Annotated in this window: 56 protein-coding genes and 1 riboswitch (2 of these 57 running past the window's edge); of the genes, 29 read left to right on the plus strand and 27 right to left on the minus strand. The window is 38.6% G+C overall.

Going from position 1 to position 57671, the window contains the following annotated elements:
* Nucleotides 1-1131 carry the 5' portion of a voltage-gated chloride channel family protein gene (locus JYB62_RS14735; RefSeq protein ID WP_205646178.1) on the minus strand. 126 nt of this gene lie to the left of the window's left edge, so 1131 of the gene's 1257 nt are visible here — the first part of the coding sequence; it begins with the start codon at nucleotides 1129-1131; the stop codon falls past the left edge of the window.
* A 128-nt stretch (nucleotides 1132-1259) separates the two neighbouring features.
* On the opposite strand from JYB62_RS14735, the gene JYB62_RS14740 reads away from it, so the two are divergent.
* Nucleotides 1260-2150: a TIGR01777 family oxidoreductase gene (locus JYB62_RS14740; protein ID WP_205646179.1), complete on the plus strand. Its 891-nt coding sequence runs from the start codon at nucleotides 1260-1262 to the stop codon at nucleotides 2148-2150.
* Nucleotides 2151-2156: 6 nt separating this feature from the next.
* Here the strand turns inward: JYB62_RS14740 and JYB62_RS14745 are convergent, their stop codons facing one another.
* From JYB62_RS14745 to JYB62_RS20135, 3 genes are read right to left on the minus strand one after another with little or no spacing between them, the layout of a single operon-like run.
* The gene (locus tag JYB62_RS14745; protein WP_074225930.1) at nucleotides 2157-2330 is read right to left on the minus strand and encodes a PLDc N-terminal domain-containing protein; all 174 of its coding nucleotides are present in this window, start codon (nucleotides 2328-2330) and stop codon (nucleotides 2157-2159) included.
* A gap of 4 nt (nucleotides 2331-2334) precedes the next feature.
* Nucleotides 2335-2559: a PLDc N-terminal domain-containing protein gene (locus tag JYB62_RS20130; RefSeq protein ID WP_205646180.1), complete on the minus strand. Its 225-nt coding sequence runs from the start codon at nucleotides 2557-2559 to the stop codon at nucleotides 2335-2337.
* Entirely contained in the window at nucleotides 2556-2825 is a 270-nt protein-coding gene (locus tag JYB62_RS20135; protein WP_205646181.1) for a PLD nuclease N-terminal domain-containing protein, read from the minus strand. The genes JYB62_RS20130 and JYB62_RS20135 overlap by 4 nt, the downstream gene beginning before the upstream one ends.
* A 184-nt stretch (nucleotides 2826-3009) precedes the next feature.
* Here JYB62_RS20135 and JYB62_RS14760 point away from each other — a divergent pair, with 184 nt between their 5' ends.
* Entirely contained in the window at nucleotides 3010-5565 is a 2556-nt protein-coding gene (locus tag JYB62_RS14760) for a M14 family zinc carboxypeptidase (RefSeq protein WP_205646182.1), read from the plus strand.
* 174 nt (nucleotides 5566-5739) lie between these two features.
* On the plus strand, nucleotides 5740-6870 hold the full coding sequence (locus JYB62_RS14765; RefSeq protein WP_205646183.1) for an amidohydrolase family protein: 1131 nt from the start codon (nucleotides 5740-5742) through the stop codon (nucleotides 6868-6870).
* 73 nt (nucleotides 6871-6943) lie between these two features.
* Here JYB62_RS14765 and JYB62_RS14770 read toward each other — a convergent pair whose 3' ends face one another.
* Nucleotides 6944-9334 carry a TonB-dependent receptor gene (locus tag JYB62_RS14770; RefSeq protein ID WP_205646184.1) on the minus strand — a complete coding sequence of 797 codons (2391 nt, stop codon included), beginning with the start codon at nucleotides 9332-9334 and terminating at the stop codon, nucleotides 6944-6946.
* A gap of 137 nt (nucleotides 9335-9471) precedes the next feature.
* A riboswitch (TPP riboswitch) is annotated at nucleotides 9472-9568 on the minus strand.
* Between the two features lie 118 nt (nucleotides 9569-9686).
* Here JYB62_RS14770 and JYB62_RS14775 point away from each other — a divergent pair.
* From JYB62_RS14775 to JYB62_RS14795, 5 genes are all read left to right on the plus strand, one after another.
* The gene (locus tag JYB62_RS14775) at nucleotides 9687-10532 is read left to right on the plus strand and encodes a fumarylacetoacetate hydrolase family protein (protein WP_205646185.1); all 846 of its coding nucleotides are present in this window, start codon (nucleotides 9687-9689) and stop codon (nucleotides 10530-10532) included.
* Between the two features lie 6 nt (nucleotides 10533-10538).
* A complete protein-coding gene (locus JYB62_RS14780) occupies nucleotides 10539-10895 on the plus strand; it encodes a TfoX/Sxy family protein (protein ID WP_205646186.1) in 357 nt (118 codons plus the stop codon).
* A 79-nt stretch (nucleotides 10896-10974) separates the two neighbouring features.
* Nucleotides 10975-11388, plus strand: coding sequence for a hypothetical protein (locus JYB62_RS14785; RefSeq protein ID WP_205646187.1), 414 nt, complete (start codon nucleotides 10975-10977; stop codon nucleotides 11386-11388).
* Nucleotides 11389-11445: 57 nt separating this feature from the next.
* Nucleotides 11446-11877 carry a secondary thiamine-phosphate synthase enzyme YjbQ gene (locus JYB62_RS14790; RefSeq protein ID WP_205646188.1) on the plus strand — a complete coding sequence of 144 codons (432 nt, stop codon included), beginning with the start codon at nucleotides 11446-11448 and terminating at the stop codon, nucleotides 11875-11877.
* Nucleotides 11878-11969: 92 nt separating this feature from the next.
* Complete coding sequence (locus JYB62_RS14795) at nucleotides 11970-14180, plus strand: DUF5916 domain-containing protein (RefSeq protein WP_205646189.1); 2211 nt, start codon at nucleotides 11970-11972, stop codon at nucleotides 14178-14180.
* Here JYB62_RS14795 and JYB62_RS14800 read toward each other — a convergent pair.
* Nucleotides 14152-14754: a glycosyl-4,4'-diaponeurosporenoate acyltransferase CrtO family protein gene (locus JYB62_RS14800; RefSeq protein ID WP_205646190.1), complete on the minus strand. Its 603-nt coding sequence runs from the start codon at nucleotides 14752-14754 to the stop codon at nucleotides 14152-14154. The two genes, JYB62_RS14795 and JYB62_RS14800, sit on opposite strands and share 29 nt — an antisense overlap.
* Before the next feature lie 3 nt (nucleotides 14755-14757).
* Nucleotides 14758-15705, minus strand: a complete 948-nt coding sequence (locus tag JYB62_RS14805) for a polysaccharide deacetylase family protein (RefSeq protein WP_205646191.1) — start codon at nucleotides 15703-15705, stop codon at nucleotides 14758-14760.
* A 125-nt stretch (nucleotides 15706-15830) separates the two neighbouring features.
* Between JYB62_RS14805 and JYB62_RS14810 the strand changes: the two genes are divergently transcribed.
* The gene (locus JYB62_RS14810) at nucleotides 15831-16382 is read left to right on the plus strand and encodes a DUF1684 domain-containing protein (RefSeq protein WP_205646192.1); all 552 of its coding nucleotides are present in this window, start codon (nucleotides 15831-15833) and stop codon (nucleotides 16380-16382) included.
* A 481-nt stretch (nucleotides 16383-16863) separates the two neighbouring features.
* On the opposite strand, the gene JYB62_RS14815 is transcribed toward JYB62_RS14810, so the two are convergent.
* Genes JYB62_RS14815 through JYB62_RS14825 form a run of 3 tightly spaced genes read right to left on the minus strand, consistent with a single transcriptional unit; the run spans nucleotide 16864 to nucleotide 19604 of the window.
* The gene (locus JYB62_RS14815) at nucleotides 16864-18096 is read right to left on the minus strand and encodes a serine hydrolase (protein ID WP_205646193.1); all 1233 of its coding nucleotides are present in this window, start codon (nucleotides 18094-18096) and stop codon (nucleotides 16864-16866) included.
* Nucleotides 18097-18105: 9 nt separating this feature from the next.
* Nucleotides 18106-19170, minus strand: a complete 1065-nt coding sequence (locus tag JYB62_RS14820; RefSeq protein ID WP_205646194.1) for an aminotransferase class I/II-fold pyridoxal phosphate-dependent enzyme — start codon at nucleotides 19168-19170, stop codon at nucleotides 18106-18108.
* An 11-nt stretch (nucleotides 19171-19181) separates the two neighbouring features.
* A complete protein-coding gene (locus JYB62_RS14825; protein ID WP_205646195.1) occupies nucleotides 19182-19604 on the minus strand; it encodes a VOC family protein in 423 nt (140 codons plus the stop codon).
* Nucleotides 19605-19663: 59 nt separating this feature from the next.
* Between JYB62_RS14825 and JYB62_RS14830 the strand changes: the two genes are divergently transcribed.
* The 3 genes from JYB62_RS14830 to JYB62_RS14840 are packed head-to-tail and all read left to right on the plus strand — an operon-like array spanning nucleotide 19664 to nucleotide 21789.
* Nucleotides 19664-20575, plus strand: coding sequence for a patatin-like phospholipase family protein (locus JYB62_RS14830; RefSeq protein ID WP_205646196.1), 912 nt, complete (start codon nucleotides 19664-19666; stop codon nucleotides 20573-20575).
* Nucleotides 20553-21182 carry a class I SAM-dependent methyltransferase gene (locus tag JYB62_RS14835; RefSeq protein WP_205646197.1) on the plus strand — a complete coding sequence of 210 codons (630 nt, stop codon included), beginning with the start codon at nucleotides 20553-20555 and terminating at the stop codon, nucleotides 21180-21182. The genes JYB62_RS14830 and JYB62_RS14835 overlap by 23 nt, the downstream gene beginning before the upstream one ends.
* Nucleotides 21183-21186: 4 nt before the next feature.
* Complete coding sequence (locus JYB62_RS14840; RefSeq protein WP_205646198.1) at nucleotides 21187-21789, plus strand: trimeric intracellular cation channel family protein; 603 nt, start codon at nucleotides 21187-21189, stop codon at nucleotides 21787-21789.
* Between the two features lie 376 nt (nucleotides 21790-22165).
* Here the strand turns inward: JYB62_RS14840 and JYB62_RS14845 are convergent, their stop codons facing one another.
* Both JYB62_RS14845 and JYB62_RS14850 read right to left on the minus strand, forming a co-directional pair.
* Complete coding sequence (locus JYB62_RS14845; protein ID WP_205646199.1) at nucleotides 22166-23311, minus strand: DUF4221 domain-containing protein; 1146 nt, start codon at nucleotides 23309-23311, stop codon at nucleotides 22166-22168.
* A gap of 391 nt (nucleotides 23312-23702) precedes the next feature.
* Nucleotides 23703-24008 (minus strand): DUF4286 family protein, encoded by a 306-nt coding sequence (locus JYB62_RS14850; protein ID WP_205646200.1) that lies wholly within the window; start codon nucleotides 24006-24008, stop codon nucleotides 23703-23705.
* 112 nt (nucleotides 24009-24120) lie between these two features.
* Between JYB62_RS14850 and JYB62_RS14855 the strand changes: the two genes are divergently transcribed.
* The 10 genes from JYB62_RS14855 (at nucleotide 24121) to JYB62_RS14900 (ending at nucleotide 34027) form a co-directional block, all read left to right on the plus strand.
* On the plus strand, nucleotides 24121-24789 hold the full coding sequence (locus JYB62_RS14855) for a carotenoid biosynthesis protein (protein WP_205646201.1): 669 nt from the start codon (nucleotides 24121-24123) through the stop codon (nucleotides 24787-24789).
* 79 nt (nucleotides 24790-24868) lie between these two features.
* Nucleotides 24869-25315 (plus strand): sterol desaturase family protein, encoded by a 447-nt coding sequence (locus JYB62_RS14860; RefSeq protein WP_205646202.1) that lies wholly within the window; start codon nucleotides 24869-24871, stop codon nucleotides 25313-25315.
* The gene (locus JYB62_RS14865; RefSeq protein WP_205646203.1) at nucleotides 25312-26208 is read left to right on the plus strand and encodes a MerR family transcriptional regulator; all 897 of its coding nucleotides are present in this window, start codon (nucleotides 25312-25314) and stop codon (nucleotides 26206-26208) included. The genes JYB62_RS14860 and JYB62_RS14865 overlap by 4 nt, the downstream gene beginning before the upstream one ends.
* A gap of 193 nt (nucleotides 26209-26401) precedes the next feature.
* Entirely contained in the window at nucleotides 26402-26914 is a 513-nt protein-coding gene (locus tag JYB62_RS14870) for an RNA polymerase sigma factor (protein ID WP_205646204.1), read from the plus strand.
* Nucleotides 26915-26918: 4 nt separating this feature from the next.
* On the plus strand, nucleotides 26919-28397 hold the full coding sequence (locus JYB62_RS14875) for a phytoene desaturase family protein (protein WP_205646205.1): 1479 nt from the start codon (nucleotides 26919-26921) through the stop codon (nucleotides 28395-28397).
* A gap of 25 nt (nucleotides 28398-28422) precedes the next feature.
* The gene (locus JYB62_RS14880) at nucleotides 28423-29265 is read left to right on the plus strand and encodes a phytoene/squalene synthase family protein (protein WP_205646651.1); all 843 of its coding nucleotides are present in this window, start codon (nucleotides 28423-28425) and stop codon (nucleotides 29263-29265) included.
* A gap of 1 nt (nucleotide 29266) precedes the next feature.
* Nucleotides 29267-29974 carry a lycopene cyclase domain-containing protein gene (locus tag JYB62_RS14885; protein ID WP_205646206.1) on the plus strand — a complete coding sequence of 236 codons (708 nt, stop codon included), beginning with the start codon at nucleotides 29267-29269 and terminating at the stop codon, nucleotides 29972-29974.
* A 6-nt stretch (nucleotides 29975-29980) separates the two neighbouring features.
* A complete protein-coding gene (locus JYB62_RS14890; protein ID WP_205646207.1) occupies nucleotides 29981-30826 on the plus strand; it encodes a 4-hydroxy-3-methylbut-2-enyl diphosphate reductase in 846 nt (281 codons plus the stop codon).
* Nucleotides 30827-30849: 23 nt separating this feature from the next.
* Nucleotides 30850-31563 (plus strand): fatty acid desaturase, encoded by a 714-nt coding sequence (locus JYB62_RS14895; RefSeq protein ID WP_205646208.1) that lies wholly within the window; start codon nucleotides 30850-30852, stop codon nucleotides 31561-31563.
* A 61-nt stretch (nucleotides 31564-31624) separates the two neighbouring features.
* Nucleotides 31625-34027, plus strand: a complete 2403-nt coding sequence (locus JYB62_RS14900; protein ID WP_205646209.1) for a TonB-dependent receptor — start codon at nucleotides 31625-31627, stop codon at nucleotides 34025-34027.
* Nucleotides 34028-34031: 4 nt separating this feature from the next.
* On the opposite strand, the gene JYB62_RS14905 is transcribed toward JYB62_RS14900, so the two are convergent.
* From JYB62_RS14905 to aqpZ, 3 genes are read right to left on the minus strand one after another with little or no spacing between them, the layout of a single operon-like run.
* A complete protein-coding gene (locus JYB62_RS14905; protein ID WP_205646210.1) occupies nucleotides 34032-34484 on the minus strand; it encodes a YdeI/OmpD-associated family protein in 453 nt (150 codons plus the stop codon).
* 42 nt (nucleotides 34485-34526) lie between these two features.
* Nucleotides 34527-34979 (minus strand): outer membrane insertion C- signal, encoded by a 453-nt coding sequence (locus tag JYB62_RS14910; RefSeq protein ID WP_205646211.1) that lies wholly within the window; start codon nucleotides 34977-34979, stop codon nucleotides 34527-34529.
* A 58-nt stretch (nucleotides 34980-35037) separates the two neighbouring features.
* Entirely contained in the window at nucleotides 35038-35721 is a 684-nt protein-coding gene (aqpZ, locus tag JYB62_RS14915; RefSeq protein ID WP_205646212.1) for an aquaporin Z, read from the minus strand.
* A gap of 217 nt (nucleotides 35722-35938) precedes the next feature.
* Here aqpZ and JYB62_RS14920 point away from each other — a divergent pair, with 217 nt between their 5' ends.
* Nucleotides 35939-36985 (plus strand): zinc-binding metallopeptidase family protein, encoded by a 1047-nt coding sequence (locus JYB62_RS14920; RefSeq protein WP_205646213.1) that lies wholly within the window; start codon nucleotides 35939-35941, stop codon nucleotides 36983-36985.
* Nucleotides 36986-37004: 19 nt separating this feature from the next.
* On the opposite strand, the gene JYB62_RS14925 is transcribed toward JYB62_RS14920, so the two are convergent.
* The 3 genes from JYB62_RS14925 to JYB62_RS14935 all read right to left on the minus strand — a co-directional run bounded on the left by JYB62_RS14925 (nucleotide 37005) and on the right by JYB62_RS14935 (nucleotide 40963).
* Nucleotides 37005-38336 (minus strand): rhamnogalacturonidase, encoded by a 1332-nt coding sequence (locus tag JYB62_RS14925; protein ID WP_205646214.1) that lies wholly within the window; start codon nucleotides 38334-38336, stop codon nucleotides 37005-37007.
* Between the two features lie 103 nt (nucleotides 38337-38439).
* Nucleotides 38440-39765 (minus strand): adenylate/guanylate cyclase domain-containing protein, encoded by a 1326-nt coding sequence (locus tag JYB62_RS14930; RefSeq protein WP_205646215.1) that lies wholly within the window; start codon nucleotides 39763-39765, stop codon nucleotides 38440-38442.
* 295 nt (nucleotides 39766-40060) lie between these two features.
* Nucleotides 40061-40963, minus strand: a complete 903-nt coding sequence (locus JYB62_RS14935) for an amidohydrolase family protein (protein ID WP_243431591.1) — start codon at nucleotides 40961-40963, stop codon at nucleotides 40061-40063.
* Nucleotides 40964-41214: 251 nt separating this feature from the next.
* Here JYB62_RS14935 and JYB62_RS14940 point away from each other — a divergent pair, with 251 nt between their 5' ends.
* Nucleotides 41215-41514, plus strand: coding sequence for a Dabb family protein (locus tag JYB62_RS14940; RefSeq protein WP_205646217.1), 300 nt, complete (start codon nucleotides 41215-41217; stop codon nucleotides 41512-41514).
* Nucleotides 41515-41680: 166 nt separating this feature from the next.
* On the opposite strand, the gene JYB62_RS14945 is transcribed toward JYB62_RS14940, so the two are convergent.
* From JYB62_RS14945 to polA, 4 genes are all read right to left on the minus strand, one after another.
* Complete coding sequence (locus JYB62_RS14945; protein ID WP_205646218.1) at nucleotides 41681-42826, minus strand: YncE family protein; 1146 nt, start codon at nucleotides 42824-42826, stop codon at nucleotides 41681-41683.
* A 14-nt stretch (nucleotides 42827-42840) separates the two neighbouring features.
* Complete coding sequence (locus JYB62_RS14950; protein ID WP_205646219.1) at nucleotides 42841-44820, minus strand: hypothetical protein; 1980 nt, start codon at nucleotides 44818-44820, stop codon at nucleotides 42841-42843.
* A 134-nt stretch (nucleotides 44821-44954) separates the two neighbouring features.
* Nucleotides 44955-46328, minus strand: coding sequence for a DNA repair protein RadA (gene radA, locus JYB62_RS14955; RefSeq protein ID WP_205646220.1), 1374 nt, complete (start codon nucleotides 46326-46328; stop codon nucleotides 44955-44957).
* Nucleotides 46329-46485: 157 nt separating this feature from the next.
* Entirely contained in the window at nucleotides 46486-49311 is a 2826-nt protein-coding gene (gene polA, locus JYB62_RS14960; protein ID WP_205646221.1) for a DNA polymerase I, read from the minus strand.
* A 158-nt stretch (nucleotides 49312-49469) separates the two neighbouring features.
* Here polA and JYB62_RS14965 point away from each other — a divergent pair, with 158 nt between their 5' ends.
* On the plus strand, nucleotides 49470-49784 hold the full coding sequence (locus JYB62_RS14965; RefSeq protein ID WP_205646222.1) for a hypothetical protein: 315 nt from the start codon (nucleotides 49470-49472) through the stop codon (nucleotides 49782-49784).
* A 177-nt stretch (nucleotides 49785-49961) separates the two neighbouring features.
* Here the strand turns inward: JYB62_RS14965 and JYB62_RS14970 are convergent, their stop codons facing one another.
* Nucleotides 49962-50402 (minus strand): hypothetical protein, encoded by a 441-nt coding sequence (locus JYB62_RS14970; protein WP_205646223.1) that lies wholly within the window; start codon nucleotides 50400-50402, stop codon nucleotides 49962-49964.
* A gap of 74 nt (nucleotides 50403-50476) precedes the next feature.
* Here JYB62_RS14970 and JYB62_RS14975 point away from each other — a divergent pair, with 74 nt between their 5' ends.
* A complete protein-coding gene (locus JYB62_RS14975; RefSeq protein WP_205646224.1) occupies nucleotides 50477-52156 on the plus strand; it encodes an amidase in 1680 nt (559 codons plus the stop codon).
* Nucleotides 52157-52211: 55 nt separating this feature from the next.
* On the opposite strand, the gene JYB62_RS14980 is transcribed toward JYB62_RS14975, so the two are convergent.
* Nucleotides 52212-52772, minus strand: a complete 561-nt coding sequence (locus JYB62_RS14980) for a hypothetical protein (RefSeq protein WP_205646225.1) — start codon at nucleotides 52770-52772, stop codon at nucleotides 52212-52214.
* Complete coding sequence (gpmI, locus tag JYB62_RS14985; protein WP_205646226.1) at nucleotides 52772-54295, minus strand: 2,3-bisphosphoglycerate-independent phosphoglycerate mutase; 1524 nt, start codon at nucleotides 54293-54295, stop codon at nucleotides 52772-52774. Before gpmI ends, JYB62_RS14980 begins: the two co-directional genes overlap by 1 nt.
* Before the next feature lie 135 nt (nucleotides 54296-54430).
* Between gpmI and JYB62_RS14990 the strand changes: the two genes are divergently transcribed.
* Genes JYB62_RS14990 through JYB62_RS15000 form a run of 3 tightly spaced genes read left to right on the plus strand, consistent with a single transcriptional unit; the run spans nucleotide 54431 to nucleotide 56204 of the window.
* Nucleotides 54431-54826 (plus strand): DUF4783 domain-containing protein, encoded by a 396-nt coding sequence (locus JYB62_RS14990; RefSeq protein ID WP_205646227.1) that lies wholly within the window; start codon nucleotides 54431-54433, stop codon nucleotides 54824-54826.
* Between the two features lie 55 nt (nucleotides 54827-54881).
* Nucleotides 54882-55739, plus strand: a complete 858-nt coding sequence (gene nadC, locus JYB62_RS14995) for a carboxylating nicotinate-nucleotide diphosphorylase (protein WP_205646228.1) — start codon at nucleotides 54882-54884, stop codon at nucleotides 55737-55739.
* Between the two features lie 60 nt (nucleotides 55740-55799).
* On the plus strand, nucleotides 55800-56204 hold the full coding sequence (locus JYB62_RS15000) for an META domain-containing protein (protein ID WP_205646229.1): 405 nt from the start codon (nucleotides 55800-55802) through the stop codon (nucleotides 56202-56204).
* Nucleotide 56205: 1 nt separating this feature from the next.
* Here JYB62_RS15000 and corA read toward each other — a convergent pair whose 3' ends face one another.
* Both corA and queG read right to left on the minus strand, forming a co-directional pair.
* A complete protein-coding gene (gene corA, locus JYB62_RS15005) occupies nucleotides 56206-57315 on the minus strand; it encodes a magnesium/cobalt transporter CorA (protein ID WP_205646230.1) in 1110 nt (369 codons plus the stop codon).
* A gap of 5 nt (nucleotides 57316-57320) precedes the next feature.
* Nucleotides 57321-57671: the 3' portion of a tRNA epoxyqueuosine(34) reductase QueG gene (queG, locus tag JYB62_RS15010; protein WP_205646231.1), read on the minus strand. The gene runs 588 nt beyond the window's last position; only the last 351 of its 939 coding nucleotides appear in the window; the start codon falls outside the window, past its right edge; it ends in the stop codon at nucleotides 57321-57323.

The following is a 57671-nucleotide window of genomic DNA, read 5'->3' on the forward strand; positions in this document are numbered from 1 at the left end:
CACCGCCAGATACAAGCCAGACTCCACTCCGAATAATTCCATTCCCATCACTGTGCAAGCCATCGGCGTGTTGGTAGCTCCGGAAAAAACACCCACAAAACCCATTCCTGCCAATAAAGCTAAAGGCAAAGGAATCCAGGATGATAAGGCATTTCCCAAAGTTGCTCCGGTGAAGAACAAAGGAGTAACTTCACCCCCTTTAAATCCTGCACCTAGAGTAAAACCAGTCATACCCGTTTTTACCAACCAATCATACCATGGCAAAGGTGTTTCAAAGGCCTCTACAATCCTAGGTACACCCAAGCCGATATAAGTAGTAGTGTCCGATATCCATACAATTAGGGCAATTAAAAGTCCGCCAATGAGCGGACGCATAGGAGGATAGGAAATCCATTTTGAAAATATATGAGAAAAAAAATGCGTGGTTTGGGCAAATAATCTTCCTGAAAACCCAAAGGCAATTCCTGCAGGAATGATCCAAAGAAAATTGATAATTGAAAGTGAAGGTACCTCTGGAATCATGTAATGAGTATGGCCTACTCCCCACAAATCTGCGCATACAAAATCCGCTACTAAGCCTGTCCACAAGGCAGGAAAAACAGACTTCCATCTAAACTTTCTATTGAGCATCCACTCCAAAGCGAAGATCGCTCCAGCCAATGGAGTTCCAAATACCGAGGCAAAACCTGCAGACACTCCAGCAATTAAAACGATCCTTCTATCCTCTTTTGCCAATCCAAACCATTTGGTCAATTGGTCCGCTAAAGAGCCCCCCATTTGCACTGCAGTGCCTTCTCGGCCTGCTGATCCCCCAAAAAGATGGGTGGCAATCGTACCAAAAAGTACCAACGGAGTCATTCGTAATGGAATGGGTTGATGGGTTTGGTAAAGTTCCTCCAGTAAAAGATTATTTCCTCTTACAGAAGATTCAGCATACTTATAATAAGTCCACCCGATGAGAAAACCTCCCAGAGGTAAGAGCGAAATAATCCAAAGGTTACTTTCGCGGGTTTGACTGGCCCAATCTAAGGCAACTAAAAAGAAAGCAGAAGCTGTTCCTGCGAGTAGCCCTATCAATAAACCAAATCCTGTCCAACGAAATAAGTAAGTAACCAGTGATGTGAAGTTCAATTCCTTTTTTTAAAGTTTGGCCCAAATTAGGCATAGAAAATGAAATGGAATAAACAGTCGGACAGTATTGTCAGATTTTGAAATTAACAATTTCCCAAATTTCGGGTTAACTTCGAATAAATCGCCCTATGCAAAATATCCTTATCACCGGAGGTTCAGGTCTAATTGGACAAAGAATCACTGCTTTGTTGGAAGCACAGGGCAAATCTGTGGCTTGGCTCAGCAGAAGTAAACAATCCCAAAAATCTTTTATTTGGGATATTGAAAATGAAACCATCGATCCCGAAGCAATGGAGTGGGCAGATGCTATTATCCATCTAGCGGGAGCTGGAGTCGCAGATAAAAGATGGACGGAGGAACGGAAAAAATTGATTTTAGAGTCTAGAACAAAATCTACCCAACTTATTTATAAGGCAGTAGCTGCTGTAACCAACCAACCGGATACAATGATATCTGCTTCAGCTGTTGGAATTTATGGATTCCACACTTTTACCGATTTGATGGATGAATCATCTCCCGAGGGAAATGATTTTTTAGCTAATGTGGTCAAAGCTTGGGAGGTAGAAGTAAAAAAAATAGAAAGCCTTCATTTGAGAACCGTGATCTTACGAATAGGGATTGTTTTGGATGAACACGGAGGGGCTTTAGGAGAAATGTTGAAACCACCAGTGGCAGCTCCTTTGGGAAAAGGAGACCAATGGATGAGTTGGATACATATTGAGGATTTGGCAAAAATGTTTGTTTTCGCACTTGAAAAAACCACGTTGCAAGGAGTGTTTAATGCAGTATCACCCAATCCAGCTACAAATTTTAGATTAACCCAAGAAGCAGCAAGAGCAAAAGGAAAACCGTTTGTTGGAATAGGAGTTCCTCCATTTTTACTCCGCCTAATCTTAGGGGAGATGGCCGCAATGGTTCTTGGAGGCAATAGGGTTTCCTCTTCAAAAATTCAAAAATCAGGCTTTGAATATGAGTTTCCCACACTCATTCCTGCATTGAAGGATATTTTTCACCGATAGGAATCTTTAAATTCTTTTTCCTCTTCCTATCAAAAACCAAAGGATAGTTCCCAGAAAAGGAACCAATACTACAATCAGTAGCCAAATCAGCCTGTCTGTTGAATTGTGAAAGTTGCTAATGACCACATCATAGATGGTGTATGCGTAGATGGCAAGGCCGATAATTCCTATTCCAAACATATTTTTAACTTGTTTTCGTGCTTTTTCCCAAGATAAGATAAACAATAGGCCCAATAACCTGGGCAAATAATATTATAATTAACCATATCAGTTTCATGTTCGCATCCTTGTACTCTGAGCGGATGATATCAACCAAACAATAAATCCATAATATGGTGTATAAGAGGCCAAAAATCATAAAAAAGAAGATCATTCCTCCTCCCATGTTTTGTATAAAGTGAAATGTCATGTATTAATTCGTGGGTTTTGAAAAATTAGGTTCAAAGTTTCTAAAATTCCTTTGGTCTTCCGGTTCATACTTATGTAAAGAAATTTACCAAGGATGGGGAGTATTAAAATCACCATTACCCAAATCAATTTCATTTGATGATCTCGAAAATCAGATCGAATCATATCCTTGAGGGCGTATATTGTAAATCCGAAATAACTGACTAGAAACAATAAACTACCGAGTAGCCAAAAGAGTAGACCGTTTGACGGTACTATCAAATCCATAGTGCTTCTTCAATTATTTTAACCATTAAACCAATTTAGTTTTTTTTAAAGAATGAAAGTAGGAATTTAGTCGAAAGTTTTAATCCATCTATCTATATGAAATCGAGCATAAACCTTGTTAGACAAAGGTTTAAATACCCAATCTGCGAGATTCCATGTGGCTCATTTAAATCAATTTAATCACATGAAAAAGGCTGTTTTGTCGTTTTTATTGACCGTTTTTGCCCTTTTTAGCTATGCTCAGGTGGACTTGAGCTATTACTTACCAAAAGGTTTTACCTATGATTCCAATATTCCTACACCGAAAGAGGTGCTGGGTTATGAGGTGGGTGAATGGCATGTGAGTCATGACCAGTTAGTAATGTATATGAAGGCAGTAGCTGAAGCTTCTGATCGAGTGACAATCGAAGAAACCGGAAGGACTTACGAAAAGCGACCCCAGGTTTTACTAACAATCACCTCTGCTGCCAATCATAGTAAAATTGATCAAATCAAGGCAGAAAGGGCTAAACTAAGAGATCCCGGGGCTTCAGTGGATATTAATTCCATGCCAATTGTCATGTTTATGGGCTATTCAGTCCACGGGAATGAACCAAGTGGAGCAAATTCATCCCTCTTGGCTATCTATCATTTTGCAGCAGCCAATGAAGTGGGACCTGAACTGGATAACATCATACTGTTGCTAGATCCTGCAATCAACCCTGATGGACTAAACAGATTCGCCTCTTGGGTCAATTCTCATAAATCTTACAATCTTAATGGAGATCCTAAAGGAAGAGAATACAATGAAGCTTGGCCAAGAGGCAGAACCAATCATTATTGGTTTGATTTAAATAGAGATTGGTTGCCTGTTCAGCATCCCGAGTCAAGAAATAGAGTACGGGTGTTTCAGGATTGGCTTCCTAATATCCATTTGGATTTCCATGAAATGGGAAGCAATAGTACCTTCTTTTTTCAGCCCGGAGTTCCTGCAAGAATGCACCCTCTTACTCCTCAAAAGAATTTTGAGTTGACCAAAAAGATTGGAGAGTACCATGCCAAAGCCTTGGATCAAATAGGCTCCTTGTACTACAACCAAGAGAACTATGATGATTTCTATTATGGAAAGGGTTCTACTTACCCAGATGTTCAAGGCTCCATTGGTATTTTATTTGAGCAGGCAAGCTCTAGAGGACATTTACAAAAGACTGACTATGGAATGTTGAGCTTTCCATTTACCATTAGAAACCAGTTTACTGCTAATCTATCCTCCTATCAGGCTGCCAAAGAAATGCGTGAGGAGTTGAATCAATGGATGAGGGATTTTTATTCTGAAATCAAAACGGAAAGTGAAGCGGATGTTAACAAAGCCTATATTTTTGGTAGTAAAGAAGATATGGCTCGAAGCTATCATTTGGCTGATTTAATTCTTCAGCATGATATCGAAGTGTATAGTCTCAAAGAAGATGTGACTTTGAATGGAAAGGAATTTAAGAAAGAGAACTCCTATATAGTTCCAGCGAATCAACCACAATATCGTCTAATTAAGGCCATGTTTGAAACCAGAACGTCTTTTCAAGATAGCCTTTTCTATGACATTTCCGCTTGGACTTATCCAATGGCTTTCAACTTGGATTATCAAGCCTTAAACAGTCGAATTTTGAACTTGGCAAGTGTTGAAAAAGTGGATAAAAGCAATTTGGTTTTAGCTCCTGGAAAGGTAATTGGAGCTCCTGGTGCTTATCAGTATGCGATGGAATGGACCGGTTATTATGCCCCAAAGGCTACAAACAAACTAATGAATGCAGGATTTTTGGTACGGGTAGCCCATGCTGAATTCAGTACTCCTGAAGGTAAGACTTTTGGAAGGGGTACCATTTTAATAGGTAAAGGTGATTCTGGATTGGATGAAAATACTATGTATCAGAAGTTAAATGAAATCGCAGCCTCTTCCAATGTGGATATCTACGCCATCAATACGGGTTATACTGCTGGAATTAATATGGGGTCCACTTTTACTGAAACATTAGACAAACCAGAAATCGCTTTGTTGGTTGAAGGGGGAGTAGATAGTTACGAAGCTGGTGAGGTTTGGCATTTATTGGATCAACGAATGGGAATGGCCATTACCTTGCTTCCAATGGATGCTATTGGAGGAACCACCTTGGATAAGTATAATGTAGTATTGATGCCTGATGGCAGATATAATGGGTTAGGTAAATCAGGTGCGGCAGTTTTAAAAGAATGGGTGTCCAAGGGCGGAACTTTGGTGGCCAAAGGTGGAGCTGTTCGTTTCCTCGCACAAAATGAAGTAGGTTCTTTTTCATTTAGAGAATTGCCAGAGGAAGAGCAAGGGCTACAAAAAAGCTATGCAGATTATGATAATGCTACTGGAGCAAAGGTAACTGGAGGAGCTATTTTTAATGCGAAACTGGACATTACGCATCCGATAGGCTATGGATATATGGATGCAAATATTCATACATTCAGGAATGATAATCAATTCATGGAGCCTTCGGAGAATCCTTATGCAAATCCACTAGTTTACACGGATAATCCTTTGGCCTCTGGATATATCCACCCCTCCAACTTAGAAGGATTAAAAAATGGTGGAGTGATACGGATATCTTCTCTAGGTAGTGGAAGGATTGTTGGGTTTGCTGATAATATGAATTTTAGAGCTTTTTGGTTTGGAACTAACAAGCTGTATCTAAATGCAATATTCTTTGGACAAACCATTCAGAGAGGTACTGGAAGGTAATTCCAAGGTAAAACAATCATTAAGCCTCATGTCTTTTAGCTTGGGGCTTTTTGTTTATTTTGTGTTTTTTCAAGAAAGTTCCAACCAAAATTTAAAAGCATTCGTTTTACAAGTTATTGTTTTGTGATTTATTAATTTTCAGCCAGAATAGTATTCTAACACCCTTCTTCATTTATGAAAAAATCTATACTTCTCAATTTTAGATGGTATTTAGCCGTAATTTTTTTAGGATTTTCCTCCCTTTCCAAAGCCCAAGAAATGAGTTTTGAAGAGTACAATCCTCCATCAACGCTCAAGGTACCTGAGAATCCTGTTCATAGAGCCAAATACCCTTTTGTAGATATTCATAGCCACCAAGGAGGAATCAATGAAGAGAAAATAGACCAATTGGTATCTGAAATGGACGAGCTTAATATGGGTGTGTTGGTCAATCTGAGTGGAAGAGGTTTTGGACGTGGGGACAGTAATTCCCAGCAGGAATACATCAAATCTATGATCCAAGAATTTAATACCTTTGCACCTGGGAGATTTATGGTATTTACCAATTTGAATTTTGCCGGTTTTGGAGATGAAAACTGGACAAGAATTGCAGTTAAAGAACTGGAAGAGGATGTTCAAGCTGGCGCCAGCGGATTGAAAATTTATAAAAGTCTCGGGTTGAATGTGAAAGACATCAATGGGAATCGGGTTCCAGTAGACCATCCTGATTTAGACCCTGTTTGGGCAAAAGCGGGTGAATTAGGAATTCCTGTGATTATCCACTCAGCGGATCCAGCTCAATTTTGGCAGGAAATGGACGCTAATAATGAACGTTGGTTGGAATTGAAGACACATCCCAACCGGAAAAGAGGTGATGATAACCCGGCTCCTTTTGAACAAATCATTGCGGAGCAGCACCATGTTTTTGAAAAGCACCCTGAAACGACCTTTATCAATGCACACATGGGATGGATGGCGAATGATTTAGATGCGGCATCCGCACATTTAGATAAATATCCGAATGTAAATTTTGGAATAGGTGCTGTCATCGCAGAATTTGGAAGACAGCCTAAAAGAGCCTATGAGTTTTTTGAGAAATATCAGGATAGAGTACTTTTTGGAAAAGATGCTTATAACAAAGAGGAATATTACACCTATTTCCGAGTGTTGGAGACGGAAGATGAATACTTCCCTTATTATAAAAAGTACCATGCTTTTTGGGCGATGTATGGCCTAGGTCTTTCTGATGAAGTTTTGAAGAAACTGTATTACAAAAATGCCCTTCGCATTGTGCCCGGGATGGACAAAACGGTATTTCCTGATTAATTTGAAAATAAATAAAAACCCCCTGTATTAGTATGTACAGGGGGTTTTTTTAATTAATGTCAAAGAGTGTGATTTAAAACTTCAAATTCAATCCTAGCATGAAATTCGTTCCTGCCATTGGATAATAATAGTTTTCTGTAATCAATTCTTTTCCTGAATCCCCAGGCAAGTAGTAGCTGAAGGTATACCCATTTGGTTCATACATTTCATTGAAAATATTGTTGACCAAAAGATTTACTTCTAAACTTTTGAAGAACCTAGGCTGAACTTGGTAACTGATTCTAAAATCATTTGTAAAGAATGAGTCAAGAGACCGGGCATCGTTACTAGTATTGTCCAGGTATTGCTTCCCTACATATTTAGACATCCAGTTGATGGATAAGTGATCAATAGGTTTGTATTCTATCGTAGCGGAAGCAATGGTATTTGGAGAAAATGCGATGTCTGTATTTTCATAGGTATTTGAAATCTGCTGAAATTCGGACTCGCTATAATCGTCTATGTACTCCGTAAAATTTTTGATTTTGTTTTGGCTGAAGGTAACATTTCCTCCAAAGACCCAAGCTTTTGCCACTTGTATAGCGCCTGAAAGCTCTATTCCTGCACGGTATGAATCAGCGACATTTTCGCGAATATATGCACCTACATCATTAATCTGACCAGTTAAAATCAATTGGTCTTTGTAATCCATAAAATAGAAGTTGGCATTGTAGTTAAACCTTCCTTTTTGTGCTCTTACACCTGCCTCTATATTGTTGAGGCGTTCTGGTTTTGGGATTTCCGTGATAGGGTTATCCGTAAAATCGGATCTTTTTGGTTCTCTATTGGCCACGGCATAGCTGGCATACCACACTTCTCCTGAGTTTTGCTCGTAGCTAAAACCAAACTTTGGGTTGAAGAAGGTATAGCTTTGTTGACCATCCACAATCCGTTGGTCATCATTGACCCCATAAAATGTGTAATCAATATTGCGTACTTGTAAGTCTCCAAATAGGTTCAAGCCAGGGCTAAGTTCATAGGTACCTTTTAGGTAGATATTTCGATCATCTTTGACTGCATTGTTGAAATAATATCGATCTCGTATTTGAGTTGCTCCTGCTATTCTTGCCCAAATAATTTCTCCAAAATGATCTCCATCGTATCGGTTTGCTCCTCCGCCTAGGACCACATCCCATTTTCCATTATCTGAGATATAATTGATAGAGGCAATTCCACCAAAGAAATCATTATCCAACCATCTTCTTCTAATAATATCAGTACTGGATATGATCTCCTCTCCGATCACTACATCTGGTAAGCCATAGCTTGCAAAATCATCATCTTCACGGTATTGTTCATAGTATCCTCGTCCATACGTATAGTGAAGTGCTGCATTGGTTTTCCAATTGGAACCAATTTTACCAGTGTAAATTAATTGGTAATGATCCTGTTGGTAATTATCAGTTTCATTATCATAGGTGTAATAATTCCAGGTTCGGTCATCCTCTAATTTTGATTCAGGCAGCCCCCACCAGGATTGATAGGTTTGTTCTTTTCCGGAGAACACATTCAGTTTGACCACATGGTTTTCCCCGTAGTATCCTGCTGAAACGAAGAAGGATTTCAAATCGGAAAATGCACGATCTACATAGCCATCAGAAGTTATTTTGGAAAGTCGGGCATCTACTGCAAAACGATTGTTCAAGAGACCTGTTCCTGCTTTTACGGTATGCCTCCATGAATTGAAGGATCCTACAGAATTGGAAATCTCAGCATATGGATCATCCTGACGCGTATCTGTCTGAAAATTCAAACTTGCTCCAAAAGTGGCGGCTCCATTGGTGGAGGTACCCACTCCTCGTTGAATTTGAAGGTTATCCACGGAAGAGGCAAAATCAGGCATATTTACCCAAAACACCCCATGAGACTCAGCGTCATTCATTGGAATCCCATTCACGGTAACGTTGATTCGGCTTTGGTCAGATCCCCGTATCCTCAATCCAGTATATCCAATTCCTGCTCCTGCATCTGAATGGGTGACCACGGAAGGAGTAAAATTGAGAAGTATAGGGATGTCTTGACCTAAATTTCTTTTTGAAAGTTCTGCTTTGTCGATGGTCTGGAAAGTAGTCGGAGTAGTAGCCGAAGCTCGGGTAGCAGAGACAATAAACTCCTCTGTCAGCAACTCTGTAGGTTGGAGTTTCAAAGTCAGATCACCCGAGTAAGGTATCGTCAAACTTTGTTTTAAGCTTTCGAACCCTACATAAGAAACCCGAAGTTGGATCTCCCCTGCTTTCAGTTTGGTGATAGTGAAATTTCCATTTTCGTCTGTTACGCTTCCTCTACCTTGAGTTTCGGCCCATACAGAAGCACCGATTAATGGTTCTCCGGAATTCGCATCCAGAATTTTTCCTTTTAGGCTTTCTTGTGCCCAAGCAGAAACTGCCAATAAGCATAAAGCCAGATTTAGCATTAATTTTTTCATGTGTTTTTCCCTTGCGGGGTATTGAGGTGAAACATGAGAAAACTTAGGGGAAGTCTTCCTTGATTGTTTACCCGAATGCACAACTTGTACAAAATTGAAAGCGCAACGGCGCCTGTTTGCGAACTCGATTTGGTACTTTGTTATGCTGCTCATTTCCCTTCGCCGGCATTACCCGGATCAGGTCTTATGGGTATGATCTCAGCCCGAATTATTTAGGCACCCCTTATGATCTTGTTGCAAAGGTAATGGGGAAATGGATTTTTGCAATTCTTTATTACCAAATTCAGCTGATCAATGGATACGCTTCCCATTTCTTTTCACTAAATTTCTTGTTCAACAAACCCTTAAACCTATGAAAATCTACAAACTTCCTTCGGGGACTCTTCTTGAAAAGGAGGATACCTATTTTTTGGGACCGAGTCTAAATTGGAATGAACTATTGGGAAGAGAAAATCTGAAGGAATATTTAAATTTTGAATCGAAAGGCTGGAGGGAATTAAAAGAGGAAGAAGCTCAAAAATTGCTGGGTGTAGGTCTATTGTCTCCAATGGGAGATCAAGAAATCTGGGCTGCTGGAGTAACCTATTTTCGAAGTAGAACTGCTAGGATGGAAGAAAGCCAAGATGCTGGAGGGGCAGATTTTTACGATAAAGTATATGCGGCTGATAGACCTGAGCTTTTTTTTAAAGCTACAGCAAGTAGGGTGTCACCTCCTGGTGGAAAACTAAATATTAGAAAAGACTCAACTTGGGATGTACCGGAGCCTGAACTAACCCTATTGATTTCGCCGGCAGGTAGAATTCAAGGATTTACTGTTGGCAACGATATGAGTAGTCGAAGTATAGAAGGAGAAAATCCATTGTATTTACCTCAAGCCAAGGTATACCATGGCTGTGCTGCTATTGGTCCTTGCATTTTAGTTCAAGATGAGGTTTTGTCCGAGGATGTTAAAATCAGGCTGGAAATATTTCGTGAGGGTCAGTTGGCATTTGCGGGAGAAACCGCATTATCTCAATTGAAGCGAAAGCCTCAAGAGTTAGCTGAATGGCTTTTTAGAGCGAATACATTCCCAATAGGATGTTTTCTAATGACCGGAACCGGAATCGTACCTGATGAGTTTACTTTGGAAGAGGGAGATCGGGTTAGAATTGGTATAGATGAGATTGGGGTGCTTGAAAACTTTATTTCCAAAATTTAAGGAACCATGGCTTACGATGAATTTCTTGCAGAAAGGATGATTCAAAGCCTACAAGGCAGAGGACTTAATTTTGAAGCGAAGAGAATGATGGGTGGATTGGTGTTTATGGTGAATGAAAAGATGTGCATGGGCCTCAATAAAGATAAGAATACAGGAAAAGACCAGCTCATGGTCAGAGTGGGTGAATCTGCTCAGGAAATGTGTATGAAAAGGACAGGTTGTCGAAGTATGGAATTTACTGGCGGGCCCATGAAAGGGTTTGTTTTTGTTGACCCAGAGGGATTTGACCTAGATGCGGATTGGGATTTTTGGGTAGAAATGGCCTTGAAATACAATCCAGAGGCGAAAAGCAGCAAGAAATAATAATGTAGAATAGGGATTGGAATAATCTTGGCAAAGAACTTGAGTAAAATGGAATGCGCTTACTCAAAAGATTAAACCAATGAAACATTCCCTTATTTTTACATTCATAGCACTTATTGTTTTTTCCTGTGATTTTAATGATATACCTGAGCCTCGGGATGAAACTCAAAAATGGGCTTTGGCGGGTTATCAAGTAGAGGTTTCAGGAGATTTAGAATATACAAATATTCAGGATTCAGCCTATGTATATTCCCTTTTGCCTGATGGAAGATTTTCAAAGAAAGTAGGAGAATATGAATTGAAGGGAACCTATGAGGAGAGCTTTTCTGATGGTTTGAAACGTTATAAATTCATGTATACCTCTAAAAACAGCTTGTTGATTCATAGCTGTGCCACCGGTACGGAGGATTATTTCATTAACAGCAAAGGGCAATTGACGGGTACCTGGGATGCTTGTGATGGGCCTAAGTTATATTTCAATAAACAAAAATAAACTAGAGGAGGGTTAGACCTCCTTTTTTTATTTAGTTAGGAGAATTTACATTTGGGAATGACCAAGTTTTTTCAGCAAAAAATACGATTGTCGCCTTACCCTGCGGGTTATCACTTAATCACCGATAAAATCGAAGGCGAATTTCAGGAAATCAAGAAGATAAAAGTCGGGTTTCTCCAAATCTTTATCCAGCATACATCTGCTGCCCTCACGATCAATGAAAATGCAGACCCCACTGTAAGGACTGATTTCAAAACCTTTGTGAATGAATTGATTCCGGAGGATTACCCACGATTTATTCATACCTATGAAGGACCAGATGACATGCCTGCACACATAAAAGCCAGCTTTTTTGATTCACAACTCCAAATTCCTATTTCGAATGGAAAATTGGAGCTAGGTATGTGGCAAGGAGTTTATTTGTGCGAATTTAGACATCATGCATCTCCTAGAAATTTAATCCTTACCGCTTTTGGAGAGCCGTATTAAAATGGCTCCCTAAAATTATAAAATATCGCCATTGGTATAATAAAAGTAAGATCGTAATGGATTGACGATACTTTTGTAAGGTATCCCGAACTATGCGAACTTGTATTTTCCTTTTATTTGCATTCCTAGTTGGAATAGGAATAGCCTTTTCTCAAAATAGCCAAAATGCGAATGCTTTTGCATTTAAGTTAAATCAACCTATTGATTTAGATGGAGAATTGGACGAGGAGATATGGTTGGATCCAGAAGGCTGGAATACAGATTTTATGCAGTATTTCCCTTCGGACACATCTTTGTCTGTGGTCAATACCCAAGTGAAGATTGCCTTTGACGATAACAACCTTTATATCGCGGCAATTATGGAGAATAATGGTCCAAGAGAATATGTTTCCACTTCATTAAGAAGAGATTATCGAGGTCAGCAGAATGATGGGATTACTTTTGTATTTGACACCTTCAACGATAAAACCAACGCTTTTCAATTTGGAGTGAATCCTTATGGGGTTCAAAGAGAAGGCCTATTGGCTAATGGAGGGATTAGAAGTGAAGATTTGAGTTTAGCATGGGATAATAAATGGTATGCTGAGGCAAAAATTTATGATACCCATTGGCAAGTAGAAGCCATCATCCCACTTTCCACCATACGATTCAAGGATGGAACACAAAACTGGAATGTGAATTTTTATAGGATTGATAGCCATACCGGAGAGCGGAGTACTTGGTCGCCGATTCCCAGAAACTTATCCATTATTTCTACTGCATTCAATAGAAAATTGATTTTTGAGGAACCACTAAGGAAAAACTCTGCTAATATTTCTTTGATTCCTTATGTGGCAGGGAAAACTTCAAAAAATTACTTGGAAAACACTTCCGAGAGTTTTTCTCCAGCATTCGGGGGAGATGCAAAAGTGGGGATTGGTCCGGCAATGAATTTGGATTTGACGTTCAATCCGGACTTTTCACAAGTAGAGGTGGATCAGCAAGTGACCAATTTGGATCGTTTCGAAATCTTCTTTCCAGAGCGAAGACAGTTTTTCCTAGAAAATGCCGACCTCTTTGACAGTTTTGGCTCCAGACAATCCAGACCATTTTTCTCCAGGAGAATTGGAGTGGATATCGATTCAGCTACTGGCCAGAACGTCCAAAGTAAAATTATTTATGGGGCCCGATTGAGTGGTAAAATAAATGATGATTGGCGTTTGGGTGTAATGAATATGCAAACTGCTACGGATGAGGAGGCAGGAATTTCAGGAAAGAACTTCTCCGTGGTGGCTCTTCAAAAAAAGATCTTTACTCGCTCCAATATTGGGGTGATCTTCGTAGACCGAGAATCTCTTGCCCTTGATGAATATCAGTCTCTTTTTAACCCCAATGAATACAACCGTTTGTTGGGAGTGGATTATAACCTGAATTCAGCGGATGGAAAATGGACTGGGAAAGCATTCTATCATAGGACTTTTGAGTCCAAGGAAACGGTGAAACCCTACTCTTTTAATGCATATATCTTATTCAATGATATTCATTGGGCCTGGAGTCTGAGCTACAGAGATGTAGGAGAAGATTTTAATCCGGAAGTCGGATACGTACCCAGGTCAAATTATAAGCGATTTAATCCCGATGTAGCCTATTTATTTTACCCAAATTCTAACTTGATCAATCGACACGGACCAAAGGTGGAATATGAAGGCTTATGGAATGAGACTATTGGGACAACTGATAGAGATATCAATTTGAGTTATAATGTGCAATTCAATTCCTTTTCTACTATTACACTGACTCAAAAAAACAGATATGTGTATCTCTTTCAAGATTTTGACCCAACTCGGACTGGTGGAGAAAAACTTCCTGCAGGTACAGATTATAAAACCAAAACACTTCAATTAGAATACAGTAGTAACCCGAGAAATCTGTTTTTAATAAAATTAGAGGCTGAAGCTGGTCAATACTTTACAGGGGATTTTCAGCGAGTAGTGAGTGAGATGGGGCTTAGAATTGGAAATAAAGCTAATATTTCCATGAACTTTAATTATGCAAGAATCCGACTTCCAGAGCCTCAAAATGATGCTGATTTAGTGTTAGTAGGGCCCAGAATAGATTTGACATTTACCAAGAAACTCTTCTGGACTACTTTTATCCAGTATAATAACCAAATTGATAATTTGAACATCAATACGCGTTTGCAATGGAGATTTGCCCCTGTTTCAGACTTCTTCCTCGTTTATACGGATAATTATTTCCCTGATTCTTTTGCACCAAAACAGCGTTCTCTGGTATTTAAACTAAATTATTGGTTGAACCTTTAATCCTTTTAAGTATAGGGATCAATCGGGCTCGATGGTTTCTTTGAAGGAGAATTGGATAAAAATTAGCCAAAACATTCAATGTTTGGTTGAAGAAAGCCATTTTCCAAAAGCCCAAAAGTGCGCTCCATATACTTAAGAGAAATAGGAGTATGAAAGGAATTAGATGGCCAAACTCTGCCTTTTTTGACTCCATGATCCAATGGTTTATTCCTGATTTGGTCCCATTGAAATAGGCTCGCAGTTGGTCTTTATTTCTCCAAAAAGTATTCAAGAGGAATTTTTGGTAGATCCCGATTCCTATTTTTCTTGAAAATGAAACCAACCCATGTGGATTCTTGATTTTATAGTACTTTTCTGGAAGGAGTTGATAGGTAGGCCAAGCAAATCCTGCAAAAGCAAATGCTCCCAAAATGAAGAGGTTTGCCAGGAAGGAAATAATTAGAGCCTCAACACTATCATGGGTTTGTGCTTTATTCCAACCCATCACCAGGTCTCCTGATCTATAAATCAGGAAGATGCTTCCAAATGTCAAAAGGCCTTTCCTTAAAAGATCCCTTAGATTAATTCTTTTCAAATGCTAGAGTATTTTCCCTATTTCCTTCCAAGTGATTAGCTTAATGTTGTTCTCCTGAATCAGTTTTTTCGCCTGATCGCTTGTGAAGAAATTAAAATCTTCTTGTCGCCATGAGGCATGGTAGGTAGTATGACCTGCAGTTACGGCGTTCATTTCCTCATCATCAAATGCCAAATGCACCAAGAGCACATGTACTCCTGGTTTTAGATTTTCTAATTTATTGGTGTAAAATTCTTCCATTCCAGCTTCATAGTCTTCTGGGTTGGCCATGATGATTTCATTGATGACCGGAATTTTCTCCAAGTTGATTCCTTCAAATAGTGCTTGGTTGGGTTTGATAATTCCTTCCATTATTTGGGTATTGACCATAGCTGGGATCTTCAGTTCCTGAGCAATTTTCAAATAGGACCTCATGTATTCAGGTCTACCATAAAAAATACAGCCCATGTGGGAATCCAAATGGGTAGGTTGTATTCCCATTTGATTAGCGGCTTTGATTTGTGCTCTGATTTCAATTTCTACTTCTTCTGGGCTGGCATTTTTTGTGACTGGAGGGCAATCAGGGTACATAAATCCTTGTTCGTTGCTAAGTCCAGGAACTACCGACTTTCCTGCTTTTGGAGGCCAATTGAAGTTTTCCCATTCATTTGTCAAGGTGATGTGAATACCGATATCTGCATCTGGAAAATCTTTCGCCAACACCCCTACTTCTGCGGACCAAGCCGGAGGAACCATCATACTAGTGGAAGTGACCAAACCTTTTTTCAAAGCCTCAAAGGTGGCTATATTTTGAGAGTGAGCTACTCCTACATCATCTCCATGGATGATGAGTAGTTTATCCTCTTTTGAATAGCCAAGTTTTTCTGCTAATGTTTGGGAGATTGCCCCAAAAGGAAGTGCGAAAAAGAGGGCGATAACAAGTGTTTGTTTTGGTAGGTTGGGAAATTGCATATTCTAATATAAATGATTTGAAGAATCACTTCCTTAAATTAGGCTTTTGGTGCTTATACCCATCCGAGATGATCAAAAATTTATTGCTTTCAGCCTGTGTCTTTTGTTTTCTTTCTGTTTCAACAATGGGGCAAGATTATAAAAATTCAATTCTTGAATTTCAGGATGAGCTCAATGCAGAATTTAAAAATCAGGATGAATCGCCACTTTCAGCTAAGGATAGAAAAGAGTTTACAGGCCTTCCCTTTTATCCTGTTGATGAACACTTTTGGGTAATTGCAAAATTTGAAAAACTTCCGCCAAGAAGTCTATTTCAAATGAAAACAACCGCAAATTCTATCAAAGACTATGATGTGTATGGACTATTGACTTTTTCATTGGAAGAGAAGGAATATTGCTTAAATGTTTATCAAAGCCATGTCTTTAGGACCCAGGAAAAGTACAAGGACTACCTTTTTCTACCCTTTACAGATTTGACGAATGTAACTGAAACCTATGGTGGAGGCAGATATATGGATTTGAAAATTCCTTCTGGTGATACCATGGAATTGGATTTCAATAAAGTCTATAATCCATTTTGTGCCTATTCCGATGGGTATGCCTGTCCCATTCTTCCAAGAGAAAATGACTTGCAATTGGCAGTTCGCGCTGGAGTCATGTATTCTCCCAAAAAATAAATTCATCTTCGAAAAGACTTCGACTTAGTTCGATACACCCAGAGATAAGAGAAAAAACCCAGGATTACCTGAATGAAGATAAAATAGAACCATGTGGAAGGTTGGGATAATGGTTCAGAATTGATTGTACCGTTATAATATAGTTTCGATACGGTCAAGGCAACAATACATGCAGGAAGTACAATAACCAACCAGAATTTAAAGAAGGACTGGTAGATAAATGGAGGCTTTTTAGAATTCATTTTTCTTCTTTTGTCCTAGGTTGGGTTTATAAATGAAGTAATAATTCCCAATGGACCATACTACTGGCGATGAGACTAAAATGAGGTATAAATCCGAATCTTTTAGAAAAGCCGAGGAAAATGTTCGGTGTTTTATCGAATAATATCCAAAAGTCCAAAATATGGCCCCAGGCAAAGTGATTTTACTCCAAATTTAACATGTGGAGTAAATGAACGTTGGAATCTGATTTTTCTTTCCGTCAATAATCAAACTTAAATTCACTCAAGTCCGGCTGAATTAATTTCCTTCTATTTAACTCTCTTTGGTAAAGGTATTCCCCCAGCTCGGCAAAAAATGGTTTTCCAATCTCCTCATATTCATAGATGTTGTCATTGAGAGTTTCATTTTCATTGGAATAAACAATGGCTGAAACGAAGAACTCTACTCCTTTTTCAAGGTCCAAAAAGTAACTTCCGTCTATCATGTAGCCATAAGACCAACCTGTTTTATTGAAAATTCTAAAGTTTTTTGGAATAGGATTTTCTGAATTTCCGAATTTGAAAAACTTGGAATATCCGTCGTAAAATTCGGATGAATCATACTTCGGAAAGTCGCTTTCTTCAGGAAACATACTCATATATTTCAACACAAATTTTCTATTTTCCTCAGAAATATGGAAGCGTTCGCTTTCCAGAAATGCATTTGGAAAAACAATTCTTTGAACTACTCCATGTAAATCAGAAAGCGCAAATTTATTTTTATAGGAGAAGTCCATGGGCTCATTGATCAAGGAGTCACCTACCACATGTGCCTTTCCCAACAAGGGTTTTGGATCCACGGCATAGATTTTTTCTGTATGTCTTTCAGGAATTTCCAAAAGTGTATTTCCTGACTTATCCACAAAGCGAATGGGGTTAAAATACCGATTTTCTTCGGGCGAAATTGGAAATGAAAGTCGTTGGCTAATGACAGTTTTCCACAGGCCTTTACCTTTCAGCTTTTCATTGATATATTCTTGTCCTAGAAGTTCATAGAGCCGATTATTGGCATCGTTATCAGAAACCAAAAGTATTTTTTTAATGTAATGAGCAATACTTGGAAGAGAGTCCTTCGAAGAATTATCCACATAGGCAGGAATTTGGGATGGACGCACTGAATCGATCAGAAAAATTGTTTCTTTGTCCAAGTTATCCACAGAATTTTCATCTAACCATTCTAATGCCAGCAAGGCGATCGGAAGTTTTACCGTTGAGGCTGGATAAAAATATCGATCATCATCTAGGTTGAAACTATAATTGGTAAACATGGGTGTGCCATGTTCATTTCTGTCAATTTGAGTATAGAGTATCTGTACTTGATATTGCTCTTTGTTTTCCAATACTTTTTGGAGAATAGGGTAGTTGCTTACATCCCTTTCGAAAGGATTTTCAGTTTCCGGAGAGCAAGAAGTAATACAGCAAATGGAAAGAATAATGAAAACAAACTTTTTCATAAATAGGACTTATATGCTATTGGATATTTCTTTAAGATGGAACCAAAGCGTATCAATATCGCGCGCTGTATGAAATGCAGATAAAATGATTCTATTGACGGTTTGGTCATCGGAGGTAGGATAAGGAAAAGAAGAGGTGATGTAATTTTTCTGTTCCAGTTTTTCAGCCCAACTCCCAGGTTGATAGGTAAAAGTTGGATAATTGCTTAAGCCATAAACATGCTCGGACATCTCATTTTTTTGTCCAAAATATTTGATCAGCTGGAATAAGCGACTTCTTCTGTCTTTATAAATCTCTTGTGATTTCAAAAACGCATGAAGGTATGCCGGAGGACAAGGAGAGGCACCTCCATAGATTGGAAATTGTTTTATATCATGAATCATTTGTTGATTGGAAAGTATTATTCCAGCTGGCAGCCCTAGTGCTTTTCCAAGGGATCCGGTGACCATCAGATGGATTGGTAAATCCTTCCATTGCGAATAGGTGCCAAACACCTCATGTCCTAAAACACCAAATGCATGGCTATCATCCAAGAGTAGGGTTACTTCATTGGATTGAGCGAGTAATTCCAACCAGCTGTAATCATGAATTTCTGGGATCATAGGATTTACAGCATTTGCTAGAATCAGAATTTTTTGATCTTTTAGCGAGTTTGATTTTTCAATACAGGAATTTTTCCAATCCTGAAAAGTCTGTTTGGGGCTTGGTTTTATATTTATGGGAAGAATAGCAGGGTGTGTATCTGGAGCGACCCAAATTTGCTGAGCTTGTGGTTTCAGAAATTGTAAGGCTGCCATCCCAGATAGGTAACCGCTGCTCATGACAATAGCCGATGCTGCACCTGCTCCTTTTGCGAAAAAGTCTTCGAAATCTTCGAAAATTTGAAGCCGTATGTTGTTTATCCGGCTGAGTCCATGGTTTAAACCATATTTATCCATGCCGATAATTAGATTCTCTTGAAATTCAGGTACAACATCAATTCCCAAATAGGAGGTTCCGCTGAAATAATGAAGAACTTGGTCTTGGTAAATGATTTTCCTGTCTATCCTATTTTGTAGATAAAAAGACTTCAATTTTCAGTAATTTATTTCGCGAAAATTTGAGTTTCGTCTTGAAAGGATTTGAATTCCAATGCATTGCCACAAGGGTCTAGGAAAAACATAGTGGCTTGTTCCCCTACTTCACCCTTGAATCGAATATAGGGTTCGATTACAAATTCAATTCCATGGGCCTTCAATTTATCTGCCAAAGCATGCCATTCATCCCAAGGTAAAATCGCCCCAAAATGGCGAACAGGCACATTTTTTCCATCTACCGCATTGGTTTTGGCAAGTGCAAGCTCTTCAGGTTTGATATGTGCGGAAAGTTGGTGACCGAAAAAATTGAAATCGATCCATTTATCTGTGCTTCTGCCTATATCGCATCCCAACAAATCCCCATAAAATGCACGGGTTTCTTCAATATCCCTGATCGGGAAAGCCAGGTGAAAGGGTTTAAATTGGCTCATAATGTGTACTTTCGTTTGAAATTTTCTGCTTCAATTTAGTTTATTATTTCTTGAAAAAAATGTCAGATAGGAAATCAGTTTCTTTGGTTTTGAGTAGCGGTGGTGCAAGGGGATTAGCGCATGTGGGGGTGATCGAAGAATTGGAAAAAAGAGGGTATCATATTGCTGAAATTGCCGGTTGTTCGGCGGGTGCCTTGGTCGGTGGAATGTATGCAGCGGGAAAACTGGAGGAGTTTAAAGACTGGATCTGCCATTTGGATCGAATTGATGTATTTTCCTTGATGGACTTCACCTTTTCCAGTCGCGGTTTTATCAAAGGGGAGAAAGTATACAATGCTTTGAAAAGAGTAGTGAAGGACTGCCAGATTGAGGATTTATCCATTCCTTTTTCTTGCAATGCGGTGGATTACAAAACCGGAGAAGAAATAATTTTTAGAAATGGAAGCTTGTATGCTGCAATCCGTGCATCAGGAAGTATTCCTTCAGTATTCCAGCCTGCAAAACATCCGCCTTATGAATTAATTGATGGAGGTGTCTTGAATCCAGTGCCTGTTTCTCTGTTAAAAAATCCGCATGAAAGTAAGGTAATTGTGGTTGGGCTCAATGGGCCCGATACGGAATTGGTAACTCCGCCTAAGAAAGATGCAGAGGGACATCGGTTTATTTCTCTTCCACTTTGGGTGAAGGAATATAGAAATAAGATGAAAGAATATTTTCCGGAACAAGAGAAAGTAGCTAAATCCAGTTCTTTGAGTTCTATCAATTTAATGACTCGTTCATTCGATCTGTTGCAGGATCGATTTTGTAATTTATTGATAGAGAAATATCCTGTGGACGTCAATATTCGAGTTGCCAGAAGGCAAGCAGGGACTTTGGAGTTTCATAGAGCAGCAGAATTAATCGAAATTGGAAGAATCAAAGCAATTAAAGCATTAGATCATTGGGAAAATGGAAATAGCGGAGCTGAATAAATTATTTGGGAATGTGGATATCTATCTGTTGGATCAAATTCTAAAAGGTAGGTTTTCCAAAGAAATGAAAATTCTGGATGCAGGCTGTGGAGAAGGGAGAAATACGGTTTATTTTATTCGGGAGGGCTATCAGATTTTTGGGATCGATCCCAATGAAATTGCCATTCAATATTGTAGATACCAGGCCAAAAGCCTGAATCCCAATTATGATGTCTATCGGTTTTTGGAAGGAAAGTTGGAGGATATTCCTTTTCACTCTTCTTCATTTGATGCAGTGATTTGTTCCGCAGTTTTACACTTTGCTTCAGATGTGGATAACTTTTGGGAAATGATCGATGAAATTCATCGAATTTTAAAACCTGGGGGAATTTTTTGGTTTCGAATGTGTACTGGGGTTGGAGGAATTTTGTCCGAATCTAAGCCCTTAGGCAAAGGTAGGTACCATTTACCGGATGATTCAGACAGATTTGTGCTCACTTTAGAAGATGTGGATAAGTTGCAAGAGAAAGGCTTCCAATTTTTAGAACAGCCCAAAACGGTACTGGTTTTAGACCAACGGGAAATGGGTGCTTTTATGATGAAGAAGAACGAAACCGCTGGACACTGAAAATATGGATTTACAATACGCATTAGAACTTGTGGGTACTTTCGTTTTTGCCATTTCGGGGGCTTTGGCGGTCCGGGAGCGGGAACATGATCTTTTTGGAGCTGGTTTTACTGGATTCATTACTGCCATTGGTGGAGGTACGCTTCGGGATATATTATTGGATAGCTATCCGTTGGTCTGGATCGCGGACGTGAAAGTATTATATGCGGTTTTTGCCGGTATCATGGCTGCCTTTTTATTTCCGAAGTTCCTGAGCAAATTAAGAAAGACTTTATTTTTATTTGATACCCTAGGAATCGGACTGTTTACTGTTTTGGGAGTGGAAAAGGCCCTGAGTTTGGGTGTTAGGCCTGAGATTGCTGCGATCATGGGAATGTTTTCGGCGGTCATGGGTGGCGTGATCCGGGATACCTTGACTAATGAAATTCCCATTCTGTTCAGAAAAGAAGTGTATGCCTCTGCTTGCCTGGCAGGTGCGGTATTGTATGTGGTGTTGAATTACTTTGAAGTGGACCGGGATTATAATTTGTTAATATCTATGTCTTTAGTTATCGGGATTCGATTCCTGGCAATGAAATATAAATTGAGTTTACCGAGACTGGATTGAGAAGTCAGAATTCTTAATGGTGAAAGCTGAAAAAGTATTCGGTTTTCAGTCTCAGTTTTCAGTACTCTAGAATTGAAATTCGGTGGAGTCATTTCGAACTCTAGGAGAAATCTATTTAGGATAGTCCTGCAGAATTATGCTGAAAACTTTCGCAGATAAACGCGGAAGCAAATCAATGAAGATCTAAGTCTTAATTCTGCGAGAATCAGCGGGCAAGTTAGCTCCAATCATTTTTACTAAGTAGAGGGGCTTAAATAGAAAAACATGAATATTGGCTGAGTCAGGTTGATCGAAGGAGAAATCTATTTAGGGTAGTCCCGCAGAATTACGCTGAAAATTAACCCGGCCCTGCGGGGGAATTGCTTTTTATAGGTTCTTACTCCTCAGTAAAACTTGGCTTCAACCTCACAAAAGCCATTTCGTCATCGATATTGAGGAAACTATACAGCATTCCATCTTTGAAAAACCGATTACTTGAATTGCTAAGGTTTTCCAAAGTCTGTTCTTTTAGCATCGTAAAGTCTGTATCGAAAAATGTCACCACATCTTTTGTTACCACTGAATCTGCAATCATTCGATCCATGTCAGTACTAATCCTCCAAATGAGATTTTCTTCCTTTTGAAAGATCATAGGCCCAAATTTTACTTGCTTCCTTTTTTCTTTGGAGGCTTCAAAAAGTGCCTCTCGAGTGTCCACCTGTGTAGGAAAGTTTTTGATCCTCTCATTGCCTGTGAGGCTAGCTTCGAAAGTTTTATGGAGCAAACTATCCATTGTAAAGTCATAGATATAGACCTCATTTATAGCAGTATTAGTAAGGACCAATTGCCCATTTATAAACTTCATATAAGAAGATTCACCGGTTGACATCATGGCATTTCCGTTCATTTCCAACAAGATTCGGAATTCATCTAGCTTTGAAATAGCATCTGTTGGGACGAAATTCAACTCCATTTTTTCCAAATCAATCACTGCCAGTCCTTTGGCGGGTTTTCTGAAACTTTCATCTTCCAACTCTCCAACATAGGTTTTACCATCTGCTGAGAATATTCCCATATTACTGACCACATCTGTTTCACCAAATTCGTAACCGCTCAAGGTGTTTCTATCGAATTCATATTTTTTTATCAATTCGCCTTTGGGGCTTATTTCTACTATTTTATTGAAATCAAAAAGCATCAGGTTCCCATTTCCGATTACTTGAAGTTTGGAAATAAATCCACCCCCAATTCCATTTGGTCCCTCTTTTTCAAGCTGAATGGTTTCTTTGAGTGCCAAAGCATCCATGTCCACAACCTCCAATAAAAGTGATTCAGGATTAAGATTATAAAGTAACTTTCCATCTTGAGTTAAGTCTGATATTCCCAGACCCCAGTTTAAGAAAAAGAAGTGATCCCCTGGGTCTACCATTACCGTATCGGTTGTATAGCTCAACTCAGGCATGTTTTCTTTTACAGAATCCGATTTTTTCTCTGCGCAAGCCAGTAAAATTGCAAATAGGGCAAGATAAATTAAGTTTTTCATAGTTAGTTGGTTAAGTTAAAGTTGAAAGTAAAAACCGAGAACCCCAGCTCATCTTCCACATTCACAAAGGACCAGAGCTTCGCGTCTTTGAAGAATGGATCTGGTTGAACATTGAATTATAAAGAAATAGGTGTTTTCCACCTTCTGAAATAGAAGAAGATCCTGGGCCTAGGTTGTATTCAAAAAATGCCTCTTTTGAGTCAATCATCAATTTATCGACTGAGAAGACTAGGTTCTCTAAGATATTTCCTTCTTCAGCTTTGTCAGCGTCCTTGTTTTTATTATATGAAAAAAATAGACACAAATAAAGGCATAACGAGTATATTCTCATTCTTTAAAAGTTAAGAATGGAAAATACAGAAAAATCTGAATAAAATTTAGTTAAGTTTTCTTAATGCACTGATTCCATGAGGGTTCGGAAGGCAAGTGCTTTTTCCCCATACCTTGCTTGAGTCTCGTAGCGAAGCGCATGTGCAAACCGGCCTTCGTATTCGATGAGTTTCTTGGTGCTTTCAGCATAAAACTGTACACTGTAATTGGTTACATGATCATCAGGGCTGTTTAGTAACCTGAAGAATTTATGTTCTATAAATAGGCCAGTAGCAAAAATATCAGGGATATGAGTTTCTTTCATCCAATTGACAAAATCCTCTTCTATCTCATTGTTAACAGTGAAAGTAATGTTGTAAAGTATCATATCGGAAGATTTTAACTGGAATTTTGTTTTTTTGTAAACAGATTTAGCCCTTCAAAGTTAGGTATCTCAAAGCGAAAAACCGGAATTTCCTCCTTCTAAAGCTCCCAGAAATATGCATAAAATAGCCAAGGCACCTCCAAAGGCTCAGGACAAACAATTGTTGATCGTTAAACTAGTGGTAGTGGCTTTGTATGGAGTTGGGATCATTGGCATGTCAATTCCGGAATATAGACCACTATTTCAATCCCTGACTCCAGCACAGTTGTTAATTACGTTGGGACTGGTTCTGTTTTTTCATAAGGGTTGGACGGATTCATTTCCTATCGTAGCAGCACTTGCGTTTTGGATTGGCTTTGGATCTGAATTGATTGGGATACATACCGGATATTTATATGGTGACTATGTGTATGGAGATACTTTGGGCCCCAAATTGTGGGATGTTCCATTGGTGATTGGGGTCAACTGGTTTATTCTGGTTTACTTGACAGGTGCGGTATTCTCAAAAAGTATTTCCAATGATTACTATGCTGCATTGATGGGGGCTGTGGCCATGACTGCCTTTGATTATATCATGGAACCGGTAGCCATGGCAGTAGACATGTGGTATTGGAAGTTTGATGTTATTCCGTTTGAAAACTATTTGGGTTGGTTTGGAGTTTCTTTTTTAATTCACCTGATTTACAGGAAGGCAAATTTTGAAAAGTCTAACCCCTTGGCAGCCTTTTTGTTAATTGTAATGGTACTGTTTTTCGCGATACTCAATTTCACTTTGAATCTGTAGTATCTCATGATGGGAAAAAGGTTTTTACCCAATTCTAAAAATTTTATAACAAAATAAGATTATTTAAGTTGACTACTAAATGATGGAAGCTATTGTTTTTACATTAGTTGGTTTTGGTCTGATGGAATTGTCTGGTTGGGCAATTCATAAGTATTTAATGCATGGGCCATTATGGATGATTCATAAAACCCATCATCAACCAAGTAAGTTTGCATTTGAACTGAATGATTTATTTTCAGTTTTATTTGGTAGCATCGCCATTGTCTTAATAATAGTCGGTTTGAAAGAATTCGATTATCGGTTCTGGATGGGTGTTGGAATAAGTCTTTATGGGTTTTTATATTTCATATTACATGACATATTGATCCATAGAAGAATTAAATGGTTTCAAAAACCAAAGAGTAAGTTTTTAAAAGCATTATTTAGGGCACATCAAGCACATCATAGAACCAATAAGAAAGATGATGCAGTCTCGTTTGGTTTGTTTTTGGTACCCAAGGAATACTATAAAGAGGAGGAAGAGTGAGCAATTATTCAATTAAGGATTTAGAGCAGTTATCTGGTATTAAGGCACATACCCTAAGAATTTGGGAGCAGCGCTATAATTTGTTGAACCCAAAACGTACGGATACTAATATTCGCTATTACGATGATGGAGATTTAAAATTGATTTTGAATGTCGCATTGTTGAACGATAATGGTTTTAAAATCAGTAAAATTGCTTCCATGAGTCTCTCTGAAATGAAGGAGGAAGTGATTCGTTTGACAGATAGGTCTTTGACCCATGACGATCAAGTGCATGCATTAACCATTTGCATGATCGAAATGGATGAAGAACGATTTGATAAAGTACTGACGACTAATATCATTAAAATAGGGTTCGAGCAAACCATGCTCAATATTATATATCCTTTTTTATCAAAAATTGGTTTGTTGTGGCAAACTGGAGCAATTAACCCTGCCCAGGAACATTTTATTTCCAATTTGGTCCGACAAAAATTGATTGTAGCGATTGATGGACAAATTCCGAGTGTCTCTGGGAAAAAGTTTTTGCTTTTTCTTCCGGAAGGAGAATTACATGAAATTTCGATTTTGTTTGCTTCCTATTTGATTAAAAGCAAAGGACATAAAGTGATCTATTTGGGTCAGAGTACTCCGAAAAGGGACTTAGATGCCGTTTATGAATTAGTAGAACCGGATTATATCTTGACAGTCATGACATCCTGTCCACCAGATGATTCTCCTCAAGAATATATAGATTACCTTTCTACCAGATTCTCCAAATCTCAGATTTTTGTTTCTGGATATCAGGTCGTAGGTCAGGATTTGCAGTTTGGAGAAAATGTGAAGCAATTCAGCTATATACGAGAAATCAAGGATGTGCTAGATGAGATAGGACAAGGGATTTTAGAGAAATAGTTTAATGATAGAGTAAAATGGTTAAACAAAGCATTTCTTCGGAAATGCTTTTTTTATGGTTAAAATCCTCCATTAGACCTTAAAATTCTGCCGCTTAAGTCATAATGTTTAATAAAGAATAAAAAAAGTTAAACAAAATGTTGTTATTTTGTTTAATGAATAGTAAGTTTGATTAAACAAAAACTCATAAGCCATGACGACTCTAGAATTTAGCTACTCTTTGAATAATCTTTCTAGTTCATTGAAGCCATTTGCAATGAAATTGACTCGAGATTTGGATGATGCCAATGACCTGATGCAGGATACGATGGTCAAAGCCTTTACGAATAGAGATAAATTTACGGAAGGGACTAATTTGAAAGCATGGCTTTATACCATCATGAAAAATACGTTTATTACGAATTATCAAAAGATGGTACGAAGAGGAACTTTTGTAGACACCACAGATAATTTACATTACATTAATTCCAGTGATATAAAAATCGAAAATGGAGTATTTGGAAATTTGGCAATGGATGATATTTATGAGTCTATTGATAGATTGGATGATGTGTTCAAAACACCATTCTTAATGCACTACAGAGGTTTTAAATATCATGAAATTGCTGAAAAATTACAGATTCCAATAGGAACTGTTAAGAATAGAATTCATATTGCTAGAAAGCAGCTGAAAGAGGATTTAATGGTGTACAAGCATAAAAATTGATTCTATGTCTCATAAACATGCGGTAGTAATCGGTTCAGGTTTTGCTGGACTATCGGCAGCTACGCATTTAGCAGTAAATAATTACCAGGTTACAATAGTAGAGAAAAATGATTCCCCCGGTGGAAGGGCTAGAAAGTTCGAACACCAGGGGTTTGTTTTTGATATGGGGCCAAGTTGGTATTGGATGCCTGATGTTTTTGAAAAGTATTTCGCTGATTTTGGAAAAAGTCCATCGGACTATTATGACCTGATTCGACTCGATCCTTCTTACGCAGTGATTTATGGTGAACAAGATGTGTTGGATATTCCTGCAAACCTTGATTCATTTAAGGAAATGCTTGAAAAAATTGAACCTGGAGCAGCGGTTCAATTGGATAAATTTTTAGAGCAAGCTGCATACAAGTACCAGGTAGGAATCCATGATTTAGTAACTAAGCCAAGTAGGTCTATATTTGAATTTACCTCTCCCTCCTTGCTTAAAGATATGCTCAGAATGGATATTTTCCAGTCCATGTCCAAGCATGTTCGAAAATTCTTCAAATCCGACAAGATTATTCGCTTGATGGAATTTCCAGTCTTGTTTTTAGGTGAGACTGCCGAAAATATACCGGCTTTATATAGTTTGATGAACTATGCAGATATTGCTTTGGGTACTTGGTACCCCAAAAAAGGCATGCATGAAATTATCAAAGGAATGGTCAGTCTAGCTGAAGAAAAAGGTGTCAAAATTCGTTATAGTTCCGAAGTGGAGGAAATTGAAATTGAAGGAGGAATAGCAAAGCGAATCCGGTTGAAGTCTGGAGAAAAAATTTCTGCAGATGTGGTCGTTGCAGGGGCAGACTATCACCATGTAGATAAACATTTAATTAATCCGAAGTACAGCAACTATTCAGAAGATTACTGGAATAAGCGTGTGATGGCTCCCTCTAGTTTGTTGTTCTATTTGGGGATTAATAAGCGTTTGGAAAACCTTCGCCATCATAATTTATTTTTTGACGAGCCACTTGGCCCTCATGCCGATGCCATCTACACGCATCCAAGATGGCCAGAAAAACCTCTTTTTTATGCTTCTGTACCTTCTATTACTGATAGAACGGTGGCACCAGAAGGAATGGAGAATATGTTTTTATTAATTCCATTAGCTCCCGATTTAGATGACTCTGAAGAAATCAGAGAAAAATATTATAACATCATCATGGACAGGTTGGAAAGGATTTCTGGACAAGAAATTAGATCTCATGTGATTTTCAAAAGGTCCTATGCACATCGTGATTTCAAAAATGATTACCATGCATTCAAGGGCAATGCCTATGGCTTGGCCAATACGCTCACCCAAACTGCGATATTGAAGCCCTCGCTTAAAAACAAAAAAGTTTCCAACTTGTATTATACAGGGCAGTTAACTGTACCAGGTCCAGGAGTTCCTCCTTCCTTAATTTCGGGTAAAGTTGTAGCAAATGAGGTGATCAAAGAAAATAATTAATCAATTATTGATATATTAATATATGATGAACCCGAGAGATCTATTTGATCAGACAACTTTTGAGTGTAGCAAGCTAATCACGCAAAGATATAGCACCAGTTTCACGTTGGGCATCAAAACATTGGATCAAAAATTCCATATGCCTGTTTATGCCATTTATGGCTTTGTCCGCTATGCGGATGAAATTGTGGATACATTTCATGACCAAAACAAGGAGAAATTGTTGGCTCGGTTTAAGAAGGATACCTACGAGGCGATTGAATCCGGTATTTCTTTGAATCCTGTGCTCCACGCATTTCAATTGGTAGTCAATAAATATCATATTGATCAAGAATTAATAGAAGCCTTTCTCCATAGCATGGAAATGGATTTGGATTTTAAAACGTATGATGATTCCAAATACAATGAATATATCTATGGTTCAGCTGAAGTGGTAGGACTCATGTGTTTAAAGGTATTTTGTGAAGGGGATGAGGCTGAGTATGAGAAGTTGAAAGTTCCAGCATGTAAACTGGGAGCTGCTTTCCAGAAAGTAAATTTCTTAAGAGATATCAAAAGCGATTATGAGGAGAGAGGAAGAGTATACTTCCCAGGAGTAGAGTTTACTCATTTTGATAAAATCGTTAAAAAGCAAATTGAAGAAGATATCCAACGAGATTTTGATGATTCGCTGATTGGGATTGAACAATTACCAATTGGAGCAAAGCTAGGAGTAAAAGTAGCCTATCTCTATTATCAAAAGCTGTTTGATAAGATCAAAGGCCTACCAGCGGAAACCATCACCAAGACCAGAATAAGAATTCCGAATTCAAAAAAGCTATCCTTATTGATCGGTACTTATTTTGTAAATAAGTTAGGTATTACTTGATATGGAAAAGTATTTATACTTAGGTGTTAATCTCTTTACCATTTCCTTTCCTTTGGTAAGATCATTTGAACAAAGGATTCAATATTTCAAAAATTGGAAATTCTTGTTTCCAGCGATCTTCCTCACTGGTTCTTTCTTTTTGATTTGGGATCACTGGTTTACCAAGTTAGGCGTTTGGGAATTTAACCCCACCTACATTCTAGGGATTTACTTTTTTGATTTGCCATTGGAAGAGTGGTTGTTTTTTTTGACAGTGCCATTTGCCTGTGTTTTTATTTATGAAGTATTGAATTATTTTTTTCCTACAGACCCATTGAAGGCATTTGGAAAGCCTTTTGTATATGTAATGGTTCCATTTCTTTTAGGTTTGGGATTCATGCATTTGGATAAGTTATATACATCCATTAATTTCTTAATCGGAGCAGGTGCATTAGTCACTCATTTTCTGGTATTTAATGATAAATATTTGGGTAAATTCTTATTTGCCTACCTTGTACATCTGATTCCTCTATTCCTATGCAATGGCATATTGACTGGAGGGCTTACGGAGGAACCTGTAGTAATTTATAATAATGCAGAAAATCTAGGGATTAGGATTTGGACGGTACCTGTAGAAGATACCATCTATTCGATGACCTTATTATTGATGAATATCTCTTTTTATGAAAGATTTAGGAATCAACAAACATTTCAATCTATTGAAAGTTAATAGGCTATGATGCAACTTGAAGTACATATAGACGATCATTCGGGCTTTTGCTTTGGGGTGGTTTATGCTATTGAAATGGCAGAAGAAATCCTGGATGAACAAGGATATTTATATTGCTTGGGGGATATTGTGCATAATGATGAGGAGGTAAACCGTCTGACTAAAAAAGGTTTGAAGATCATTAATCATGAGGATCTGAAGGAACTGAGAGACCAGAAAGTGTTGATCAGGGCTCATGGGGAACCACCTTCTACCTATCAATTGGCAATCAATAATAATCTGACTCTTATCGATGCGAGTTGTCCAGTGGTTTTGAAACTTCAGAATAGGATCAAAAATTCATTCGATAAGGATGAGACGATTTATATTTATGGAAAGCATGGGCATGCAGAAGTGATTGGGCTCTTGGGACAGACCAGCAATAAGGCGGTAGTTTTTCAGGATATCTCGGAATTGGATTTAGCAACTCTTCCTAAAAACATTACGCTTTACAGCCAGACTACCAAAAGCACGGATAAATTCTATGAGATCAATGAGATACTGAAGCAAAATGGGATTTCTGTGAATACGAATGATACGATTTGCAGACAAGTATCTAATCGAGATAAGGAGTTGAGAGCTTTTGCAGATCGCTTTGATAAGATCATTTTTGTGAGTGGCACCAAGTCTTCTAATGGAAAAGTGCTGTATAATGTCTGCAAGGAAAAAAACCCGAATACAATTTTTGTTTCCAATGCTGACCAGATTAAACCCGATTGGTTTAAACCCAATGAAACCGTTGGAATTTGCGGGGCAACGTCTACTCCGATGTGGTTAATGGAACAAGTCCGAGAGAAAATCTTGACTTTCTGATTTAACTCAACTTGCTTGCAGGAATGAATGCAGGAAATCAAATTTTAGGAAACAAGCATATAGACCCTATTGGGGTGTTACTGGCTATATTGATTATCGCTAGCTGGAGTGCCTCTCTGGTCTTTTTACTCCAGTGGAACATTAATTGGACCAATCCTCTTACCTATATTTTAGTATTGATTCAGATGCATCTCTATACAGGTCTGTTCATCACAGCACATGATGCCATGCATGGATTAGTTTCATCCAATAAAATTGTAAACAATCTAATTGGCGTGTTTGCAGCCCTTCTTTTTTCGTACAATTTCTATTGGAAATTGTTTCCTAAACATCATGAACATCATCGGTTCGTGGCCACTGATCAAGACCCGGATTACCATCATTCAGATAATTTCATTCTCTGGTATTTTAGCTTCATCAAACAGTATCTAAGCGTTTGGCAAATCCTACTAATGGCCATTACTTTCAATATTTTAAAATTATTTTTACCTGTGGATAACTTGATTTTATTCTGGATGCTTCCGGCAGTGTTATCCACATTTCAACTATTTTATTTTGGAACTTACCTCCCACATCGAGGTGAAAGTGATAATAAACACCATTCTAATACACAGTCCAAAAATCACCTATGGGCTTTTATTTCATGCTATTTCTTTGGATATCATTATGAGCATCATGATTCTCCAGGAACTCCTTGGTGGAGGCTTTGGAGAAAAAAAGAGGAAATGATAAAATAAAACCGTTTTTAACTAAACTTTTTCTTTCTAAAACCATTTTGTTTTAGAACTACCCATCGCAATGAAAACTAGAGTACTGACATTTCTTATTGTATTAATATCTATTTCTGCTTTTTCCCAAGGAGTGATTAGAGGACGGATTATCAATCCTTCCAATGGAGAGCCTGTGGCCTTTGCCAATGTTTTGGTGTTGGAAACTGAATACGGTGCAATTTCTGATGAAGATGGTAATTACACTATTGAAAGTATTCCTCCCGGATTATATAATGTGCGCGCAAGTTTTGTCGGGTACAAGACTGAAACCAGGTATGAGGTTCGAGTTACCTTGGCAAAATCCGTACAATTAGATTTTGAATTGACCGAAGATGCCTCAGAGCTGGGAGAAGTCGTAGTCAGTTCAGAGTTTTCAAGATCTGAAGAAACGCCCCTTTCTGTTAGGAAGCTAAATAGCAATGAAATAGAAAGATACCCTGGTGGGAATAGAGATATTTCAAGGGTAATCCAGGCATTACCAGGAGTAGCAAGTACACCCAGTTTCCGAAATGATATTCTGATCCGTGGTGGAGCACCGAATGAAAACAAGTTTTTTGTAGACGAAATTGAAGTTCCGGTAATTAACCATTTCTCTACTCAAGGTTCTTCAGGAGGGCCAGTGGGTCTGCTTAATGTTAATTTAATTAAGAATGTAGATTTGATTGCAGGAGGATTTCCAGCTAATAGAATGGATGCCTTGAGTTCCTTTTTTGAAATTCAGTTGAAAGAAGGAAATAGGGAAAGTATGCAGACCCAATTGACTTTGGGAGCGTCTGAGTTGACCCTTTCCAATGAAGGTCCGATCGGAGAAAAGACGACCTATTTAGTATCTGCTAGAAGATCTTATTTGCAGGGTCTGTTTAAAGTATTGGGCTTGCCTTTTTTGCCTACGTTCAATGATTTTCAAGTGAAAACGACCACCAAACTCAATGATAAAACAGAGTTGACTTTCATTGGAGTTGGTGCTATTGATCAATTTGAACTGAATCAGGATATTCCTGAAGATGAGAGTGAAGAAGAGTTGGAAAACCGCCTGTATTTATTAGATGTTTTGCCGGTTCAAAGTCAATGGAATTATACTACAGGACTTAAATTAAAACGGTTCAGGGAGAATGGGTTCTGGACATTCGTATTGAGCAGAAATATGCTCAATAATGAGGCTGAAAAGTACTTTCGAAATGAAGAAAGCTCTGAGTCCAATCTATTATATCGATATATTTCCCAAGAATCAGAAAATAAATTCAGAGCAGAGAATAGTATTTTCGGAAATGGTTATACCCTGAAATATGGAGTTAATTATGAGTATTCCAGGTATTACATTAAGAACTTTGACCGTGCTACTTTAGCGAATTCTTCAGAAGTGATTGATGTGGAATCAACTTCTAATTTCAATCAGTATGGAGCATTTATCTCAGGAACTAAATATTCGTCAGATGAACGACTCTTGGTTTCAGGTGGAATAAGAATTGATGGCTCCGATTTTGGAAAGACCGCGCAAAACCCTTTTAATCAGTTCAGTCCCAGAGTTTCTATTTCTTATCAGCTGAAGCCTAATTTATTTGCGACCGCCAATGCTGGTATATATTACCAGAAACCTCCGTATACAGTACTAGGATATAGAAACAATTCCGGCGAATTAGTCAATCAAAATACGGATGTAAGATTTATTCAAAATAACCAACTGATCGCAGGATTGGAGTTTTTGGCACCGCAACGAAATAGAAGGTTTACGATGGAGGCTTTTTACAAAAAATATAAGAACTATCCTTCTTCTATTCGAAATGGCATTGCTTTAGCAAATCTCGGTGCTGACTTTGGGGTGATAGGAAATGAGCCCGTAGAATCAAATGCAGAAGGCAGGGCATTTGGATTGGAGTTTTTGGCACAGCAAAGGCTTTTTAATAATTTCTATGGGATAGCCTCTTTGACTTTGGTACGTAGTGAATTTACAAACCCAAATACGGAAGGATTTATACCTTCTTCCTGGGATAATAAAGTGATTTTGAGTTTAACCGCAGGCAAACGATTTAATAAAAATTGGGAGCTTGGCGGAAGGTGGAGATTTTTGGGTGGAACACCTTATACTCCTTATGATGTAGAAGAATCATCCTTGATCAGTAACTGGGATTTGAGAGGTCAGCCTATTTTAGATTTCACCCAAATAAATACCCAAAGACTTTCTGCTTTCCATCAACTTGACCTACGTGTTGATAAAAAGTACTATTTCCCAAAATGGAGTTTGAACTGGTATGTAGATATCCAAAATGCTTACAATTACGAGGCGGAACAACCTGATTTATTGGTGCCTGTTCGTGATGAAAATGGGGATATAAAGGTTGATCCAAATGATCCTTCCCGTTACCAACTTAAATTCATTGAAAATACTGCGGGAACAATTCTTCCAACAGTTGGAATTATAGTTGAATTTTAAAGTTTCAACTTAGTGAGTTCAGAAGTTTGATGATTCGATTGGATTTAGCCTCCATATCTTCTGCAGCATAGATATAGCTGATCCAATTTTTTTGCTCTTCTTTGGGTAGCTGATTGAATAATTCCAATTTTCCTGGATCCTCTTGGAGACATTCAATAAGTTCTTGGGGAAGGGTATTGGGGATTTCCTCTCTATACAACCTAATCACCACTTCATCCCCCTCTTCTTTTCCAAGGATTTTCCTTATAGGTTTGGCAACCGGTAAAAAAACATAACCATTTCCCATAGGAAGGAGGTGTTTACCTTCAAAGGAAAAATCATCAATAGATCCCGAGATTTTCATCATCCCGAAAGCCTTACCTGACTTGATTAAATCCCCTGGAAGCTTTATAAATGTCCAACCACCTTTCCCGGTAAACTTTTCTAAGAGGTATGTTCCTTCAACAATCAGTTCCATAAAAAAAGAGCAGGTTGTTGGCCTGCCCTAATTAAGAATTTCTTATTCTACTTTACTAAATCTCCATCGGATATTCAAACCAAAAATATCTGCATTAAATTTTGTGTTTTCAATGATCCAAAAAGTAGGTCTCCAATCAGCACCTATCACTATTGGCACATCTGTAAATGCATATTCAATACCTATTTCACCAGCAACGCCCAAATAAAATGGATCATCAATGTAAAGAGATGGCCCCACACCCAAGTACCAGTTAAATTCGCTAGATCCAACGGGTCTGTATATTGGGTTCCAAAGCAAGTCTATTCCCACACCTGAACCAAAACTTACATCTCCGTGAACACGACTAAATTCACCGAGGGAGAAAACACCATCAACAGCGACATTGTTGCCTCTGAAATTACCAAAACGGATACCTAATTCTTGTGCGTTGCTTTCAAGAGATGCTGCCAATCCAAAGAAAAGTACTAGCGAAAGAATTTTGAGATACTTCATATGCTTAACATTTGAGGTTAATATTAAATAGGTTATAAATATTAAAATTTTTATCGATTTATTGAGATCCAGAGAGAGATTTATAGGTTATTCCTGCTAAAAATGCACCTGCTAAAGGAGCAATCCAAAATAACCATAATTGTTGAATAAAGATGCCTCCGGCAAAGATTGCTTGGCTAGTACTTCTGGCGGGGTTTACGGAGGTGTTGGTAACAGGTATGGAAATCAAATGAATCAGAACTAATGCCAGCCCTATTGCGATTCCTCCAAATCCAGCAGGAGCTTTTCCGTGGGTAGCACCTAAAATCACAATTAGGAAAAAGTAAGTCATGACTATCTCAGTAATCAAAGCTGAGCCCATTGAATAACCTCCTGGAGAAGCTTCGCCATATCCATTTGAGGCAAATCCTCCTAGTTCCACACCTGCCTTTCCTGTCACGATCGCAAATAAAATGGAGGCACCGGCTAAGCCTCCCAGGACTTGAGCGATGATGTAAGGAATTAAATCTTTACTTTCAAATCTGCCTCCAGCCCATAAACCTATGGAGACCGCTGGATTTAAATGACATCCACTGATATGTCCAATCGCATAGGCCATGGTCAGGACAGTGAGTCCAAATGCTAATGCTACTCCTAAAAAACCTATTCCCAATTCAGGGAAACCAGCCGCTAAAACGGCACTGCCACAGCCCCCAAGTACTAGCCAAAGGGTACCGATAAATTCTGCTATAAGCTTTTTCATATAAAAACAGGTTAGATGTTAACTGACTTAAGGAAATTAAATAAATAATTTTAAAATCAAGTAAGCATTAACTTTTAAATTGTATAATAAGTAGAAAAAATGGTGACTTAAGAGGTTTGTTTGTATTGTGGGTTTACTAATTGGTATTGCATATTTGAACTATTCCGAACCCATTGGATTTATATTCGGAACAAGCCTAATGGAAAAAGATAAATAAATGAAGATATTCGAATGTGGGAAGTGTTTTCAACCGCTTTATTTTGAAAATCAAAGCTGCGAGAAATGTGGGCATTTGGTAGGGTTCTCCAATGCCGAGCTGGATTTGAAAACATTCGAAAACGGATTGGGCTCATGGAAATCTGATGGAGACAATTTTGAATTTAAATTTTGTAAAAACAAAGAGTTTGGAGTTTGCAACTGGCTGATTCCAGCAAGTGATCAGGATGATTTTTGCGTTGCCTGTAAACTCAATAGAACCATTCCTGATTTATCAGATGCCGAAAATTTCAAAAGGTGGCAAAAACTTGAAATTGCTAAACATAGACTCATTTATCAATTGGTAAGATTGGGATTGAATCCTCAATCAATAATGGAAGATCCTAACGGCCTAACTTTTGATTTTATCAACAACCAATATGGAATTGGGGAAAAAGCAATGACAGGTCATGACAATGGGGTGATTACGATCCTACTTTCAGAGGCTGATGCTGTCCATAGAGAACAAATGAAGAAAGAGTTCGCAGAACCTTATCGAACCTTGATTGGACATTTTAGGCATGAGGTAGGCCATTATTTTTGGGATCGATTGGTATTCAATGACCCTAGTATTCTCCAGGAATTTAGAAACGTCTTTGGCGATGAACGAGCGAATTATGGAAACTCATTAAATAGCTACTATTCGGATGGACCTCAATCCAATTGGCAGCAAAACTACATAAGCCAATATGCTACCTCTCATCCATGGGAGGATTGGGCTGAGACTTGGGCCCATTATCTTCATATCATGGATATGGCAGAGACCGCCTATTATTTTGGGATGAGAGTGGAGCCAAAACTTTACGAGAACACCCTAGATGGGGCTATTGGTTTTGATCCCTATGATTGTACGGATTTTGAGAAAATTTTAAAAGACTGGGGTCCCATATCATTTGCAATCAACAGTCTCAATCGGTCCATGGGAATGCCTGATATGTACCCGTTTGTGATCAGTCCAATAGTAAAAGCAAAAATGGAGTTTATCCATCGATTAGTCTACAGGAGTTAAAGCCAATTGGGAAAGGGAGTCAATCTAATGTCCTTCCATTTACCTTCACATTTTTCAAATCAAACCCAGTGATTATGCTTGGATCGAATTTGTCATTTTTTGCCTTGATTTTAAGATTTTCAAATTTAAATTGAGCTAATCGATCATGTTCGGTAATCGCCACATCAAAAAAGATATCGCATTCCAAGTTGATGTTTTTCATGGTAATATGGTCTGAAAATGATTTTGGAACTTCTTTTCTACCCTTTAGATCGAAAAATTGAGTCCAAGGCTTCACATAGATCATGCTGTATGCCTGCCCTGTAATATTCTCTACTGTAATGTATTCATAGTGTTGGGGGGTGTCAGGACGCATTTTTAACCATAAAAGCCTTCGGGCATCCTGAATTTTTATATTCCTCATGATCACATTCTTGTTATGAATGGATTCACTTCCATTGGTGAGGGCGGAATGACAAAAGCCAAATTCACTATCCTCGATTATAATGTGGGTGTTTTCTCCATTGTTTGGGTCTTCATCCGCCCAAGGCCCTTTTCCACCTTTTAGGGCAATGGCATCGTCATTTACAGCAAGGTAGCAACCTTTGATCAGCACATTGTTGACTACATCTAAGTCTATGGCATCCGTACTTGGCGCTTTGATGGGTTCATGAGGAGAGGTAATGGTTAGGTCTAGGAGTTTAATATTGTTGCATTGGTAATAATGGCTACTCCAAAAACCAGCATTGATCAATTTCACATCTTGTAACTGGACATCATTACTTTTCCAAATAAATACCAGTCTGGGTCTGGAAACCTCTAAATTGGTACAATTCGGATCTTCTTCCCTTCGTTTCCAGAATGCTTTCCAAAAGTTCAAACCATTTCCATTGATGGTTCCTCTACCTGTAATGGAGAATCCATCTACTCCATATGCATTCACCAAAGCTGCGAAGTAGTCTAGGTTTTGGCCTTCCATCCGCGAAGGGATTTTTGGATAATTGGCAATGTCGTCAGATCCTTTCAATACGGCCCCTTCCTCTAGATGTAAATGAGTGTTGGGCTTGAAAAATAAAGCGCCGCTTAAAAATGTTCCTTTTGGAATGACAATGACACCTCCTCCGGATTGACTGGCCTCGTCTATGATTCGTTGAATTTTTTCGGTTTGAAGGGAAGTGCTATCCGCAACTACTCCATGAGAAGTAATCTTATATTGTTTCCCCAAATCCTTTAATTCTAATTTACTATAATCATGAAACCAAGGAGAAATTTTCGAACCATCAGGCCAATTATCCTCCTTCGAGTAAGTTTGCGAAAAAGTGATTTGGATACTTAAAAATAGAAATAGAAGAATGGAGTGGAGGATTTTCATCTTGGTAATAATAACAAATTCATGTCAGAATTGAGACAAATCGAATTTCAAATTATTCCATGTATTGAACAAAGGGGATCCTTTGCTGACCTGTTAATTCCCATTACGAGGGGTTTTCTTTTCCTTTCATGACATCCATGACGAAATCAAGAGCTGAGTTCCAAGCATTCATGCATTTTTCGGTATTGTTTCCCCCTAACGTCTTATTTATGGTATAGAGCAATGCTTCTTTTACCACTGGGTAATGTGTGGCCTGCACACCATATTTTACATGGTTTTCTCCTAATCGCTGTAGGCCTGTGACCAAATGTTCTGGTCTCGATAATGAATAAATGATGCCGCCTAACATATGGGTCAAGAGTCGGCCTTGATCGGTCATATTATTTCGGAAAAGGCTTTTGGCATTCGGATCGATTTCAAATACCTTATCATAGAAAATAGAAGCAAATTCTTCCGGATTTTCCATCATGATGGGAAGAGAGGCTTGGAGTTCCAACTGCATATCCATTTCCTTGAACGCTAATAATTCGAACAATTCGGCAGGCTCTTCTTTCCCTTTCAGTTCTTTTAAGTAGGTTTCCCCAATTTCAAGGGTATCTTTTGGAATACTATTTAAGACTGTTTTTGAAATGAGAATTTTGGATTGGGTAACTTTCGTTTGCTCTTGAATCCTGCTCGCTACATTCACAGGATCTCCAATGACTGAAAATTGCTTATGGGTCGGATGTCCCAAATGACCAATGTAGGCTTTGCCAAAATTGATACCTATTCCGGAATTTAATTTGATGTCCAAATCCTTTAATTCAGTGTTATTGAGATGTGTCAAAGCAAAATGCATCCCCAATCCTGCTCGGATGGCATCCGTACAAATTTTATCCCTTGTGCCTCCAGTGGTCCCAAACACTCCGATAATTTCATCTCCTACGTATTGGTAAATAATTCCATTATTCATCAGAATTGGGTCTCCCAATGCGGTATAAAACTTGTTGAGCAGGAAGGCCATGTCGTAATTCAAGTTATTGGAAGAGAGGTTGGTATAATTTCTTAAATCACAAAAAAGGATAGCAATGGGTCTTTCTTCTGCTTTTCCTACCGGAGAGAGCTCTTTTTGTAATTGGTTAACTTCCCCCATAGACCAGATTAAGCGTTGCAAGGTTACGTCACCTTTTGGGTAGGATTGGCAGGCTAGTCGGATAGAAGGATCCCATTTCCTTGCGTAAGAAGTTTCCTGTTCCAGCTGGTTTTTTGGATTTAAGTTATTGATTCCTTCCAGTATCCTGACTCTACAGGTGGTGCATCTTCCATGCCCTCCACATTCATGCAAATGGGTAATTTGATTAGCAATGGAAATATCCAATAGGGAATTCATATCATCATCATTTTCCACCACACGATTTATTCCAGCATAGGTAATTTTCTGTTTCATCATTCTAAGAATTAGGTGAAAAATTGAATCAATGGATTCAGATTTCTTTTACTTGCTTATTTCGAGGTCCTTTGTTCATTCTAAAAATCATGATTCGCAATTATATAAAAATTGAGATTAATTATTAAGATGCCAATTGAGATCAAAAAAGCTATAAGGAATATCCGCAAAAAAGAGCAAATTGTCAATTGAAAATGAGATAGTTATGCTTTCTAATGAAGTATGCTTTCAATTATCTCCATAAAAGAAGTAAAGGAGTGAACTTGGTCTACTCCTTTACTATTCATGTTTTTTAGAGTTATTCAAATTTTGAGGCATCTAAATTGAAGAACCTGACCGCATTGTTAAAGAAAATATCCCGTTTTTGATCATAGGATAAATAGGTGGCATTTTGGATCAGGCCAATTGATGTTTCCAACAGTTTTGGCCAAATCATTAGGTCTGTTCCGTATAATATTCGTTTTCCAAAACCTGCTTGAACCAATCTTTTCAAATAGTCATGAATTTCATCTTGAGGATAGCTCCAGATTAAACCAGCCAAATCCACATAAACATATGCATTGGCACCCATCAAAGCGATCATTTCATCGATCATAGGGTATCCTGCATGCATGACCCATATTTTTAATTTGGGATGTCTCGCGAGCATGTCTTCCAATAAGAAGGGATTTCCCATAGAGGCTCTATAAGAGGGGCTTGTGATATTGGCCATTCCATTTCCACCAGTTCCCATATGGATACCTACCGGAATACCAAGTTCTTCTGCTACTCCAAAGTATTCATCTAAAGACATGTCACTTGGGGATTTGCCTTGGTATTGTGGTGCAATCTCTCCCATAACTTTATAAAAACCACCTGAAAGGGAGTCCCTGAATGCTTCCACACTCATATCCTGCCCAATTCCAATCGAAGGAATGATACGGTTAGGAACAGCGTTGTACCAATTATGGATAATTTCGGCATCTCCACTGACAACCATCGTGACGTTTAGCCGTTCAGTAGCTGATATAATAGCATCTTGCATTTCCTGATCAGATTTTGCAGCTTTTAATGGGTCAACGCAATCATTATTTAGGAAAGAAGGGGCTGGTTGATTAGGTCCGCTTCCTGGCATGGAAGTAAGGAACCAGGGACAGAGATCAGATGCGAATGCTGGGTTTACCTTAGAGGCATGCACATGCACATCAATTATAGGAGGCATTTTCTTTTCAGTTTGAGCTGAAATTTGAAAAGAAAGTAGCGCAATCAGTGAGAAGAAGCGCGCTTTAGGTAGTAATTTTAGGGTCATAATGGAAGTTGTATTGCTACAATGAAAATTATTTTCTTATTGTTTCTTTATGACAAAATAGACTAATCTTTTTAGAATGAAAAATTAATTTTGCAGGATAAGGGCTTAGTATTTATTTTCTGTGTATCATTAATCCCACACTTTTCATTTTAAATTCTTTTACTATGATAAATCACAGTGTTTTTTTTAAGTTAAAGTACCCCAAGGGTTCTTCTGAAGAAAGGATATTTTTGAATGCAGCCTCAAAACTTTCCACAATCTCAGTTGTAAAGAATTTTCTGGTATTGGATGAAACCAGTCCTAAAAATGAGTATGAATATGGCTTAAAAATGGAGTTTGAAAGTCAAGAAGCTTATGATGCTTACAATGAACACCCACATCATTCCCTGTTTTTAAAGATGTATTGGGATGATTATGTGGATAAGTTTTTAGAGATTGATTACAAAGTGATAGACCTCCAATAAAAAAGGAAGAAATCAAATCGATTTCTTCCTTTTTTATTATTAACTAACATGTCGGGTATTAGTAGAAGTTAATTATTGATTTAAAAAAACTTGATCTTCTAAAAATGAGTTTGAGCGTTCATATTCAGAAGTATACCTTCTTTTGATAACAGGTTTAACAATCCCTTTATTCCATTTTCCAAAAGATAATACCACCTGCTTGTTTACCCATATCAACCGAAGCCACTTTTTTGGCATTTTTGATATCGATTACATCCATGGTCCCCGGCTCTCCGCCGATCCCTTCCACAGAAATAAAAGCATATTTACTATCAGGAGAAATGCTCACTCCATGAGAAACCATCCTCGTATTTTTGACACGAGGAAGTTCTTTCTTCTTTTTTAAATCCCAAATTCCAGTTTCGCCACTACCCTTGTAGGTGGCTACCAAATACTTTCCATCTGGAGAAATGTCCAAGTTGTAAGGACCTTTTCCGGTTTTGAACCTGTCTGTGATTTCCCACTTTTCTAGATCTACTTCCAAAATTTCATCGGATCCATTTCCAGCAACATATACTTTTCCATTCGTAGGATGAGGCATTGCCCAAGTAGGTTTGGTCGCACTATGGTACATGGGAGTACTCATCGCTGCATGCCCCATTTTTGAGTGATCCATCATGCTATGATCCATTCCTCCCTTGGCAGGCTCTTCTTCTTCTATGCCATCAAGATTTAATTTTCGATTTACTTTCAATTTGGTTGTTGAAATCTCAAATAATTCTCCAGACATCATTCCCACGGAATAATGATACATGCCGTCGGCAGAGATTCTAGAACCATGCGGCATTACTCCAGTTTCGATTTTTTCAATTTCAATCATCTCCTCAGGGTCTACGACAGAAACTGTGCTCGGAACCATGTCTCCATGCAGGTTAAAATTCACACAATACAATAGCCCTGTTGCTTTAGACACTTGAAGCGATGCAGGGAATAAGCCAAGCATCACAGTGTCAACAACCTCATTGGTAGCAGTGGAATATTTGTATAAAGTGCCATAAGGATTGCCATGGGCAAGCGACAAATACCAATATTTACCATCCGGGCTAACATTGATGCCATGAGGGCCTTCTATTTCGGCTGGCCAAACTCCTACGGGAATAGTCTCTTCAATAGTGGCTTTTTCTCCATCAAATTTTACCAAAGCCACCTCATCCTCAGATTCTGCTGTGACATAGATATAATAGTCTTGAGCCTGAGCTACCAGACTGAATAACCCTGAGGCTATTGTGAATAGGAAAGCTTTATTGAAGACTGATTTTAGAATCTTGCTCATAAATGACTTGTCAATTATTTGTTCTCAATGGTAGCATTTTGTGGAACTACCGGCTGTAGTTTAGCAGACCATAATCCACTGTTCCAGTCAGAGTAGAAAATATGACCCTTATGCGGTTGTGCTCCCCAGGTAAAAGGCGCATTGGCAATGTATCCATCTGGATCTTCTGGGACAATCCAGGCGATTTCTCTTCCCTGCCTGTTTAGATCTCCTAATAGTTCACCGCTAAGATCAACCACTCTTACTCCAGCATTATAGAATGCTGCATATAAAATATCGTCTTCAATCCAGAAGTTGTGGGATCCTGCAAAAGGAACTTGGAACCAAGCAACCTCTTTTGGGTTTTTTAGATCTGTGAAATCAATAATATGAAGAAAGCCAGCTGCTCTTGCAGGTTTACGACCGTCAGGATCCAAACCATATGGGAATTCTTCGTCTCCCAGTATTACATAAAATTTTCCGGTCTTTTCATCCTTGTAAGGGAAAGCAGCATGATTGGATCCACTTGGGTAAGCATAGCTCGCAAATTGTACCGGGTTAGAAGGTGTACCTCCTGCAATACCATTTCCAACGTCCACTAATTGTACCCCATCGGACCAGTTGGAAGAATAAGCAATCCCATCATGTACCCATACATCATGGATGGAATGACCAGGAGTATCCAACTCAAATTCACCAACAATTCTTGGTTTGCTAGGATCCTCTATGTTGATAGAGTAATATTTCCTACCTGCGCTTAACGCATAGACGTGATTTTTGTAAATAAATACATTGTGAACTCCTCCAGTAAGATTTTCAGAAAATTCTGAAATGATTTTGGCATCTCTGGGGTTGCTTACATCGATGATCACCAATCCATTTTTTCTATTGGAAGCACCTTCTCTTGAGATGACGGCTACTTTTCCGTCTTCTGAAACTTTTACATCATTGACAGTACGGGCATCCACTTTTACAGAATCTATCAATTGTATACCCGCAGGATCAGTTACATCCCAAAAATAGGCTGTTCCATCTGCTCCCCAAGTTCCTGTTACCGCATAATCTTTTCCATCTATTCCTTCCCATACCCACAAATCGGAAGTGTGTTTGTTATTGACCGAGCCTTGACCGACCAAGTCAATTTTTCGCGTGATGTTTCTTTCGTTTGCTTGTACGGTGATAGATGCCGCTGCGGGTCCAGAAGTAGCATTCAATACATATAAGCCTGGTTCATCGGCCACAAATTTTCCTTCTTTTGTTATCAAGCCTGAAGGGGCAGCAGAAACATCAAAAGATTCTCCAGTAAAGGAGTAATTAATGGGGGCATCACTTACTTCATTGCCATCTTTATCCAAGGCCATTGCGTTTAAAGTAAATACATCTCCAGATCGTCCCTCTACTTTGTCAGATTTCAAAAGGATTTTAGTAATTGGGTTTTCGATGACATTGATTTCCAAGGTTTTGTTTACCCCATCTACCGTTGCTGTCACCTGAGCTTTACCAGCTTTTTTAGGGATTAATTTGGTAAAAGGAGCAACTGATACAATTTCTTCATCAGAGGAGGTCAAGGTGATTACTTTTTCTGGTCTTTCAAATCCGGCTTCATCCGTCACGGTCAATTCTAATGGGACCGTGATTCCGGAATAGATTTTCTCTGGAATTGTTCCAAAATCCACTTTTGCAATAGCAGCGGGTTCAATGGTTACCCGAATATTAGATCTTAATTGTGGGTCCCCTGGACTGATTACAATGACATCATACTCGCCATGTTTTACAGCAGTTGCCATTCCTGTACTATCCACCACGGAAAGGGCTCTTCGGTTTCTGGAATAAAAAATAAAATCACGATCTACAACTTTATTCCCCGAGGCATCTACCACTACTGCTTCTAATTGTAGTGTCTGGCCGATTTTCATGGAAATATTCTCATCACTCACTTTGATGGATAGGTCTTGCGCCTGCAAAAAGTTTACAGTGAGCAGTAAGGTAAAAACAGAAAGAATGAACTTTTTCATAGGTTGGATTTAAAATGGATTCTGAATTTAATGAATCCTTTATTCCCAACCATAAGAAATTTGGCAATTTGTCTACCCAGCCAATTCTTTAAAACATACATTTTAAGTTGCTGGAACAATGAATGAATAAAAAATCAAAAAATCTTTTGATACACCTCTTCCAATTTGCTAACTGGGATCACTTGAATTTTGTATTTGCCGAGATCTAACCCTTTGACTGCATATTTGGAAACAATAATTTTTTTGAAGCCCAGTTTCTCTGCTTCAGCAATTCGATTTTCAATTCGGTGGACAGCACGGATTTCTCCTCCCAAACCTACTTCCCCCGCGAAGCAAATATGTTCTGAGACTGGAGTATCTTCATAACTTGAAATTAAGCTTGCACAAACCGCTAAGTCCAAAGCAGGATCATCTACCCGAAGACCCCCGGCAACGTTCAGAAAAACATCTTGCTGCCCTAGCCTCATACCTCCTCTTTTCTCCAATACTGCCAATAGCATATTCAAGCGCTTTGCATCATGACCGGTACTACTTCGTTGCGGTGTTCCATAGGTGGCTGGACTTACCAAGGATTGAATTTCTATCAATAAAGGTCGGTTCCCTTCCATCATGGCTCCAATGGCAACACCATTCAAAACCTCTTCACGCTGCGTCAAGAGGATTTCAGAAGGATTCGCTACAGGACGAAGACCCTCTACCCTCATTTCATAAATACCTAATTCATGGGTGGAGCCAAAACGATTTTTGCTGGTTCGAAGGATTCTATAGCTCATATGTCGATCGCCTTCAAATTGAAGTACTGTATCGACCATATGTTCTAATACTTTAGGACCGGCTATGGAACCATCTTTTGTGATATGTCCGATCAGAAAAACAGGGGTTCCTGTTTCTTTCGCAAATTTCATTAACTCTGCCGTGCATTCACGGACTTGAGAAACGGATCCAGCCGCCGATTCAACATACTGGGAGTTTAAAGTTTGAATGGAGTCTATGACCAGTAAATCTGGCTTTAACGCTTCGATTTGTTGAAAAATATGTTGAGTGTTGGTTTCAGAAAGCACATAACAATCAGGGTTTTGAGTTTTCATTCGATCTGCCCTCATTTTGATTTGCGCTTCACTTTCCTCTCCGGATACATACAAAATCTTTTTGCCTGTTAGGGTTAATGCGATTTGTAGCATCAAGGTGGATTTACCAATTCCTGGTTCTCCTCCAATTAAAACCAATGACCCTGGAACAATTCCCCCTCCTAGCACTCGGTCCAATTCTGCATCACCAGTAACGTATCGAGGCATTTCTTCGTAGTTTACCTCTTGTATTTTCTTAGGTGTACTGGCTTTCTTGTTGGTAGATCCGGCAGGTTTCCAATTCCCTTTACCTGATTCTTCCTTTTGGATTACTTCTTCTACGTAAGTGTTCCATTCACCACAGGCAGGGCATTTCCCTAACCATTTGGGACTTTGGGCTCCACAGTTTTGACAGAAAAAGGAGGTTTTTATTTTGGCCATTAGATATTAGAAAATACGAAAGAAGAAATACGAAATTAGAAAGAAGGGAACGATATGGTTTAAGATCAATTAGATTTTAAATAAGCATGAAGGTTGTATCAGTAGATGATAATAGTAGAATTAAATCTTACCTCCGACATCCTAAATCTGAAATCGATTAATGGGCTTCCAGCCAATCGTTTCCGGTTCCTACTTCTACTTCAACAGGCACCGCCATTTTTATCGCATTTGACATCAACCCCGGTATATGGGATTTTAAGATTTCCACTTCGTCTTTATGGGCATCAAACACCAATTCATCATGAACCTGAAGGATCATTTTGGACTTTAGTTTTTCTTTTTTCATCCAACGGTGTACATCAATCATGGCAACTTTGATCAAATCAGCCGCAGAACCCTGAATCGGAGCGTTGATGGCATTTCGCTCGGCAAAACCCCTCATGGTCGCATTTCTGCTATTGATATCCCTCAGGTATCTTCTACGTCCCAAAATGGTCTCTACATATTCATCTTTTCGGGCTTTTTCAATGGCTCCATCCATGTATTCTTTGACTGCAGGGAACTCTTTAAAGTAAGCATCGATGATTTCTTTGGCTTCAGTTCGTGAAATAGAAAGTCGTTGAGAAAGTCCAAATGCAGAAATGCCATATATGATCCCGAAGTTCGCTGTTTTGGCTTTTCTACGCATATCTGAAGTCACTTCTTCCAATGGCACCTGGAAAATTTTAGCTGCGGTAGTAGCGTGAATATCTCTTCCATTTTTAAATGCCTCAATCATGGATTCATCTCCTGAGAAAGCGGCCATGATCCTCAATTCTATTTGAGAATAATCCGCTGCCAAAAGAATATGGTTTTCATCTCGAGGTACAAATGCTTTTCGTATTTCTCTTCCGCGCTCAGTACGTATTGGAATATTTTGGAGATTCGGGTTTATGGATGAAAGTCTTCCTGTTGCTGCTACAAATTGATTATAGGTAGTATGGATCTTTCCTGTTTTGGAATTAATCATAGTAGGCAAAGCATCCACATAGGTGGACTTCAATTTGACCATTTGCCTAAAATCCAAAATTGCCCGGGCAATTTCATGTTCATTTGCCAATTTGCTTAACACCTCTTCACCGGTTGCATATTGGCCGGTTTTGGTCTTTTTGGCTTTAGGATCCAGCTTGAGTTTCTCAAAAAGTACATCTCCTAGTTGTTTTGGGGAAGCTAAATTGAATCGTACCCCAGCTATTTCATACACTCTATTTTCAATTTCCTTGCTTTCCTTTTCCAGTAACAAAGACATTTCTGCCAGACTTTTAGTGTCAATCCTGACACCCTCAAACTCCATGTCGGCAAGAACCTGGATTAAAGGATTTTCGACTTCATAAAACAGTTTTTCTAAGTCACTTGATTTTAAAAGTGGATCTAGCTTTTCTTTGAGTTGTAAGGTAATATCAGCATCTTCTGAAGCATATTCTGTGACTTCATCCTCATCTACATCCCGCATATTTCCCTGATTTTTCCCCTTCTTACCAATAAGTTCAGTGATGGATACAGGTTTGTAATTCAAGTAATGTTCAGAAAGCCAGTCCATAGAATGCTTTCCTTCTGGTTCGATGAGGTAATGAGCCAACATGGTATCGTAAAGACCTCCTTTGATTTCAATCTCATAATTTTTTAGGACCAGAAGATCGTATTTTACGTTTTGGCCAATTTTCTGAATTTTTTCATTTTCAAAAACTGGCTTTAATAGTTCTAAAATGGCTAGGGTTTCAGTTCTTTTTGCAGGGCAAGGAATATAATAGGCTTCTCCAGGCAGGTAGGAAAATGAAATTCCAACCAATTCTGCTTCCATTGCATTGACAGAGGTAGTTTCCGTGTCAAAGCAGAGTTCCTTTTGAAGGAGCAGATAGGAAACCAGCTCTTGAATAGCTTCTTTTCCGGAAATTTTATGGTATTGGTGAGCAGTCGTATGGATGGTAGCAGCTTCTTGTACAGGCTCAGGGTTGACCGATTCTTCTTCAAATTCTACGGATGACTTACTGGTTGCCACCGGACTTTCCCCAAATAGACCCAATTGGTCATTCTTTTTAATGGAGGCTTTTTTGCCGGTTCCATCTTTGAAAATCCTGCTGGCAAGTGTTCGGAATTCCAATTCCGAGAATAAAGCTCTTAGTTTCTCTTCATCGAAGCCATCGTATTGTAACTCTTCATCCACAAATGCCACTGGTACATCCACTTTGATGGTTGCAAGTTCTTTTGATAATAACCCTTGCTGTGCAAAGTTGACCACGTTTTCTTTTTGCTTTCCCTTTAGATCATCTGTGTTCTTGATTAATTCTTCCACTGAGCCATATTGCTTCAGGAGCTTGACGGCTGTTTTTTGCCCAATCCCTGGTATACCTGGGATGTTGTCTACTGCATCTCCCATTAAACCTAATATATCGACAACCTGGTCCACTCGTTCGATGTCCCATTTCTCACAAATCTGCTTTGGTCCCATGACTTCTACTCCGTTCCCCATAAATGCTGGTTTATAGAGGAAAATATGATCATCTACCAACTGACCATAGTCTTTGTCAGGAGTCATCATATAGACTGTGAACTTTTCGGCTTCTGCTTGTTTAGCTAGGGTTCCAATAATGTCATCTGCTTCATATCCATCCATTTCCAGAATGGGAATATTAAATGCTTTGACGATTTCTTTTACCCATGGAATGGCGACTCCGATATCCTCTGGCTGTTCTTGTCGGTTTGCCTTATAGGCTTCAAATTGCTCATGTCTGAAGGTAGGGGCATGGGTATCAAAGGCAACCCCAATATGGGAAGGTTTTTCCTTATCCAAGACCTCAAGTAGGGTATTTGTAAAGCCAAGCATCACCCCTGTGTTCAAACCTTTACTATTGATTCTGGGATTTTTACTGAAGGCAAAATGGGCTCGATAAATAAGTGCCATGGCATCCAGTAAAAAAAGCTTGTGTGCTTGGTTTTGAGGCATTATTAAATTATTTTGGTTCTAATTAAGCTTAAGTTTGACTTTGTAAGTTAAGAAAAATAGACGTTGAAAAGCTTCTAAACTTTGGTTCAATATTATCTGGGACAAAAATTGGCGGCTTTATTGATATTTTCAGTATCTAACCATAAACAATTCATTTTATGAAAAAGCTATTAGCGATTTTTGCCCTATTCCTTTCCATCCAATTCGTTCATGCTGAACCAGCCATTGAAAATGAATCGAAAAAAGGAAAAACAGAATTAACCGAGGCTCAGAAAATGAGGGCTGCAGAAATGAAAGCTAGATTGGATGAGATCAAAGGGATGGACTTTAAGTCTATGAGTAAGGACGAGATCAAGGATATTCGTACTGAATTGAAGGAAATGAAAGCAGAAGCTAAGGCTCAAAAAGATGGAATTTTTCTTTCAATAGGAGCGATCATCATCATTATTTTACTTTTGATCCTTATCCTTTAATTAAATATCAAAATTGAAAAAAGGACTCGTAATCGAGTCCTTTTTTGTTTTAACACTTTTCTAATGAATAGGAAAGGTCATGAAACTTCCTAAAAAGATTATTCATATCAAATTGGAATGAAGTAGGAGAGATATATTTGATAGCCATCTCGAATCATTCATTTAAAACCAATAGTTTTATCCTTGTTCCTTTTTCTCCAAGAAATTTTTTACCTGACAACCTCTTAGGAAGATAACAATCAAAGGAATTAGCCAAAGCAATTCATTGACAATCAAGTGAAAACCGCTTCGCTTGTTCCAGGAAATATCTGGAAGAAAGCCCAGTGTAAACCAAATTGCTAAAATGAGCTTACCTGTAATTCCTGCCAAAATCAAATACACCCAGCTTACAGGATAAAATGCACTGACGAAAATGATAATCCCCACCAGGATCCCAAAAGTCCCATAATAGTTGGCTGGAAGATTCTCAATGCCTTTGGTTCCCATGGCAAGCCAACTGATTAAATCAGGTCCAAACCATTTGAAAAATGCTGACCAGGCGATGGTATACATTCCTGTAAGTAGGAGAATTCCTCTGAAATGCATGGGAAATACAGGAAACGGAGTTTGCTCATCCATGAGTGGTTTGATTTATTTTGGTTTATTGAAGATCTTGAATGAATTAATACCTTGATATTATACAAAACTATCCAATGAAAATTAATAATCGAATCCGAACTAAAGGTTTTCTGCTTATTCTAGGCGCAAGCACTTGTCTTGCTTTAGGTTTTACCTTAGGGAAAAAGGTGGGTGAAATCACTCCTACAAGTATTGAGGAGGCTTCTAATTTAATTGGACTCTCCTTTAACGCATCAGAAAAAGATAGCATGATTACTAATTTGAAGAATCAGCTATCCAATTATGAATCCTTACGCAAAGTGGAGTTGGATAATTCAGTAGCTCCTGCCCTAGTATTTAATCCACTTCCCAAGGGTTTCAGTCCAGACTTGACCCAAAAACCATATGATTGGGGGCTTCCAGCATCTGTCGATTTACCTGAAAAGGAATCGGATATAGCCTATTTACCTGTTCATGAATTGGCAGTTTTAATAAAATCTAGAAAAATCAGTAGTGAAAGCCTTACGAAGATTTATCTGAACAGAATCAAAACTTATTCAGATACTCTTCAATGCTTGATCACTTTAATGGAAGAAACCGCTTTGGAGAAGGCTCGGGCAATGGATCAAGAAATTGAATCTGGAAACTACAGAGGCCCACTTCATGGAATTCCTTACGGAATCAAGGATCTGCTAGCTGTCAAAGGAACTAAAACCACTTGGGGAGCCATGCCTTATAAAGATCAGGTAATTGACCAAACTGCTACAGTTGTTCAAAAACTAAATGATGCAGGAGGGGTTTTGGTAGGTAAATTCACACTAGGAGCCCTTGCAATGGGAGATGTATGGTATGGAGGAAAGACCAAAAATCCCTGGAATTTGAGTCAGGGGTCTAGTGGTTCTTCCGCAGGCTCTGCCTCCGCTGTAAGTGCTGGATTGGTGCCATTTGCTATAGGAACTGAGACTTTGGGTTCTATTGTTTCCCCTTCGACCAGAAATGGAGTAACTGGATTAAGACCGACCTATGGAAGAGTAAGCAAAAATGGGGCGATGGCCTTGAGTTGGTCCATGGATAAAATTGGACCGATATCCAGATCTGCTTTAGATGATGGAATCGTACTTTCTGTAATCAACGGTGTGGATGATTTAGATTCCAGTACTATCCCTGCTTCATTTAACTACGATTCCAAAAAATCTGTAAAGGATCTGAAAATAGGCTATTTCAAACCTTATTTTGAAGGAGAGCGGGTAAGTCAAAACGATCTCAATGTATTGGAATTATTAAAGAACGAAGGACTGGAGTTACATCCTTTAGAATTGAAAACAACTATTGAAGCAGGTCCTATTGTCATGATGTTGATGGTGGAAGGGGCCGCTGCTTTTGATGAGTTGACCCGATATGGATGGGATGATCAATTGGTGGCACAGCATAAAGGAGCCTGGCCTAATTCTTTCCGGGCAGCACGGTTTATTCCTGCGGTGGAATATGTTCAATTAAGTAGGCAGAGAACGGTGTTGATCCAGGAAATGCATGAATTAATGAAAGAGTACGATGTCATCATTACACCATCCTTTGCAGGGCCACAATTAAGAATTACGAATTTGACTGGGCACCCTGCACTTTGCCTGCCCAATGGATTTAATGATTCAGGAAGCCCAACTTCCATCACCTTATTAGCAAATTTGTTTGAAGAAGAGAAATTGGTCCAGTTGGGTGATTTTATCCAGAATCGTTCAGACTGGCAGGCAAAAAGACCACCTTTGTTTGACCAATAAAATTTTATGAAAAAAGAAAGACCTTTGAGTTGTAAATCCTCAAAGGCCTTTTGAATTAGAATCTTAATGCACCCATTATTTTGATATTATTTGGTTTGAGAAACCAGATTTTTTGGGTGGTTTCTATGGTATAATGATCAATTTTTTCGGTGGCTTTGGAAATATAGAATTCTGCGTTGGTGACAGAACTATAGAAAATATTTTCCTTGGCAATTTTTAAAGTTAATAAATGTACCTTATCGTCTATGATGCTAACTGTGATATTCTTAACATCTCCTTTTTCGTCAGGAAGTAAATTATGAATCAAATATTCATTTTTTACTTCTGTATCATAGGCAGTTACCAAGGAAGGTTTGTTGATGTCTGCTTCAAAAAAGACCTCTAATTCTTCTCTCCATTGTTCCTCTGTTAATTTTACTTCTACTTGAGATTCTACTCCGTTAATTCTTGAAATTTTGGTTACATCTGCCGCTTCTAGGCCTTTGATGGCTCCTTCCATGTAGCCTTTTAGATCAAAATAGGGCAATACATCTAAGGAATTGCCATTATTTCCCCCTCCACTACAGGCTGTTAAACCGACAAATAGTAGTACAATAAAACTGATGTTGTATTTCATTATGCTAATAAGATTTCTCCAGTCATATCTTTAGGAATGTCAATTCCCATAAGCTTCAAAATGGTAGGCGCTAAATCACCTAATTTTCCATCCTTAACATGAATCTGATCTTTTCCATCCACCATGATGAATGGGACTAAATTAGTTGTGTGAGCTGTGTTTGGGGTACCATCTTCATTGATCATCATGTCGCTGTTTCCATGATCTGCAATGACAATGATGGTATAACCATTATCCAAGGCAGTGGTAATTACACTTTTAGCACTTTTGTCTACGGCTTCACAGGCTTTTACTGCAGCATCAAACACACCTGTATGACCTACCATATCAGCATTGGCAAAGTTTAAGCAAATAAAGTCAGCACTTTTCTTGTTCAATTCCGGATTTATTTTCGCCGCAATTTCGAAAGCACTCATTTCGGGCTGAAGGTCGTAGGTGGCCACTTTCGGAGATGGGCAAAGCAATCTACTTTCACCTTCAAACACATCTTCTCTACCCCCAGAAAAGAAGAAGGTCACGTGAGGATATTTTTCAGTTTCCGCTATACGGATTTGTTTTTTTCCTGCCGCTTCCAAGACTTCACCCAAGGTGTTATTTAAATTGTCTTTTTCGAAAAGGACTTTTACTCCTTTGAAGGTATTGTCATAATTAGTGAAGGTCACATAATCCAGATCGAGTTTTTTCATATTGAAATCCTCAAAATCCTTTTGCGTCAAGACCTGAGTGATTTCCCTACCTCTATCTGTTCTGAAGTTGAAGCAAATTACCAAATCGCCTGGAGCGATATGCGCCAGAGGTTTGCCATCTACTCCTACATGGATGATCGGTCTGATAAATTCATCCGTTACATTGTTTTCATAAGACTTTTTAATGGAAGCTAAAATGTCTTTGGACTTTTCACCTTCAGATTTGACCATGGCATCATAGGCTAGCTTGACTCTTTCCCATCTGTTGTCACGATCCATAGCATAGTATCTCCCAATAACACTTGCGATCTGTCCAGTAGAAGTGTTCAAGTGTTCTTGTAGATCCGTTAAAAATTTGATTCCACTTTTAGGATCTGTGTCCCTTCCATCGGTAAATGCATGAATGAATACATCTTCCATTCCGTTATACTTAGCTGCATCGCAAAGCCCTTTCAAGTGATCGATATGTGCATGAACTCCACCATCTGAAACTAATCCAATAAAATGTGCTTTTTTCTTAGAGGCCTTGGCTTTTGCAAAAGCTTCTACTAATACAGGGTGGGTGTTTAAATCTCCATTTTTTACGGCTTGATTGATTTTTACCAAGTCCTGATACACTACTCTTCCTGCGCCAATATTCATATGACCTACTTCTGAATTACCCATTTGACCTTCTGGTAATCCTACTGCAAGACCTGAAGCTTCAAGTTTTGCATGCGGGTATTTAGTATACAAGCTATCTACAAACGGCGTATTGGCTTTGTCAATCGCAGATACGGATGCGTCGGTGGCTATACCCCAACCATCCAAAATCATTAAAAGTACTTTCTTGTCCATGGAGCAAATATATTAATTTTCGACCCAATCCCGACTCTTTAACAATTACTGACAGGATTTGTCTATTCATTTTTATTAACCAGTAACTCTGCCAAAAAATTCTACTTTTGGCTTAGTATTTGCCAAGATAGGTCGATGGCAATATTGAACCTATTCTTTTCATTACTATTCATTTTTCATACTTCTTCATTTGAAGTGGGGGATGGAGTATCTATTGACCCCGTCATTACTGCCATTAATACCAATTCCAGTAGCGAGCTAGCCAAGTATTTTGAATCCAGTATCTCCCTGAATGTCAATGGGCAGCAAGGGAGTTATTCCAGAAATCAGGCTGAAATAGTCATTCGGGATTTTTTCAAAAAGAACCCCTCAAAAGGCTTCACCATCGTCTACAGCAGCGAAACCAATCCAAGCTTAAGTTCCTTTATTGGAGATTATTTAAGTGGTGAGGGAACTTTCAAAGTTTTTATCAAGGTTTCTCAGCAGGACTCAAATTTGAAAATTTATAGCCTTGAGTTTGTAAAAGGTTAATTCATTTTCAAAAAAAATTTCCTATCCAGCTTTTCAAATTGCCTATTTTTGGGACATGAAACCAGCCTACCTGACGGAATCGGCCGTCCAAGCATTTATCAATTCAGCATTTAAAGAGGATATCGGACCAGGAGATTATTCCTCTTTGGCCTCCATTCCACAAGGAAAACAAGGAAAAGCTCAATTGCTGATAAAAGGAGAAGGGATCATCGCTGGAATAGAACTTGCCGAGAAGATTTTTAAAATGTATGATCCTTCTTTGAAGGTTGAATTGCTGATTAAAGATGGGGATCCGGTTCAGTATGGAGAAATTGGCTTGACTGTTCAAGGCTCTTCCGCTTCCATATTATCCTCGGAGAGGTTGGTGCTAAACTGCATGCAGCGCATGTCTGGAATCGCGACAATCACCCATCGACTCACCGAGAAAATCCTGCATACCAAAGCCCGGTTGATGGATACCAGGAAGACCACTCCAAATTTCAGGCTCATGGAAAAATGGGCCGTGCATATTGGTGGAGGAGTGAATCATCGCTTTGCTTTATATGATATGGTGATGCTTAAAGATAATCATGTGGATTTTGCGGGAGGAATTAAGCCGGCGATTACCCAGACCAAAGCGTATTTGAAAGAGCATGATCTGGATTTAAAAATTGAGGTGGAAACCAGAAACCTGGAGGAGGTAGCTCAAGTAATTGAAGTCGGCGGAGTGGATTTCATTATGCTTGACAATATGGACTATGAGACTATGCGAGAAGCAGTCGCAATGATAGGTGACCAATTTAAAACGGAAGCGTCAGGTGGAATCACTGAGGATACCTTGGTACCAGTTGCTGAATGTGGGGTTGATTTTATATCGATGGGAGCATTGACGCATTCCGTTCAAAGTATGGATATCAGTTTAAAAGCATTTTAAGAGGGGTTTTTAATTTTGGCTTCATTTCTGCCCTATTTCTATTGACCATCTAAACCAATTATGAAAAATACATTATACTTAATTACTTTTTTTATACTAGCAGCTTGTAGTTCGAAATCATTTCCTGATTCCATGTGGGATGATAAGCAGTGGACTTTAGTAGAAATGGAGGGATTGCCTGTACAGATTTCTGGAACCAACCAAGATGCGCATTTGATTTTTGATGCTGAAAGAAGTCAGATTTCGGGTTCCGGTGGATGTAACCGGATTTTTGGCCCTTATGAAATTGATAAAAAAAATACACTGAATTTTGGGGATATAGGAGCCACGATGATGGCTTGTCAGAATTCGGCTTTTGAAAACAAGTTTTTGGAAACATTAAAATCGGTGAGGTATTACCAACAAGCCGGAGGGCAGCTATTGTTAAAGAATGGCGAAAAAAGAGTGATCTTAAAATTTCAATAAGTCAAAGCCATTTCTTCCATCGGAAGAAAAACAACATGCCGATCACGGCTAATCCCATTCCTCCAATCACAAAGAAATAGCCATATTTCCAGTGTAATTCAGGCATATTGTCAAAATTCATCCCATAGACTCCTGCCACAAAACTCAATGGGATAAAAATAGTGGAGATGATGGTCAGGACTTTCATGACATTGTTCATCCGATTGGAAAGACTATTCATATACAAGTCCAGGACTCCTGAAGACATGTCTCGAAAGACTTCCATGGTTTCAATGACTTGAATGGTATTTTCGTACAAATCCCGGATAAATGGCCTTACCTCTGGAGAAATTTTATGCTCTGCATATTTTCCAAAAGAACCAATCACTTCACGCAGTGGATAAACAGATCTTCTCAAATCCATCATTTCTCTTCTCTGTAAATAAAGTGAATTGAGTGTATCAGTGTCAGGTTCGATCATGGCTTGGGATTCGAGATTTTCGATTCGTTCGCCTACATTTTCCATAACTATGAAATAGTTGTCTATTACTGCATCCAGTAAGGCATATAACAGATAATCTGACCCGCGCTGTCTGATGGCTCGTTTGGGATCTTGCAAGCGATCTCTTACGAATTGAAAAACATCTCCTTTTTTCTCCTGAAAAGTCAGCAATACATTTTCACGTAGTACAAAACTTACCTGCTCATCAACGATAGGTGATTCTGGGCTTGGACATTGGATCATTTTTAAAGTGGAAAAGATATAATCTTCAAAAAGCTCCATTTTTGGCCGCTGGTCTACACTTAGAATATCTTCCAATGTCAGTTTATGTATCCCAAAATGATTCCCTATTTTTTCCAGCAACTCTACATCATGGAGCCCTATTATATCGATCCAGACTACCTTTTTCTGAAGTTTTAAATGTCCATCAAGCTGATCAAGTTTGATACTTTCCTCATAGAAATCATTTTCATCATAAGTAATTAAATTGATGAAAACTTCCTCTTGTTTCTTGTCTCCAGTAAATACCAATGAGCCTGGAGGCAACCCGATTTTATGACTAGGTCTTTTCTTCTTTTTGGGTTTAAAAAGCTTTTGAACGGATTTAAGATTTGGAGCTTTAGGACTCATAAGTACTATTCTTTTGATCGAAGAAATTCGACATTTCTTTTTAGTCCAGCAAATTTGGTGCGCTTTACCGCAGATTTTTTAAAGACTTTTCTAAATGTTTCGTCGGTAAGTTCCAACCAATCTTGATTTGTAAATCCTTCCAAATCTGGATGAGGTTTGAATTTGGATTCTTGATGTGGCTTAGAAAACCGATTCCAAGGGCATACATCCTGGCAGATATCACAACCAAAGGCCCAGTTGTCCATTTTTCCCTTAAACTCATTGGGAATAGCATCTTTTAGCTCGATGGTCAAATAGGAAATGCATCGTGATCCATCTACTACACTGGGCTGAACAATGGCATCAGTAGGGCAAGC

The sequence above is a fragment of the Algoriphagus lutimaris genome, from assembly GCF_017051705.1.
GTDB lineage: Bacteria > Bacteroidota > Bacteroidia > Cytophagales > Cyclobacteriaceae > Algoriphagus > Algoriphagus lutimaris.

What these genes read in the sequence shown, in the direction of transcription:
- JYB62_RS14945 (WP_205646218.1), bottom strand. Translation starts at nt 42,826, where the DNA reads ATGAGCAAGATTCTAAAATCAGTCTTCAATAAAGCTTTCCTATTCACA.
- JYB62_RS14835 (WP_205646197.1), top strand. Translation starts at nt 20,553, where the DNA reads ATGGAAATAGCGGAGCTGAATAAATTATTTGGGAATGTGGATATCTAT.
- JYB62_RS20135 (WP_205646181.1), bottom strand. Translation starts at nt 2,825, where the DNA reads ATGGATTTGATAGTACCGTCAAACGGTCTACTCTTTTGGCTACTCGGT.
- polA (WP_205646221.1), bottom strand. Translation starts at nt 49,311, where the DNA reads ATGCCTCAAAACCAAGCACACAAGCTTTTTTTACTGGATGCCATGGCA.
- JYB62_RS14810 (WP_205646192.1), top strand. Translation starts at nt 15,831, where the DNA reads ATGGGGCAAGATTATAAAAATTCAATTCTTGAATTTCAGGATGAGCTC.
- JYB62_RS14855 (WP_205646201.1), top strand. Translation starts at nt 24,121, where the DNA reads ATGCATAAAATAGCCAAGGCACCTCCAAAGGCTCAGGACAAACAATTG.
- JYB62_RS20130 (WP_205646180.1), bottom strand. Translation starts at nt 2,559, where the DNA reads ATGACATTTCACTTTATACAAAACATGGGAGGAGGAATGATCTTCTTT.
- JYB62_RS14790 (WP_205646188.1), top strand. Translation starts at nt 11,446, where the DNA reads ATGACCAAGTTTTTTCAGCAAAAAATACGATTGTCGCCTTACCCTGCG.
- JYB62_RS14825 (WP_205646195.1), bottom strand. Translation starts at nt 19,604, where the DNA reads ATGAGCCAATTTAAACCCTTTCACCTGGCTTTCCCGATCAGGGATATT.
- aqpZ (WP_205646212.1), bottom strand. Translation starts at nt 35,721, where the DNA reads ATGAAAAAGCTTATAGCAGAATTTATCGGTACCCTTTGGCTAGTACTT.
- JYB62_RS14935 (WP_243431591.1), bottom strand. Translation starts at nt 40,963, where the DNA reads ATGCCTCCTATAATTGATGTGCATGTGCATGCCTCTAAGGTAAACCCA.
- JYB62_RS14845 (WP_205646199.1), bottom strand. Translation starts at nt 23,311, where the DNA reads ATGAAAAACTTAATTTATCTTGCCCTATTTGCAATTTTACTGGCTTGC.
- JYB62_RS14770 (WP_205646184.1), bottom strand. Translation starts at nt 9,334, where the DNA reads ATGAAAAAATTAATGCTAAATCTGGCTTTATGCTTATTGGCAGTTTCT.
- JYB62_RS14890 (WP_205646207.1), top strand. Translation starts at nt 29,981, where the DNA reads ATGATGCAACTTGAAGTACATATAGACGATCATTCGGGCTTTTGCTTT.
- corA (WP_205646230.1), bottom strand. Translation starts at nt 57,315, where the DNA reads ATGAGTCCTAAAGCTCCAAATCTTAAATCCGTTCAAAAGCTTTTTAAA.
- JYB62_RS14760 (WP_205646182.1), top strand. Translation starts at nt 3,010, where the DNA reads ATGAAAAAGGCTGTTTTGTCGTTTTTATTGACCGTTTTTGCCCTTTTT.
- JYB62_RS14880 (WP_205646651.1), top strand. Translation starts at nt 28,423, where the DNA reads ATGAACCCGAGAGATCTATTTGATCAGACAACTTTTGAGTGTAGCAAG.
- JYB62_RS14900 (WP_205646209.1), top strand. Translation starts at nt 31,625, where the DNA reads ATGAAAACTAGAGTACTGACATTTCTTATTGTATTAATATCTATTTCT.
- JYB62_RS14910 (WP_205646211.1), bottom strand. Translation starts at nt 34,979, where the DNA reads ATGAAGTATCTCAAAATTCTTTCGCTAGTACTTTTCTTTGGATTGGCA.
- JYB62_RS14805 (WP_205646191.1), bottom strand. Translation starts at nt 15,705, where the DNA reads ATGCAATTTCCCAACCTACCAAAACAAACACTTGTTATCGCCCTCTTT.
- JYB62_RS14870 (WP_205646204.1), top strand. Translation starts at nt 26,402, where the DNA reads ATGACGACTCTAGAATTTAGCTACTCTTTGAATAATCTTTCTAGTTCA.
- JYB62_RS14830 (WP_205646196.1), top strand. Translation starts at nt 19,664, where the DNA reads ATGTCAGATAGGAAATCAGTTTCTTTGGTTTTGAGTAGCGGTGGTGCA.
- JYB62_RS14940 (WP_205646217.1), top strand. Translation starts at nt 41,215, where the DNA reads ATGATAAATCACAGTGTTTTTTTTAAGTTAAAGTACCCCAAGGGTTCT.
- JYB62_RS14905 (WP_205646210.1), bottom strand. Translation starts at nt 34,484, where the DNA reads ATGGAACTGATTGTTGAAGGAACATACCTCTTAGAAAAGTTTACCGGG.
- JYB62_RS14950 (WP_205646219.1), bottom strand. Translation starts at nt 44,820, where the DNA reads ATGAAAAAGTTCATTCTTTCTGTTTTTACCTTACTGCTCACTGTAAAC.
- gpmI (WP_205646226.1), bottom strand. Translation starts at nt 54,295, where the DNA reads ATGGACAAGAAAGTACTTTTAATGATTTTGGATGGTTGGGGTATAGCC.
- JYB62_RS14930 (WP_205646215.1), bottom strand. Translation starts at nt 39,765, where the DNA reads ATGATGAAACAGAAAATTACCTATGCTGGAATAAATCGTGTGGTGGAA.
- JYB62_RS14840 (WP_205646198.1), top strand. Translation starts at nt 21,187, where the DNA reads ATGGATTTACAATACGCATTAGAACTTGTGGGTACTTTCGTTTTTGCC.
- JYB62_RS14990 (WP_205646227.1), top strand. Translation starts at nt 54,431, where the DNA reads ATGGCAATATTGAACCTATTCTTTTCATTACTATTCATTTTTCATACT.
- JYB62_RS14795 (WP_205646189.1), top strand. Translation starts at nt 11,970, where the DNA reads ATGCGAACTTGTATTTTCCTTTTATTTGCATTCCTAGTTGGAATAGGA.
- JYB62_RS14965 (WP_205646222.1), top strand. Translation starts at nt 49,470, where the DNA reads ATGAAAAAGCTATTAGCGATTTTTGCCCTATTCCTTTCCATCCAATTC.
- JYB62_RS15000 (WP_205646229.1), top strand. Translation starts at nt 55,800, where the DNA reads ATGAAAAATACATTATACTTAATTACTTTTTTTATACTAGCAGCTTGT.
- JYB62_RS14815 (WP_205646193.1), bottom strand. Translation starts at nt 18,096, where the DNA reads ATGAAAAAGTTTGTTTTCATTATTCTTTCCATTTGCTGTATTACTTCT.
- JYB62_RS14885 (WP_205646206.1), top strand. Translation starts at nt 29,267, where the DNA reads ATGGAAAAGTATTTATACTTAGGTGTTAATCTCTTTACCATTTCCTTT.
- JYB62_RS14765 (WP_205646183.1), top strand. Translation starts at nt 5,740, where the DNA reads ATGAAAAAATCTATACTTCTCAATTTTAGATGGTATTTAGCCGTAATT.
- JYB62_RS14875 (WP_205646205.1), top strand. Translation starts at nt 26,919, where the DNA reads ATGTCTCATAAACATGCGGTAGTAATCGGTTCAGGTTTTGCTGGACTA.
- nadC (WP_205646228.1), top strand. Translation starts at nt 54,882, where the DNA reads ATGAAACCAGCCTACCTGACGGAATCGGCCGTCCAAGCATTTATCAAT.
- JYB62_RS14775 (WP_205646185.1), top strand. Translation starts at nt 9,687, where the DNA reads ATGAAAATCTACAAACTTCCTTCGGGGACTCTTCTTGAAAAGGAGGAT.
- JYB62_RS14740 (WP_205646179.1), top strand. Translation starts at nt 1,260, where the DNA reads ATGCAAAATATCCTTATCACCGGAGGTTCAGGTCTAATTGGACAAAGA.
- JYB62_RS14745 (WP_074225930.1), bottom strand. Translation starts at nt 2,330, where the DNA reads ATGTTTGGAATAGGAATTATCGGCCTTGCCATCTACGCATACACCATC.
- JYB62_RS14860 (WP_205646202.1), top strand. Translation starts at nt 24,869, where the DNA reads ATGATGGAAGCTATTGTTTTTACATTAGTTGGTTTTGGTCTGATGGAA.
- JYB62_RS14925 (WP_205646214.1), bottom strand. Translation starts at nt 38,336, where the DNA reads ATGAAAATCCTCCACTCCATTCTTCTATTTCTATTTTTAAGTATCCAA.
- JYB62_RS14980 (WP_205646225.1), bottom strand. Translation starts at nt 52,772, where the DNA reads ATGAAATACAACATCAGTTTTATTGTACTACTATTTGTCGGTTTAACA.
- JYB62_RS14895 (WP_205646208.1), top strand. Translation starts at nt 30,850, where the DNA reads ATGAATGCAGGAAATCAAATTTTAGGAAACAAGCATATAGACCCTATT.
- JYB62_RS14850 (WP_205646200.1), bottom strand. Translation starts at nt 24,008, where the DNA reads ATGATACTTTACAACATTACTTTCACTGTTAACAATGAGATAGAAGAG.
- JYB62_RS14780 (WP_205646186.1), top strand. Translation starts at nt 10,539, where the DNA reads ATGGCTTACGATGAATTTCTTGCAGAAAGGATGATTCAAAGCCTACAA.
- JYB62_RS14970 (WP_205646223.1), bottom strand. Translation starts at nt 50,402, where the DNA reads ATGGATGAGCAAACTCCGTTTCCTGTATTTCCCATGCATTTCAGAGGA.
- JYB62_RS14920 (WP_205646213.1), top strand. Translation starts at nt 35,939, where the DNA reads ATGAAGATATTCGAATGTGGGAAGTGTTTTCAACCGCTTTATTTTGAA.
- JYB62_RS14785 (WP_205646187.1), top strand. Translation starts at nt 10,975, where the DNA reads ATGAAACATTCCCTTATTTTTACATTCATAGCACTTATTGTTTTTTCC.
- JYB62_RS14975 (WP_205646224.1), top strand. Translation starts at nt 50,477, where the DNA reads ATGAAAATTAATAATCGAATCCGAACTAAAGGTTTTCTGCTTATTCTA.
- radA (WP_205646220.1), bottom strand. Translation starts at nt 46,328, where the DNA reads ATGGCCAAAATAAAAACCTCCTTTTTCTGTCAAAACTGTGGAGCCCAA.